Here is a 55,265-nt window from a genome sequence, read left to right as displayed (position 1 = left end):
ACGGCTACGCCGCGCTGTGCTGGGTGGCCGAGAACGCATCCGCCTTCGGGGTCGACAGCGACGCCGTGTCGGTGGGCGGCGTGTCCGCCGGCGGCACCCTGGCCGCGGCCCTCGCCCTGGCCGCCCGCGACCGCAGCGGCCCCGCCATCGACCTGCAGGTGCTCGAGGTGCCGCTGCTCGACCTGACGCTCGCGACCCTGCACGCCTCGGGGGTGCCCGACGACTACGGGCTCACCGCGGCGGAGATGGCGATGTGCGCCGAGCAGTACCTCAGCGACCCCGCGCAGGCCACCGACCCGCTCGCCTCGCCCCTGCTCGCCGACGACCTCTCCGGGCTGCCGGAGGCGCTCGTGCTGACGGCCGAGCTCGACCCGCTGAGGGACGACGGCGCCCGCTATGCCGAGCGCCTGCAGGAGGCCGGGGTGCCGGCCACCCACGTGCGCGCGCCCGGCATGGTGCACGGCAGCATCGTGCTGACGGCCGAGTGGGAGCCCGCCCGCGCCTGGCAGGCGCGGGTGCACGACGCCCTGCGTGCCGTGCACGGGGGATCCCGCGCGGCGTCCGCCGCCCCCAACCGTGCCGACCGGACGGGTGACCCTGTGCCCGCCGACAACCGCACCACGTAGGACCCACGGTCGGACGACGACCGGCAACCGGTGGCGCCGCCGCCAGAACGTCACTTTCGAGGAGGAGACCGACGTGCCAAACATCCCCACCCGTCGCAGTCCGGGCCGGACCGCGCTGGTCGTCGCGGCATCCGTCGCAGGGCTGCTCGCCGCCGGGTGCAGCGCCCCGGGCAGCTCGACCGAGAACGCCGCCCCGGCGGCCACGGGCACCCTGTCGTCGCCGCCCACGTGCGGCGACCAGCCCGTCAAGCTCAAGGGCTACTTCGAGACGGGCTTCCCGCTGCCCAAGGAGCTGTCGACGGAGTTCACGAAGCAGTTCCCCAACGTCACCTTCGACATCCGCGAGGACCAGTTCGCCGTCATCACCCAGAACGCGCCCCGCGTGCTGGCCGACGACCCGCCGGACCTCATGCGCCTGCCGCAGGTCTCCGAGCTGGCGAAGGAGGGACTGCTCAAGAACCTCGACCCCTACGCCACGGCCTTCGGCTGGGACCAGTGGCCCGAGTCGCAGCTGGCCCAGATGCGCGTGGCCGAGGACGGCTCGCGCGGCTCCGGACCGCTCTACGCCCAAGGCCTCAACTTCAGCCTGACCGGGGTCTTCTACAACAAGGACCTCGCCGCGAAGATCGGCATGACCCAGCCGCCAACGACGCTCGACGAGCTCGACTCGGCCCTGGCGAAGGCCAAGGCCGCGGGCATCGTGCCGATCAACCAGTTCAACGGCGGGGCGACCGGTGGTCTGGCGTTCCCCCTCCAGCAGCTGATGGCCTCGTTCGGCGAGGTCGGGCCGATCAACGACTGGATCTTCCAGAAGAAGGGCGCGAGCATCGACACGCCGAACAACCTCAAGGCCGCCCAGCACCTGCAGAAGTGGATCGACGCCGGCTACTTCGCCGACGACATCAACTCCCAGGACTACGCGGCCATGATGAGCCGCTTCATCGGCGGCAAGGCGCTGTTCATCTTCGACGGCGACTGGGAGTCGGGCAACCTCGACAAGCAGATGGCCGGCAAGGCGGGCTTCTTCCTGATGCCCCCGGCGACCGCCGGCGGCAAGCAGGCCGCGATGTCGGCCCCGCTGACCTTCGGCATCAGCGCGCGCGCCGCGAACGCCGACTGCGCCGCGTTCTTCCTCAACTGGGCGGCGACGAACCAGAAGGCGCGTGAGATCGGCGTGACCGTCGGCGGCTCGCACCCGATGGGTCCGGCCGACGCATACATGCCTGCGGTCAAGGAGGGCACCGTCACGGCGGCGACCCTCGAGGCCGGCGCCAAGGTCGGCAAGGACAACGGGTCGATGGACTTCATCGCCAACGCCACCGGCGCGATCTACGCCAAGTCGTGGACGCCCAACCTGCAGAAGATGGTCGGTCGCCAGCAGACGCCCGAGGGCCTGCTCAGCACCGTCCAGAAGGACTACGAGACCCAGGTCCGGAACTGAGTCCCGTGGACCCGGCCAGGCCCGACGACGCGGTCACGAGTGCCCGGCCGCTCGCGTCCCGGGGGGAGCGGCGTCCTCGACGCCGCGCCCTCCGGGGCTGGCAGGGCTGGCTCTTCGTGCTGCCGGCGCTCACGTTCTACGGCGTGTTCGTGCTGCGCCCGATGGTGCTGTCGGTTCAGTACTCCTTCTTCGACTGGAACGGCATCGGCGCCTCCACGTTCGTCGGTGGCGAGAACTACGTGCGGCTCTTCACCGACCCCGACCTCTTCGGCGCCATCGTCAACGCGTTCGAGCTCATCGTCTTCTTCAGCCTCGTCCCGGTGGTGCTGGGGCTCGGCATCGCAGCGACGATCCGGCAGATCGCGGCCTCGCGCTTCGCCGCCGTGTCGCGCACGGTGCTCTTCCTGCCGCAGGTCATTCCGCTCGTGGCCGCGGGCATCATCTGGACGTGGCTCTTCTCGAGCACGGGTCTCGTCAACCAGGTGCTCAAGGGCATCGGGCTCGAGCGGCTCACGCGGGCCTGGCTCGGCGACTTCGACACCGCCCTGCCGGCCGTCGGCGTCATCGGGGCGTGGGTGCTGCTCGGGCTCGTCACGCTGCTGCTGCTGGCCGGTATGAGCCAGATCGACCCCGCGCTCTACGAGGCCGCGCGGCTCGACGGCGCCGGGCCGTGGCGCGAGTTCATCTCCATCACGCTGCCCTCGCTGCGCCAGGAGATCGGGGTGTGCGTCACCGTGACGGTCATCGCCGCGCTCGCCAGCTTCGACATCATCTACATCTCGACGCAGGGCGGCCCGGGCAACGCGACGATGGTTCCCGGCCTCGAGATCTACTACCAGGCGTTCTTCGAGCGCGAGGTCGGGCAGGCGTCGGCGCTCGGCGTCGCCCTCATGGTCCTCGTCCTCCTCGCCGTCCTGCCCATCCAGTGGCTCACCAAGGAGCGTGACTGATGCGCGTCTCGCGCCGGGAGGTGCTGCTCGGCCGCGCCCTGCTCGTGGTGCTCATGGCCGTCACGATCGTCCCCTTCCTCAGCCTGCTCGTCACGGCCCTGCACCCGTCGGGCACCTACCCCGAGGGCATCTCGTGGCCGGCCGATCCCCAGTGGGGCAACTTCGCCGACGCCTTCACGGCGGCGAACATGCCGGCGCTGCTGCTCTCGAGCGCCCTCATCGTCGTCGGGGTCGTGCCCGCCTCCCTCGTGCTCGGCACGATGGCCGGCTTCGCCTTCGGCCACCTCCGGATGCCGGGCCATCGCGCAGGATTCCTGCTCTTCGTCGTCGGCCTCACGCTGCCGTTCGAGGGGATCCTGACGCCGCTCTACTTCCAGATCCGGGACATGGGCCTGCTCAACACGCGGTGGGCCATCATCCTGCCGCTCATCGGCCTCTTCATGCCGTTCTCGGTGCTCTGGATGCGGGCCTTCTTCGTCGGTATGCCGGACGACCTCTCGGAGGCCGCGCGCATCGACGGGGCGACGACGTGGCAGCTGTTCTGGCGGGTGCACGTGCCGATCGCCATGCCGGCGCTCTCGTCGCTCGCGATCCTGCTCTTCCTCTGGACGTGGAACCAGTTCCTGCTCGCCATCGTGCTGGTCGACGACCCGGCCAAGCGCACCATGGCCGGCGCCCTCGGGGCCTTCCAGGGCCGCTTCGGCACCGACATCCCGCTGCTGTGCGCCGGCTCGCTGCTCATCATGACGCCGACGCTCGTGGTCTTCCTGATCTTCCAACGTCGCTTCGTCGCCGCCCTGCTCCAGGGCTCCGTGAAGGGCTGACGCGGGGCCTGCAGACCCGCCACAAAAAGAAGAGCCGGACCCGTATGCTGCGGGTCCGGCTCTTCGGCGTCCTGCGACACCATGTGGTCGGGGTGACAGGATTTGAACCTGCGACCTCTTCGTCCCGAACGAAGCGCGCTACCAAGCTGCGCCACACCCCGGTGCTGCGATCGGGACGTCCGAGAACGTCCGAGGCAGCAAGCAGAGATGCTAGCGCAGCCTGCCGTGCATCTCCGAATCGGGGGTGGACGAGCAGGTCAGCCGCGGGGCACGAGCGTCATCAGGGTGGCCTCGGGTCGGCAGGCCAGACGCACCGGTGCGGTCGGCGAGGTGCCGAGCCCGGCGGAGACCTCGAGCCACGCCGCTCCCTCGGGAGCGCGCGTCGTGGGGGTCCACGGGGTGCCGCCGGCTCCGGGCCACCAGCGGGAGAGGCCCTTGACCCGACCGGTGTCGAGGTCGCAGTTCGTGACGAGCGCGCCGTAGCCGGGCACGCAGACCTGACCGCCGTGGGTGTGCCCCGCCACGATGAGGTCCGCGCCGTCGGCGGCATACGCGTCGAGCACGCGCTGGTAGGGCGCGTGCGTCACGGCGAGCGTCAGGTCGGCCTCGGGGGAGGCGGAGGCCCGCACGCGGTCGAGGCGGTCGTAGCCGAGGTGCGGGTCGTCGACGCCCGCGACGTCGATGCGCAGGCCGCGCACCGTGAGCGAGTCGCGGCGGTTGGTCAGGTCGACCCAGCCGCGCGAACCCAGGCCCCGCACGAGGTCGGCGGTCGGGAGGCGCTCGGAGGTGCCGACGCCCTTCGCGTGGTTGGTCGTGAGGTAGCGCAGCGGGTTCTTCACCTTCGGCGCGAAGTAGTCGTTCGAGCCGAGCACGAAGACGCCCGGGAGGCCGAGCAGCAGGTCGTAGGCGTCGAGCAGGGCCGGCACGGCGTCCGGGGCGGCGATGTTGTCACCGGTCGTGACGACGAGGTCGGGGTCGAGCGAGGCGAGGCTGTGCACCCAGGCGGCCTTGGCGCGCTGCCGCGGCAGCAGGTGCAGGTCCGAGAGGTGCAGCACGCGCAGCGGCTCGGTGCCCGCCGGCAGCACCGGCACGTCGTAGCGGCGCAGCACGAAGGCGTTGCGCTCGACGAGCGAGGCCCACCCGAGCACGCCGGTGCCGGCGAGCCCGAGGCCCAGGACGGTCTTGGTGACGGCACGCATGGGCCCCATCCTCGCACTGCGTGCGCCGCGTCCACGACCTGACAGACTTGGGGCCATGAGCACCCTCAAGGAGCAGCTGCAGGCCGACCTCACGACCGCGATGCGCGCCCGCGACGCAGTGACGTCCGGCTCGCTCCGGATGGCGCTGACGGCGGTCACGAACGAGGAGGTCGCCGGCAAGGAGCACCGCGAGCTCTCCGACGACGACGTGCTCAAGGTGCTGACCAAGGAGGCCAAGAAGCGGCGCGAGGCGGCCGAGGCCTACACGGGCGCCGGGCGCGCGGAGCTGGCCGCCAAGGAGGTGGCCGAGCTCGCCGTGCTCGAGTCCTACCTGCCGAAGCAGCTCGGCGACGACGAGCTCGAGGCCATGGTGCGCGAGGCCGTCGCCGCCTCCGGCGCATCAGGTATGCCGCAGATGGGCCTCGCGATGAAGGCCGCGAACGCCGCGGTGGCGGGCCGCGCCGAGGGTGGCCGGGTCGCCGCGATCGTGCGCCGGGTGCTCGCGGGCTGAGCAGTCGGCCATCGGGCCACGGACGTGCAGGAGGGGCCGACGCGTTGCGCGTCGGCCCCTCCTGTCGGTCCCGCCCTCCGGCTCAGCCGGGCGGGGGCGGGGTGTTCGGCTTCGTCGGCTTGCCGGGCTTCGGCTTCGTCGGCTTCGTGGGCTTGGTCGGCTTCGGCGTGGCCGTCGTGGGCGTGCTCGGCGTGGCGTTCGAGCCGGAGCCGGAGCTCGTCTGCGACGCTGGGGCCGAGCGGCTCGAGCCGCGCGAGGTGTAGATCGTCACGTACGAGCCGTCCGGGGCCTGCCCGTACGGGTCGGTGCCGGCCACGCGTCCGCTCGGCACGTTGGAGCTCATCGAGCCGCCGACGCCGGCGGAGAAGCCCGCAGCCTCGAGGGTGGAGATGGCGTCGGAGACCGACAGGCCGGTGACGCTCGGGACGTCGACCTGGTCGCCCTTGAGCAGCTTCTCGGAGGGCTCCTGGAACTTGACCTCCGGCTGGCCGTCGAGCGCCTTGTTCATGATCCCCTTCCAGATCGGCGCCGCGATGGCCGCACCGTGCATGACGGGGTAGAACTTGCCGCCGACGCGGATGTTCTTCATGACGCGGGTGATCGGGTCGTAGGGCGTGCCGACCCAGACGGCGGTGACGAGCTGCGGCGTGTAGCCGACGAACCACGACTCGTTGTTGCCGTTGGCCGTGCCGGTCTTGCCGGCCGACTCACGCTTGCCGTCGTCGAGCTGGTTCCGGATGCCCGAGCCGTGCGTCATGTTGTACTCGAGGAACTTGTCGGTCGCCCGCGCCACGTCGGGCTCGACGACCTGCTCGCACTTCGTCGCGGGGAGGGCGATGTTCTTGCCGCCCTGGGTGATCTTCGTGATCGCGACCATCGGGCACTTCTTGCCGTCGGCGGCGAGGACGCCGTAGGCGTGGGCGACGCCCTGCGGGGAGACGTCCGAGGCGCCGAGGATGTACTGCGGCGCGAACTTGCCGATGGGCTCGCCGTCGGACTGGTGCAGTCCCAGGCGGATCATCGTGTCGCGCACCTTGCAGCCGCCGAGTTGCTCGGAGAGGGCGACGAACGCGGTGTTGGTCGACTTGGCGGTCGCCTCCATGAGCGACATCCGGCCGCCGCCGAAGGGCGTGTCGTTGCGGACGTACCAGGTCGAGCCGGGACCGCAGTTGGCCATCCCGCCCGGCCACTCCTTGGGGGTGTACTTGGCCCGGCTCTCGCCACCGGCCGCCTTGGCGTTGACGGACGACTTGGTGTTCATGCCCGACTCCATGGCCGTCACGAGGGCGAAGGCCTTGGCGGTCGAGCCGAACTGGAAGCCGCCGGAGCCGCCGTAGCGCTTGTCGAGCGCCCAGTTGATGCCGGTCTCGCCGCCGGAGTCCTTGGTGACGGAGTACTGGGTGTTCTGGGCGAAGGCCTTGACCTGGCCGGTGTTGGGGTCCGCGATGTAGGCGGCCGAGCCGATGCGCTCGTCGTTGCCCATCGGCACCTTCTTGGTGATCTCCTTCTGGGCCGCCTCCTGCAGCTTCGGGTCGAGCGTCGTCGTGATCGTGACGCCGCCGCGGTAGAGGGTGCGCTTGCGCTCCTCGACCGTCTTGCCGAGCTGGGGGAGGGTCATCGCGTAGTTGACGATGAAGTCGCACCAGTAGGGGTACGGCGAGGCGAGGCAGGTGCTCTTCGGGTTGCTGATGCGCATGTCCTGCTTGAGGGTGCGCTTCTTGGCCGCCTGCCACTGCTTGTCGGTGATGCGGCCGAGCTCGTGCATGCGGTCGAGCACGACGTTGCGGCGCGCGACGGCCTTCTTCGGGAAGTTGACGGGGTCGGTGACGCCCGGGTTCTGCGTCAGGCCGGCCAGCAGCGCCGCCTGGGAGAGCGAGAGCCGGCTCGCCGGGACGCTGAAGTAGTGCTGCGCCGCCGCCTCGACGCCGTAGGCGCGGTCGCCGTAGTAGACGAGGTTGAGGTAGCCCTCGAGGATCTGGTCCTTCGTCAGCTTCTTCTCGAGCGTGATCGCGTACTTCAGCTCCTTGAGCTTGCGCATGTAGTCCTTCTTGACCGCGTCGGCGGCCGCCTCCTCGTTGCCGGAGCTGAGGGCGGAGTACTGCAGCGAGATCTTCACGTACTGCTGGGTGAGCGACGAGGCGCCCACCGACGAGCCGTTGCGCAGGTTGGAGATGACCGCGCGCGCCGTGCCCTGCAGGTCGATGCCGCCGTGCTCGTAGAAGCGGTGGTCCTCGATCGCGACCTGCGCCGAGCGCATGATCGGCGCGATCTTGGCGAGCGGGACCACGGTGCGGTTCTGCTCCTGCGGCGTCGCGATGACGGTGCCGTCGGCAGCGAGGATGCGGGAGGTCTGGGCCAGCGGGTCGGTCGTGAACTCGCTCGGGAGCTCGTTGAAGACGTCGACGCCGCTGCGGGCGAGCGCGCCGGTCGCGCCGACCGCGGGCATCACCAGGCCGGCGGCGAGCAGTCCGAGCACGAGCGCGGACGCGAGGAACGCGCCGAGCAGGCTGATGACGCCACCGATCGAGGTAGTGCGTGAAGACATGGGCCCAAGGGTAACCGCTCACCCTATGGCCACCGGTCTCGTGCCCACACGCACCCCTTTACCGGCGTGGCGCGAGGGTGGATGATCAGGGAGGAGGGGGTCTGGGTGACTAGTCACTCGCTCGCCGAAATGGTCCATACAGGCTATGTCCGGGCGGCCGCGTCGCTCGTAATGTCTCGTTTGGGCCTCAGGGGGGCCCAGATTCGACCAGGACCGGTGGGACGGTCCAGGTCTGCTCGGTGTCATGGGAGGTGCCGAGCGGGGAGGGGTTATGTCATGAGTGCTGTCATCGTCGATCCGTGGGTGGACGAGTGGGCCACGCAGGCCCGTTGTTCCGACCAGGACCCGGATGCACTGTTCGTGCGGGGCAAGGCCCAGCACGACGCCAAGGCCGTCTGCAAGACGTGCCCGGTGCTGGCCCAGTGCCTCGCCGAGGCTCTGGACAACCGCACCGAGTTCGGTGTCTGGGGAGGCATGACCGAGCGCGAGCGCCGGGCCCTGCTGCGCAAGCGCCCCGACATCACCTCGTGGAAGTCCGCCCTGCGCGCCGGCATGGCGTCGCAGGTCAAGGCCGACTGAGCGCGAGCCGACCGAGGTCGGGCCCACTGGGGCCGACCGGCCGACCGGTCACGCCTGCGCGAGCGCGGCACCGACCTCTCGGAGACCGTCGAGGTCGTGCACGTCCCGCCCCAGGGCGGGTACGTGCGCGACGGCGATGCCGGGGTGCGACCGTGAGAAGCGGTCTGCCAGCTCGCGCTGGCGCTCCGCCGTGCTCACGAGACTCGCGTGCAGCCGGAGCAGGCCGGCGGCGTTGGTCGCCGACCGCGGCCCGCCGCCGTCCTCGAGCGACTCGGCCACGGCGAGCGCGCGCTTCGGGCTGAGCCCGGTGGCCGCCACTCGCCCGAGACGGTTGACGACGAGGCCCGCGAGCGGCATGCCGTCCGCCTCGAGCCGGTCGACGAAGTAGGACGCCTCGCGCAGCGCGTCGCGCTCCGGCGCGGCGACGACGAGGAAGGCCGTGCCGCGCTCCGACAGGAGCCGGTACGTCTCGTCCGCGCGCTCGCGGAAGCCGCCGAACATCGTGTCGAGGGCGTTGACGAACGTCTGGACGTCGGTGAGCAGCTGGCCGCCGAGGATCTTCGTCATCGTCGACGTGACGAGCTGCACGCCGACGCCGAACACCTTGAGGCCGGCGCGGCCGCCTGCCTTCGCGGGCGCCGTGAGCAGCCGGATGAACCGTCCGTCGAGGAAGCTGCCCAGCCGGTTCGGCGCGTCGAGGAAGTCGAGGGCCGAGCGCGACGGCGGCGTGTCGACGACGATGAGGTCCCACGGGGCCTCGGGCGAGCCCGCGCTCGCCTTGAGCTGGCCGAGCTTCTCCATCGCCATGTACTCCTGCGTGCCCGCGAAGGAGCTGCTGACCGCCTGGTAGAAGGGGTTGGCGAGGATCTGCTCCGCCTTGCCCGGCTCGGCGTGCGCGAGCACCACCTCGTCGAACGTCCGCTTCATGTCGAGCATCATGGCGTGCAGGCTGCCGCCCGCCCGGGTGTCGATGCCGCCGACCGGCCGCGGGGTGTTGTCGAGCTCGGTGAGGCCGAGCGACTGCGCGAGTCGGCGGGCCGGGTCGATGGTCAGCACGACGACCCGGCGACCGGACTCCGCCGCCCGCAGCCCGATGGCTGCCGCGGTCGTCGTCTTGCCGACCCCGCCCGAGCCGCAGCACACGACGATCTGGGTCTCGGGGTCGAGGAGCAGGGCGTCGACGTCGAGGGCGGGGGCGACGGGCCCCACCGCGCCGGGGCTCACGCCTCCGCCCCGGTGCCCGCGCCGGAGGCCCCGGCCCCGGACGGTGACGCGCCGGCGTGCCCGGCGAAGAGCGGCGCGAGCAGGTCGGCGAGCTCGCGCACCGAGCCCGCGTCGACGCCACCGGGCAGGGCCGGCAGCGTCACGATCGGCAGCCCGGTGGCCTCGAGCAGCGCGAGCTGCTCGCGCTCGAGGTCGACGCGCTCCGCGTGGTCGCGGGCCTCCTCGAGCAGGCCGTCGACGAGCTCGGCGGTCACCGGCACCCCCGCGTCGGCGAGCTGGGTGCGGATGGAGGCCTTGTGCAGCCGGCCCGCGCGGGCCGAGTCGAGGGCGGCGTCGTCGAGCAGCGGCTCGCGCACCATGTTGACGACGATCGCGCCGGGGCGCAGGCCCTTGCCACGCAGCTCGTCGATGGACTCGAGGGTCTCCTGCACGGGCATCTCCTCGAGCAGCGTCACGAGGTGCACGCGGGTCTGGTTCGACGTGAGCAGCCGGGTGATCGACTCGGCCTGGGTGTGGATGGGTCCGACCCGGGCGAGGTCGGCCACCTCGGAGTTGACCGAGAGGAAGCGGCCGATGCGACCGGTCGGCGGTGCGTCGAGCACGAGGGCGTCGAAGGCCGCCGGTGCGTCGCCCTTGTGGCGGCCGTCGCGCCGGCGGCGGTTGGCCTCGTAGATGCGGCCGATGAGCAGCACGTCGCGCACGCCGGGCGCGATCGTCGTGGCGAAGTCGATGGCGCCGAACTTCTCGAGGAGCCGCCCGGCGCGTCCGAGTTTGTAGAAGAGCTGGAGGTACTCGAGCAGCGCCGTCTTCGGGTCGACCGAGAGGCCGACGACCTCGCCGCCGCCGCCGAGGCGCGCGATGCGGGTCTCGTCCGTGCCGAGCGGCGGCACGTCGAAGGTCTGGCTGATCCCCTGGCGCCCCTCGACCTCCGCGACGAGGACGCGCCCGGGCGCGGACGCGAGCGCCAGCGCGACCGCGGCGGCGACCGTCGTCTTGCCGGTGCCGCCCTTGCCCGTCACGACGTGCAGTCGCGCTCCCGGCCAGGGGCTGGCCGCATGGTCGGTCGTCACGGGCCCAGCCTAGGACCGGCCGCCGGCCGTTCGCGCGCGGCGTGCCCGCCTCACGGGGCGGGGAGCAGGGATGCCGTGGCGGCGAGGACGGTGGCGAAGGCGGGGTCGTCGGGGTCGACGAGCTCCATGTGGCCCGCCCCCGCGGCGACCTGCTCGGTGACGTCGCCCCCGGCGGCCCTCGCCGCGGCGAGGTAGCCCCTGCCGACGGCCATCGGCACGGTGTCGTCGCGGTCGCCCGTCACGAGGCGCACCGGCACCCGGGGCGGCAGGGCGCTCATCGGGTCGGCGGACGTCCAGGCGGGCGTGCCCGGGCCCGAGCCGACGAAGGCGCGGGTCGCGTCGGCGCCGAGGTGCAGCCGGTCGGCGACGCCGAGGTCGACGACCCCGGCGAGCGAGACGACCCCCGCGACGCCCAGCCCGGTCGCCCAGGGCTGCCCGGCCGCCCACGTCACGAGGTGGCCGCCCGCCGAGTGGCCGACGAGGACGAGGGGCTTCGGCAGGTCGGGCTGGGCCGCCACGGACGTGAGGAGGGCGCGCACGTCGTCAAGGGTGCCGGGGACGCCACCACCCGGCATACCGGTGCGGCGGTACTCGGCGAGCACGACGTGGTGCCCGGCCGCCGCGAAGGCGGCCGCCTCGGGGCGCGCGTGCTCGCGGTCGTACTCGGCCCGCCAGAAGCCGCCGTGCACGACGACGACGGTGCCCGCCGCGGCGGGTGCCCCGGCGGCGGGGGCGAGGACGTCGTATACCTGCGCGGGGTCGTCGCCGTAGGAGTGCGTCGCGGCGGTGGGCGTCGGGTCGGGGTGCGCGGTCATGGGCGACATGCTGTCACCGGCACCCGACCCGCACCCGCCGAGGGCCGTGAGCACACTGAGTAGGGTGAGGGCCATGACCCAGTGGGAGTACCTCACCGCACCGCTTCTGATCCACAACACCAAGCAGATCCTCGACAACTTCGGGGCCGACGGGTGGGAGCTCGTCCAGATCGTCAACGGTCCGGACGGCACGAGCCTCGTCGCGTACTTCAAGCGTCCCAAGTCCTGAGGAGCCTAACCATGTCTGCTGTCGAAGACCGCCTCTCCGCGCTCGGCCTCACCGTCCCCGAGGTCGTGCCGCCCGTCGCCGCCTACGTGCCCGTCGTGCGTGAGGGCGACCTCGTCTTCACGTCCGGTCAGCTGCCGATGGTCGACGGCGCCCTCGCCGCGACCGGCAAGGTCGGTGCGGAGGTCGACGCCGACACCGCCAAGGCGCTCGCCGAGACGTGCGTGCTCAACGCCATCGCCGCCATCAAGTCGGAGGTCGGCGACCTCGACCGGGTGAGCCGCGTCGTCAAGGTCGTCGGCTTCGTCGCCTCCGACCCGGGGTTCACCGGCCAGCCGGGTGTCATCAACGGTGCGAGCGAGCTGCTCGTCAAGGCCTTCGGCGACAAGGGGATCCACGCCCGCTCGGCCGTGGGCGTCGCCGCCCTGCCGCTCGACGCCCCCGTCGAGGTCGAGGTCATCGTCTCCGTCGCGGAGTGACCTGACCGCCGTGGGACGCCGGTTCCCCCTCACCATGACACCCGGGATCTCCGACGCCGCCACCCGGTGGCTGGCCGGCGAGCGCTGGGACGAGGCGCCGCCGCGCCGCGCGAGCACCGTCATGCTGGTGCGCGACGGCGCGGCGGGCCCCGAGGTCTTCATGCTCCGCCGGGTCTCCGGCATGGCGTTCGCGCCGAGCACGATGGTCTTTCCCGGGGGTGGCGTCGACCCGCGTGACGTCGAGTCGGACGTCCCCTGGGCCGGGCCCTCGGCCACGGACTGGGCTGTGCGACTTGGCTGCTCGCCCGCGGAGGCGCAGGGCTACGTCGCCGCCGCCGTGCGCGAGGTGTTCGAGGAGTGCGGCGTGCTGCTCGCCGGGCCGGCCCCCGACGGGCCGCTCGCACGTGTCGACGACCCGTCGTGGCGCGAGGTGCGTGCGCAGCTCGTCGACCGGCGCCGCTCTCTCGCAGAGGTTCTCGTGGAGCGCGATCTCGTGCTGCGGTCGGACCTCATCGTCGCGAAGGCCCACTGGCTGACCCCCGTCTTCGAGCCGCGCCGCTACGACACGTGGTTCTTCGCCGCACTCATGCCCGAGTCGCAGGTGGCCGACGGTCACACCACCGAGGCCGACCACGCCGACTGGTTCGTGCCCGACGAGCTCCTCATGGCGTATGCCGGGGGCACCGCCCTCATGCTGCCGCCGACCGTCATCTGCGTGGAGCAGATCCGTGACGCCCCTTGCGCGGCAGACGTCGTCGTGCACAGCGAGTCGCTTCCGCTCGTCATGCCCGAGGTCGTCGACGGTGCCGAGGGGCCGGCGATGGAGGTCGTCGAACGATGACCGGACGGACACCGGGCTGCTGGCAGGTCCGGACGTGAACGGCGCAGGCGCCGACCCGGGCTGGGCCGGCGGGCGCACGAGCGACCGGGCCGAGTGCGTGCTCTGCCCCAACCCGTCGCCGATGACCCTCGACGGCACGAACACCTGGCTGCTGGCCGAGCCGGGCTCCGACGAGGTCGTCGTCGTCGACCCGGGCCCGCTCGACGAGGCGCACCTCGCCCACGTCCTCGACCGCGTCGCGTCGACCGGTCGCCGCGTCGCCCTGACGCTGCTGACGCACGGGCACGCCGACCACGCCGAGAGTGCCGACCGGTTCCACGAGCTGACCGGTGCGCCGGTGCGGGCCGTCGGGCGCGGGCACGACGACCTGCGGGCGGGCGAGTCCCTACGCGTCGGGGGCCTCGAGGTGCTCGTCGTCCCGACCCCGGGCCACACGAGCGACTCGGTGTCGTTCGTGCTCCCGGCCGACAACACGCTGCTCACGGGCGACACGGTCCTCGGCCGGGGCACGACCGTCGTCGCCTGGCCCGACGGCAGCCTCGAGGCCTATCTCGAGTCGCTCCACCGGATCGAGGCGCTGACGCGCGCCGGCGGCGTGACGACGCTGTCACCCGGTCACGGCCCGTTCGTCGCCGACGCCGCCGCGACCGTCACGTTCTACCTCCGGCACCGCGCGGAGCGGCTCGAGCAGGTGCGCGCCGCGGTCGCCGGGGGTGCGCGGACGGCCCACGCGGTCGTCGAGCAGGTCTACGCGGACGTGCCACGCAGCGTGTGGCCGGCGGCGGAGCTCTCGGTCCAGGCCCAGCTGGAGTACCTCCGCGAGCACCCCTGAGACGCAGGCACGCCCGCGTTCCTCTGCGGGGCAGGGTCGGTGGTGACCGCGGGAGACGGCGATCCGCTCAGCTGGTCGCCCCGGCGAGGAGGGCGTCGACGCGCGTCGGCTCGTAGAGGTGGTCGCAGACCGCGGTGACGAGTCCGCTGACGCCCGCCATCTCCCGCTGGGTGGCCGGCACGATCTGCAGGCGGCGCGTGGCGAGCGGGAGCGAGCGTGCGTAGACCGACTCGCGGATGCCGGCGAAGAGGTGGTTCTCCGCCCCCGCGAGTTCGCCGCCGATGACGACGACCTCCGGGTTGAGCAGGCTGACGGCATCGGACAGGGCGATCCCGATGATGCGCCCCGCGCGCCGGAGCAGCCGGGTGGCCGTCGGGTCGCCCGTGGCGATGAGCTGCACGGCGTCGTGCACCGAGGCGACCTGCTGGCCGGCCTCGTTGAGGTCGCGCACGATGGCCCACCCGCCGGCATACGCCTCGATGCAGCCCTGGTTGCCGCAGCGGCACTGCGGCGGTGCGCCCTCCTCGGGCACGACGACCTGGATGTGGCCGATGTCGCCGGCCGCACCGTCCGCGCCGCGGAAGATCGTGCCGCCCGCGATGAGGCCGGCGCCGATGCCCGTGGCGAGCTTGAGCATGAGCATCGAGGAGACCTCGGGGTGGGCGAGGCGGTGCTCGCCGATGGCCATGGCGTTCGCGTCGTTCTCGACGACGACGGGCGCGTCGAAGTGGGCGGCGAGGTGGGTGCGGATGGGGTAGCGGTCCCAGCCGGTCATGATCGGCGGGCTGACCACCATGCCGGCCACGCTGTCGACGGGGCCGGGCAGGGCGAGCCCGATGCCCCGCACGTCGGCCGTGCCGAGGCGCAGGTCCGCGAGCAGGGCCGCGAAGGCGTCGCCGACGGCCCCCAGCCACGGCTCCGGGCCCGCCGCGATGTCGAGGGCGAGGCGTGACTGCTCGAGCACGCTCCCGGCGAGGTCGGTGACGGCGAGCCTCACCCCGGTCGCGCCGGAGTCGGCGATGAGCAGCGCGCCGCCCTCATGGCGGAAGCGGAAGCGGCTCGGCGGCCGCCCCCGCGACGTCGAGGTCACCTCGGCCTCGGCGATGAGTCCGGCCTGCTGGAGGCCGTCGAGACGGGCGCCGACCGTGGCGCGCGAGAGGCCGGTGCGCTCGACGAGCTCGGCCCGGGTGACGTCGCCGGTGGCGCGGATCAGGGCGAGCACCCGGCCGGGCGTGCCGGCGGTGGCATCGGTCATGGCGCCTCCTCCTCGAGGGCGGTGCGGGCCGCCGGGGCGGCGGTGCAGGGCATTTCTATCAGAGATTTGCTGCTTTTTGCTTGACAGGTGACAGAAATAGGCCTCAGAGTGAGCAGAAGTCGAATCGGCCCGTCGGTTCCCGCTCAACGAAGAGAGGCCTCCATGGCATCCGCAATGGCATCCGCCCGCACGTCCCGTCGTCTCGCGACCGCCCTCTGCGCCGGTGGCCTCGTCGCCGGCCTCGCCGCCTGTGGTGGCGGCGGCGACGCCGCAGGCACCGGTTCGGGCTCCACCGCGGCCGGTGGGGCCGCCACGACGGGCAAGATCGCCGCCGTCATCAAGGGGCTCGACAACCCCTTCTTCCAGACGATGGAGTCGGGCATCAAGACGCAGGCCGGCACCTCCAAGGCCGAGGTGACGATCCAGGCCGCGGCCGCGATCACCGACACGAGCGGGCAGGCCGACAAGCTGAGCGGCCTCGCCGGCCAGGACTACAAGTGCTTCGTCATCAACCCGATCTCGGGCACCAACCTCATCCAGGGCGTCGCGCAGCTGTCGGCGAAGAACGTGCCGATCGTCAACATCGACAGCCCGATCGACGCCGCTGCCGCCGAGGCGGCCAGCGCGAAGATCGCCACCTACATCGGCACCGACAACGTCGAGGCCGGCACGATGGCGGGCAAGACGATGGGCGAGCTGCTCCCGGGCGGGGGCGACGTCGCGCTCATCGGCGGCATCGCCGGCGACGTGACGAGCGGGGCGCGCCTCGAGGGCTTCCAGAAGGGCATCCCCTCCGGCGTCAAGGTCGTGCAGACCGTCGCGGCCGACTGGGACCGCCAGACCGCCCTGGCCAAGGCGACCGACATCATGCGCGCGCAGCCGAACCTCAAGGGCTTCTTCGCCGCCAACGACGACATGGGTCTCGGCATCTCCCGGGCCATCGCCAACGCGGGCAAGACGGGCCAGATCAAGGTGATCAGCGTCGACGGCAACAAGGACGCGTTCGAGGCGATCAAGGCCGGCGGCGTCGACGCCGTCGTCGCGCAGTACCCCTACGTCATCGGTGCGATGGGCGTCGAGGCGTGCCAGGCCGCGATGGCCGGCAAGACCCTGCCCACCAACGTCAAGGCTCCCGTCCAGGTCGTCACGAAGGACAACGTCGACCAGGCCCTGAGCGCCGCCCCCAAGCCCGGCGAGTCCTACGACGACCCGTTCGCGGCGCTGCTGAAGTGAGCACCATGACCGACACATCCACCACCCCCGCCACCGCCGCGGGCCCGGCCGCCCCCGGCGGGGGGCCGGCCCCGGCGGCGCGGCGCCCGCGCGGCGCCGGCCTGCGCGACCTCAGTGCCTGGGCCGACTGGGCGGCGCTCGTCGGGCTCGTCGTGCTCGTCGTCGTCTTCCAGTCGCTCAACCCGACGTTCCTCAGCGCGGGCAACATCCAGTCGATGCTCGTCGCCTCGGCCATCCTCATCGTCCTCGGCATCGGCCAGACGTTCGTCGTGGCCACCTCGGGCATCGACCTGTCGGTCGCCTCGACCATGACCCTGTCGGCGGTCGTCTTCGGCATGGTCTTCGTCGGGGGTCACGGCCTGCCGCTCGCGATCGTCGCCTCGGTCGTGGCCGGCGCCGCCGTCGGCCTCGCGAACGGGCTGCTCGTGGCCCGGGGCAAGATCACCGACTTCATCGTCACGCTCGGCACGCTGTCGGCGGCGTCGGGCCTGGCGCTCATCCTCTCCGACGGCAAGCCCGCCACGATCATCAGCGGGCCGCTGCTCAAGCTCTCGACGGGCTCGGTCGGCATCCTCGGCTACAGCGTCGTCGTCGCCCTGGTGCTCGCCGTCATCGCCCACGTCGTTCTCTTCCACACCCGCTTCGGCACGCACGTGCTCGCCACCGGCGGCAACGTCGAGGCGGCCAACGCGACGGGCGTGCGCACGGCCCGCGTCAAGACCGGCGTCTACGTCATCTCCGGCGTCCTCGCAGGCATCGGCGCCGTGCTGCTCGTCGCCCGGGTGGGCGCTGCCGAGCCGGCCGCCAACACGGCCTTCCTGCTCAACTCGGTGGCGGCCGTCGTGCTCGGCGGCGTCAGCCTCTTCGGCGGTCGCGCGACGATCATCGGCCCGGTCATCGGCGCCCTGCTGCTCACGGCGCTCGTCAACGGCCTCACCCTGCTCGGCGTCTCGCAGTTCTACCAGCCCCTGTCGGTCGGCATCGTCGTCGTGCTCGCCGCCTTCCTCACGAGGTTCCAGAAATGACCGAACCCACCACGGCCGCCACGGCCCCCACTGCGCTCCCGCTGGGGCGGGACGTGCCCACCGACGCCCTGCTCGACGTGCGCGACGTCTCGCTCTCGTTCGGCCAGGTGCGGGCCCTGCGCGACGTGTCGATGCACGCCCGCCGCGGCGAGGTCACGGCCATCGTCGGCGACAACGGCGCCGGCAAGTCGACGCTCATCCGCTGCATCAGCGGCATCCACCGACCCGACGCCGGCTCCATCGACTTCGACGGTGGACGCGTGCACTTCCGGTCGCCCGAGGAGGCGCGCACCGCCGGCATCGAGACGGTGCACCAGAACCTCGCCCTCGTCGAGGACCTCACCGTCTGGCAAAACCTCTTCCTCAACCGCGAGATCGTGCGCGGCATCGGGCCGCTCAAGCTGCTCGACCGCGGCGCGATGCGCCAGGAGGCCGAGCGCATGGTGTCGAGCCTCGCCGTCAACGTGCCGGCCGTCGGCGCGCGCGTGCGCCGCCTCTCCGGTGGTCAGCGCCAGGCCGTGTCGATCTGTCGCGCAGCGGGATTCACCTCGAAGCTCATCATCATGGACGAGCCCACCGCGGCACTCGGGGTGCAGGAGACCGCGCGCGTCGAGGAGCTCATCCAGCGCCTGCGCGACGAGGGCCACGCCATCGTCCTCATCAGCCACAACTTCGCGCAGGTGCTCAAGCTGAGCGACGCCGTCTGGGTCATGCGTGCCGGGCGCTGCGTCGCCGGGCGCCGCACGAGCGCGACCGACGGCGACGAGATCGTCGCGCTCATCACCGGTGCCCGCGCCGGCGACCTCGAGGACGTCGCCCGCTGACCGCGAGCGACCCGTGACCCCCACCGATCCCGTATGCCGTCCGTGCCGTCCAGCGCCACCGCGCGTCGCGCGCCACGTGCGGCAGCCCGCCCGAACCCGAAGGACCCCCGAATGACCATCGACTCCACCACCGCCACCACCGGCTCGACGACGACCTCGACCGAACCGGGGACCGACCGGGCCGCGGCCCGGCGGAACCCGCTCGGCGTGCACGCGCTCGTCTTCGTCGGCGACACCTCGCCCGCGAGCGTCGAGTCCGCCGTGCGGCGCACGGCCGAGGCGGGCTTCGACCTGCTCGAGTTCTCGCTCCACGACTCGATCAACCTCGACCGCGCGGCGACCCGGGCGCTGCTGCAGGAGCACGGCCTCTCGGCGGCCTGCTCGCGGGGCCTCGCACCCGACGCCGACGTCTCGAGCGACGACCCGGCCGTCGTGGCCCGCGGGCAGGAGCTGCTGCGCCAGTCGCTGGCCCTGACGGCCGACATCGGCGCGACGGTGCTGACCGGCGCGCTCTACAGCGCGTTCGGCAAGGCGGCGGCCCCGCTGACGCGGACCGGGCGCGACCACGTGGTCGGCGTCCTCTCCGAGCTGGCCCAGGAGGCGGCCCCGCTCGGGGTCACGCTCGGCCTCGAGGTCTGCAACCGCTACGAGACCAACGTCGTCAACACGGCCCGCGACGCGGTGCGGCTCGCCGACGACATCGGCGCCGACAACGTCATGGTGCACCTCGACACGTACCACATGAACATCGAGGAGGACGACTTCGTGCAGCCGGTGCTCGACACCGGCGACCGCCTCGGCTACGTGCACATCGGTGAGAACCACCGCGGCTACCTCGGCTCAGGCCACCTCGACTTCGCCTCGTTCTTCGGGGCGCTGCAGCGGATCGACTACCGCGGCGCCGTGACGTTCGAGTCCTTCTCGTCGGCCGTGCTGGCGCCGGGCCTCTCGAACGACCTCGCGATCTGGCGCAACCTCTGGGACGACGGCGACGACCTCGCGCGCAGCGCCCGGGAGTTCCTCGACGCGGGCCTCAACCCGTCGGCATGACGACGGCTCCCGGCATCGACGAGCTGGCCTCGGCGGCCGTCGCCCTCGTCGGCGACCGCCGCCGGGTGGTGCTCGGCATCGCCGGTGCCCCGGGCGCCGGCAAGACGACGCTCGCCGAGGCGCTCGTCGCGGCGGTCGGCGCCCACGCCGGCGACGGGTGGGTGGCGCACGTGCCCATGGACGGCTTCCACCTGGCCGACGCACAGCTCGACCGGCTCGGGTCGCGTTCGCGCAAGGGCGCGCCCGACACGTTCGACGCGGACGGCTACGCCCACCTGCTCCGTCGCGTGCGCACCGAGCCCGACACGTGGATCTACGCGCCGGGCTTCGACCGCACGCTCGAGCAGCCCCTCGCGGCCGCGATGGTCGTGCCACCGAGCGCCCGGCTCGTCGTGACCGAGGGCAACTACCTGTTGCTGCCCGAGGACCGGTGGCGCCGGGCCCGCGCAGAGCTCACCGAGGTCTGGTTCGTGGCGGGCGACGACGACGTGCGCCGCGCACGACTCGTCGAGCGGCACGTCACGTTCGGCAAGGCGCCCGACGCCGCGGCGACCTGGGTCGAGCAGACGGACGAGGTCAACGCCGCGCTCGTCGACGCGGCGCGGGACGGCGCCGACCGGTTCGTCCTCAACGGCGCGACCGGATGGGCCCTCGTCCGTCCGTGAACGCGCTTGCGGTGGGGCGCGGCCCGCGTCGGGTCAGCGGGCGCGTCGCTTGAGCCGCTCGACGTCCTGAAGGAGCACGGCGCGGGCCTCGAGCCGCAGCCAGCCGCGCGTCGCGAAGTCGGCGAGGGCCTTGTTGACCGTCTCTCGGGAGGCGCCGACGAGCTGGGCGAGCTCCTCCTGGGTGAGGTCGTGCGAGACCATGATGCCGCCCTCCACCGGGCGGCCGAAGCGCTCGGAGAGGTCGAGCAGCGCCTTGGCGACCCGGCCGGGCACGTCGGTGAAGACGAGGTCGGCGAGGTGCGCGTTGGTGCGGCGCAGGCGCTGGGCCAGCGCCGACAGCAGCGCCTTGGACACCTCGGGACGACCGGAGAGCAGCCCGGTCAGGGAGTCGTTGCCGAGGCCGAGCAGCTGGGTCTCGGCCACCGCGGTCGCCGTCATGGTGCGGGGGCCGGGGTCGAAGAGGCTGAGCTCGCCGAACATCTCGCCGGGGCCGAGGATCGCCACGAGGTTCTCGCGGCCGTCGGGGCTCGTGCGCCCGAGCTTGATCTTGCCCTCGGCGATGACGTAGAGCGTGTCGCCCCGGTCGCCCTCGTGGAACAGCACGTCGCCGCGCTCCATGTGCGAGCGGCTCATCTCCGACTGCAGCGCGGCGGCCGCCTCGTCATCGAGAGCCTTGAACAGGGGCGCGCGCCTCACCACGTCGAGATCCACGGGGTCAGTGTGCCACGTCGCCTCACCCGGCCGTCAGCCGTCGACGCGGTAGTCGATCGGCTTGCACACGCCGTTGTTCGACTTCTCCGCCGAGCAGGCCGTCAGGCCGACGACGAGGTCGGCCTCGGCGCGCAGCACGAAGCGGTCGCCGGCCCGCGACGTCGGCGGGTCGATGTGCAGCTCGCCGTTCCGCTCGGCCCACACGTTCATGAAGATGTTGAGCGTCGTCGAGATGCGGTCGGGGTCGACGCCGAAACCGGCCATGTTCGTCGCGAGGTTCTCGAAGCAGCTGGGGTGGTAGGCCCCCTCGAACTCGGGGTAGAGCAGGTCGAAGGTCTGCTGCGAGCACGGGGTGAGCAGCAGGTCGTGGTGGCCGCAGGTGTCCTCCACGACGGTCGCCATGGGGTTGCTCCTGTTGCTGTAGAGCACCCGCCCTGTCGTCACCGACGTCGAGTTCGCGTAGTCGATGGTGCGGCCGGAGCTCAGCCACTCGTCGCGGTCGGCCTCCATGACGGCGAAGAAGTCGCTCACCTGCTCGCCGGTCGGGTCGACGACGGTGAGCAGCTGCCCCGCGCGGAGCACGAAGGCCGTGCCGGTCTGGGGGTCGAGCCGGGTGAGGTCCATGCCGTCACGGTAGCCGCCGGCCGGTTGCAGCACCGGGCCGCCCGGGCCAAAGAGACGGCCGGCGGTGTCCTGTCCGGTGTCCTGAGAGATCGTCATGCGTCGCCCCCTGGCTGGTCGGTCGTGCTTTCGGTGGTCGGCTGCCGCACCTCGAGGGGCGGCGTCCAGTCGGCGCCGTGCCGGCGGCCGGAGTACTGCATGGCCTCGGTGCTGTCGCCGTGGTCGGCGACCATCGGGTTGACGAAGCCCTGCAGCTCCGTGTCGCGCCGTCGGATGGTGGTGCGCATGCCGTCGAAGCGGCCCTCCTCGCGCAGCCGCTCGAACTGCGCGTGAGGGTTGAAGACGAGGGTCGGCAGCGGCGCCCGGCGCGCCACCCGTGAGGCGGCGGGGTGCAGCCCGACGATGAAGTAGGCGGTGCCGCCGGCGCTGAAGGCGAAGTGGGGGTCGTTGGGCTCGGAGCCCACCCCGGGCGCCCAGGCGCCGCCGTCGGCGTCGTGGATGCGCTGCAGCAGGTCGAACAGCGCCGTCTCGAACGCCGCCTCGTCGACGGCCACCGGACCGCGGAACGTGGCGAGGAAGGAGTGGAAGCCGTCCTGCCCCTCGATCGAGCGGGCGAAGGCCGCCAGTCGGGCGAGCAGCTGCTCCGGCACGGCCGGGTCAGTCATGTCGTCGAGCACGGCGTGCTCGACCGTGCCCCGGCGGAAGACGGACTTCGCGCCGAGGCAGGGGAACTCGACGTGGGCGACCATGGCCTCGAGGGCGTGCACCACCGCGTCGTCGGGCGCGTGGGCGAGGTCGGTGCCGGCGAGGTCGGCGAGCGTCGCCTCGAGTCCGTCGGTGTCGTTCGTCCCGTCGTGGGGCGTGGCGGTGGTCGTGGGCAGGGTGCCCGGCTGGTCGCGGGCCGGCGGCGGCGTCGTGCGGGTCTGTGTCGTCATGTCGGACTCCTCCTGTGCAGGAGCCCCGTACCCATCGCGGCTGTCGGTGACCCGCAACCCTCGACACGGCGGCCCGAGGCGAGTGACAGCGACGCGGCATACAGTGTCGTCCGTGTCTCCCCGAGCCCTCGTGATCGCCAACGAGTCGCCCGTCGCCCGCGTGCGCCGGGCGCGCCGCATGTACCGCATGCTGCACGAGCGCTACCCGTATGCGCACTGCGAGCTCGACTTCGCGACGCCCCTCGAGCTGCTCGTCGCCACGATCCTGTCGGCCCAGACGACCGACGTGGGCGTCAACAAGGTGACGCCGATCGTCTTCGCGAAGTACCCGACGGCGGCCGACTACGCGAACGCCGACCGCGCCGAGCTCGAGGCGATCGTCCAGCCGACGGGCTTCTACCGCGCGAAGACCGACTCGCTCATCAAGCTCGGCATCGCCCTCGTCGAGCGGTTCGACGGTGAGGTGCCGCCGCGCCTTCAGGACCTCGTGACGCTCCCGGGCGTGGGGCGCAAGACGGCGAACGTCGTGCTCGGCAACGCCTTCGGGGTGCCCGGCATCACCGTCGACACGCACTTCGGGCGGCTCGCGCGCCGCTTCGGCTGGACCGAGGAGGAGGACCCGGTCAAGGTCGAGCACGCCGTCGGTGCGCTCTTCCCGCGGAAGGACTGGACGATGCTGAGCCACGTCCTGATCTTCCACGGCCGGCGCACGTGCCACGCGAAGAAGCCGGCGTGCGGGGCGTGCCCCGTGGCGCGGCTGTGCCCGAGCTACGGCGCCGGCGAGACCGACCCGGACAAGGCGGCGAAGCTGCTGAAGTACGAGCTGGCCCCGACGTGACGCGCGTGGTCAGTGGCATCGCGCACGCGGGCCCGTCGGGCTCGATCGACCCGTCGACGCCGCCCGGTTCGGCCCCGGTGCCGCGCCCGGCGTGGCTCGGCGAGCTCACCGAGCGACTCGAGACCGTGACACCCCAGTGGTTCTCGCGTTTCCTGCCCCCCGACGAGGGCGGTCGCGAGTCCGCCGTCCTCATCCTCTTCGGGCCGCCGCCGGCGGGCGCGCAGGAGGACGAGGGAGAGCACGTCGTGCTCATCGAGCGTTCGCACACGATGCGCACGCAGCCCGCGCAGATCGCCTTCCCCGGCGGCGCCCGCGACCCGGAGGACGCCGACCTGGTCGCCACCGCCCTGCGCGAGGCGGAGGAGGAGACCGGGCTCGACCCGGCCGGGGTCGACGTCGTGGCGCAGCTGCCCTCGCTCTTCCTGCCGCCGTCGCGCTTCGTCGTGGCCCCGGTGCTCGGCTGGTGGGCCCGTCCGTCGGCGCTCGCCGTCCGCGACCCCGCGGAGGTGCACGACGTGCTCTCGGTGCCGGTGTCGCACCTCGTGCAGCCGTCGACGCGTTTCTCGGTCACGCACCCGTCGGGCTACGTCGGCCCCGGCTTCGACCTCGACGACCTGTTCCTCTGGGGCTTCACCGCCGGCCTGCTGAGCAGCGTCCTCGAGCTCGGCGGCCTCAGCCGCCCGTGGGACGCCGGCGTGCACCGGCCCGTGCCCGAGCACCACCTGGGCGGCCGGGCATGAGTGGCAGCGTCCTGCTCGACCTCGCCATCGTCCTGCTGCTGCTCGCCTACGGCTTCTCGGGCTACCGGCAGGGGCTGATCCGCAGCGTCTTCTCGTTGGCCGGCTTCTTCCTCTTCGCCATGATCGCGGTCTGGCAGCTGCCGGAAGTCCTGAGTCGGTGGCCGGCCGTGGCCGACAACGACCGCACGCGCGTGCTCGCCCTCGTCCTCGGGGTCGTGGCGCTCGGGTGGCTGGGGCAGTTCCTCGGCGGGATCGTCGGGGGGCAGATCCGTCGGCGGGTCGGGGCGCCCTCGCTCCGGCGGGCGGACTCGGTGCTCGGGGGCGTCGTCGTGATGCTCGCGGCGAGCCTCATCGTCTGGTTCATCGGCGGGGCGCTGCGCACGGCGGGCAACGCCTCCCTGTCCAGGGCCATGTCCGAGTCCCGGGTGCTGCGGGTCGTCGACGCCATCGTGCCCGAGCAGACCGGACAGGTCTTCTCCAGCTTCCGCGGCTTCCTCTCGAGCCAGGGCTTCCCGCAGGTGTTCGGCGGGCTCTCGCCCGAGCCGATCACCCCGGTGCAGGACCCCGACCCGGCGGTCGCCCGCTCGCAGGCGGTCCGCGCGGCCGGGGCGTCGGTCGTCAAGGTCACGACGCAGTCGCTGTCGTGCCAGCGTGGGCAGGAGGGCACCGGCTGGGTGCTCTCGCCCGGCCGCATCGTCACGAACGCCCACGTCGTGGCGGGTTCGGACGAGGTGCGCGTCGAGGGTGGCGGCCGCGTGGTGCGGGCCGAGGTCGTCGTCTTCGACCCGGAGCGCGACCTCGCCGTGCTCAGCGTGCCGGGTCTCGACCTGCCGGCCCTGCCGCTCGGTGGGGACGTCGACCGTGGTGACTCCGCGGTCGTGGCGGGCTACCCGCTCGACGGTCCCTACCGCGTCGGGTCGGCGCGTGTGCGTGCCCAGCTCGAGGCCCGCGGCCTCGACATCTACGGGCGCGAGCGCGTGGTGCGACAGATCTACTCGCTCGCCGCCACGGTGCGCCCGGGCAACTCCGGCGGGCCGCTGCTCGACCCGTCCGGTCGCGTCGTCGGGGTCATCTTCGCGAAGTCCCTGGAGGACGACGCCACGGGCTACGCCCTGACGCTCGCCGAGGCCAAGCCGGTGCTCGACGAGGCCGCCGCAGCCGGGTCCGCGGTGGGCACCGGAGCCTGCGTGGCGGGCTGACCGGGGTTCCGGGGACCACTCGGCTGCGAGGGTCGGGGGTGACGTGCCGGATGATCGGGACATGCGCATCGACAGTCCCGGGCTGACCACCGACATCGAGCTGCTGCGCCTGCAGGGCTCGGTCGTCACCGAGCACGACGACCACCTCGTCGTGCGCACCGACGCCAACCCGACCTTCTGGTGGGGCAACTTCGTGCTCGTGCAGGACGCGCCGCGACCCGAGACCGTCGCGCACTGGGTGGCGCGCTTCGAGGCGGAGTTCCCGCACGCGGAGCACCGCGCGGTCGCCTTCGGCGCGGAGGGCGGGGACGCCGGCGGCTGGAGCGGACGGGGGTGGGAGGTCGAGGTCGACGTCGACCTCGTCAGCCAGTCCGTGCCGGCTCCGGCACCCGTGGCCGAGGGCGTCGTCGTGCGCGCCCTCGAGCTCGACGACGACTGGGAGCAGTCGGCCCACGTCGGTGCGCACGACACGGCGCCCGCCGGCCGGGCAGGACGTCTCGTCTTCGAACGCCGCCGGGTCACCGCCCAGCGCGCCCTCGTCGACTCCGGGCGGGCCCGGTGGTTCGGGGCCTTCGACGGCGACCGTCTGGTCGCGCGGCTGGGGATCGTGCGACTCGGTGACCTCGCCCGCTACCAGGAGGTCGTGACGCTCGAGAGCCACCGGCGTCGCGGCCTGGCGGGCGCGCTCGTGCGCGCCGCGGGCGAGTGGGCCCTGGAGGACGGGGCCGTGCGGCGCCTCGTCATCGTCGCGGAGGACGGTGGGCCGGCGATCGGCCTCTACCGGCGGGCCGGCTTCTCCGAGGTCTCGCGCCACGTCGGGGTCTCGCGCCCACCTGCGGGTTGAGCGGGGCGGGCACCCGGGTCACGGACGGGAGTCGGCCACTCGACGCATACGCGACCGAGAAGGGTGGCCCCTCGACGGTGGGGCACCCACGAAGGGTGGCCTCTCGACGGTGCGGGACCGACGAAGAGTGGCCACCCGATGCGGGAGGACCCGCAAGGAGTGGCCACTCGACGGTGGGATGGTCGGTTGGCCGGTCAGCCGGCCTTGACCGCGAGGACGGGGCACGCGGCGTCGAGGAGCAGGCGCTGCGCCGTCGAGCCGAGCAGCAGCTTGCCGACGGCGCTCCGGTGCCGGATGCCGATGACGAGCATCCGCGGCGCCTCGGCGTCGATGATCGACAGGATCGCGTCCGCGGGGTCGGTGCCGTGCTCGATTCGCCGCACCTCGTGCTCCACCCCGGACTCGGCGAGCTCGGTGTCGAGGCGGGTGAGGTCGCGTCCGTCGGCCCGGTTGGCGTCGACGAGCTTGTCGTCGCGGGACATGTTGATCACGAGCACGCGGTCACCGTGCGCCCGCGCCTGCTCCGTGGCAGCGGCCAGCGCGGCCTCGCCCTGCGGGGTCGGGATGTAGCCGACGAGGATCGTCATGCCGTGGCCTCCTGGGTGAGCCTGGACGGGGTGCCGGGGCCGTCGCCACCGGAGCCGTCGCCGCCGCCACGGACGCGGCGCACGAGACGGGCGATGAGCGGCCAGAGGATCGCGACGACGATGATGCCGTAGCAGACCCACGCGACCGGCCCGCCGAGCAGCCCGCTGACGTCGCCGTGGGAGAGCTGGAGCGAGCGGCGCAGGTGCAGCTCGGCGATGGGGGCGAGGATGACCCCGATGATGAGCGGGAGCACCGGGAACCCGAAGCGGCGGATCGCGAAGCCGACGAGCCCGATGCCGAGGAGCAGGAAGAGGTCGAAGGCCTGGCCGTTGACCGCCCACGCACCCATCGTCGCGAAGAAGAGGATGCCGGCGTAGAGGTAGGGCCGCGGGATCTGCAGCAGCTTGGCCCACAGCGGCGCCATCGGCAGGTTGAGCACGAGCAGGAGCGTGTTGCCGATGAAGAGGCTCGCGACGAGCGTCCAGACGAGCACGGGCTGCTTCTCGATGAGCAGCGGTCCCGGCTCGAGGCCGCGGCCCTGCAGGAAGGTGAGGATGATGGCCGCCGTGGCGTTGGTCGGCAGGCCGATGGCGAGCAGCGGCACCAGGGTGCCGGCGGCCGACGCGTTGTTGGCCGCCTCGGGCCCGGCGACGCCCTCGATGGCGCCGTGGCCGAACTCCTCCGGGTGCTTGGTCAGCTTGCGCTCCGCGACGTAGGACAGGAACGTCGGCACCTCGGCGCCGCCGGCCGGGATGGCCCCGAACGGGAAGCCGAGCGCCGTGCCGCGCAGCCACGGCTTCCACGAGCGCTTCCAGTCCTGGCGGCCCATCCACGGCTGCCCGACGGGGATGACGCTGCCGGCCGTGCGGCGCAGGTGCGCCGCGACCCAGAGCGCCTCGCCGACGGCGAAGAGGCCGACCGCGACGACGACGATGTCGATGCCATCGGCGAGCTGCGGGATGCCGAAGGTCATCCGCTGCTGACCGGTCACCTTGTCGATGCCGATGATGCCGATCGAGAGCCCGACGAGGAGGGCGGCGAACCCGCGCAGCCGCGAGGACCCGAGCACCATGCTCGCTCCGACGAAGGCCAGCATGATGATGGCGAAGTACTCGGGCGAGCCGAGGTCGATGGCGAACGAGACGACCTGCGGCATGACGAGCACGAGCAGGGCGGTGGCGATCGTGCCGGCCACGAAGGAGCCGATCGCGGCCGTGGCGAGCGCCTGGGCGGCGCGCCCCGCCTTGGCCATCTTGTTGCCCTCGAGCGCCGTGACGACGGAGGAGGACTCGCCCGGGGTGTTGAGCAGGATGGAGGTGGTGGACCCGCCGTACATGCCGCCGTAGAAGATGCCGGCGAACATGATGAGCGCCTGGGTCGTGTCGAGCGTGAACGTGATCGGCAGGAGCAGGGCCACGGTCATCGCCGGGCCGATGCCGGGCAGCACGCCCACCGCGGTGCCCACGACGACGCCGATGAAGGCGAAGAGCAGGTTCAGCGGCGTCATGACCTGGCCGAACCCCTCGAGGAGGTGGTTGACGTTGTCCATCACAGAATCCCTTGGAGCACGCCGGCGGGCAGGTTGACCCCGAGCCCGATGGCGAACGCGTAGAAGGTGGCCAGCGAGATGCCGAGCGCGACGAGGACCCCGCGCACGTGGTGGCGGTTGCCGAGGGCGAACGCGCAGCCGGCGTAGAGGATCGTCCCGGCGATGACCCAGCCGAGGGTCTCCATCAGGGCGGCGCACACGCCGAAGACGAGGACGAGCAGGCCGACGGTCTTCCAGTCGGCCTTCGCGCTGAGGTCGACGTCCTCACCCTCGTCGGCCGCGCCGACCCCGCCGCGCCGGATGTCGAACGCGTAGAGGACGGAGACGACGAGCAGCAGGATGCCGAGCGTGGTCGGGACCACGCGGGGGCCGAGCGAGTCGTTGGTGCTCGCGACCGGGTTCAGCTGGGCCGCGTTGACGAGCAGGACGACGCCGAGGGCGGCGAGGGCCGCGCACATGCCGTACTGTGCGCGGTCCCCGCCCGGCGTCGGGGTGTCCTGCTTCCGGGGGGCCGGCGCGTCCGGGGAGACGCTCGTGTGGTCGGAAGTCAGGTCAGCCATGTCAGCTCGTCAGCCCGAGGCCCTTGAGGATGTCGGCGACGTCCTGGTCCTGCGCCTTGAGGAAGGTGCCGAACTCGTCACCCGTCTCGAACGCGTCGGTCCAGCCGCGCTTGGACAGCTCGCTCTTCCACGCCTCGGAGGCGTGCATCTTGGTCAGCGCGTCGACCCAGACCTGACGGTCCGCGGCGGAGATCTCCGGCGGGGCGACGACACCGCGCCAGTTCGTGAAGGTGAAGTCGATGCCGGACTCCTTGACGGTCGGCACGTCGGGCAGGGCGTCGATGCGCTTGTCGCTCGTGACGGCGAGCACGCGGACCGAGCCGGACTTGACCTGCTCGAGGAACTCGCCGAAACCGCTGGCACCGAAGGCGATCTTGTTGCCGAGGACGGCCGGGAGCAGCTCGCCGCCGCCGTCGTAGGAGATGTAGGAGACCTTCGTCGGGTCGATGCCGGCAGCCTCGGCCAGCTGCATGGGCAGGAGGTGGTCGGGACCGCCCGGGCTCGAGCCGCCGCCGACGTTGATCTTCGACGGGTCCTTCTTCCACGCGGCGACGAGGCTCTGGAGGTCCTTGTAGGGCGAGTCCTTGGAGACGACGATGGCGCCCGCCTCCTCGATGAGCTTGGCGATCGGCGTCGTGTCGGCCAGCGTCGCCTGGGACTTCTGCGTGTACGCCGCGCCGACGACACCGAGCCCCATCTGCATGGCGAGCTTGCCGTTGCCCTTCTCGTTGACGACGCGCTGCAGTCCGACGGTGCCGCCGGCACCGGGCAGGTTGAAGACCTGGATCGAGCTGGCGATCTTCTCGTTCTCCATCACCTGCGCCACGGTGCGGGCCGTCGTGTCGTAGCCACCGCCGGGGCTGTTGGGGACCATGATCTGCAGTCCCGAGGCGGGACCGGCTGCGGCGCCGGTCGAGGAGGAGTCCTTCTTGGCGGTCGCGCCGCAGGCCGAGAGGGCCAGCGCCGTGACGCCGACGGTGATGCCGAGCAGGACGGACCTGCGGGCGGGGGTGCGAGTGCTCATCGTTGAGGTCTCTTTCGCGTTCTGGGGCTGGAACGGCATGATCGTGCCCGCGTCGCCTGACCGGTGTCGCCCTTGTGTCACCAATGAAGGTTGAGTTCGTTGTGGTCAAGCAGAGCACGGGTCGGTCGTTCGGCCGGCTGAGCCTCACGGGGCAGCTGTTCGCCGTCCAGATGCTCATCCTGCTGGGCGTGCTCGTCGCCGTCGGCCTCGTGTCGCTCGCGCAGTCGGACGCCACCTTCACCCGCACCGAGGGCCGGCGCCTCTCCGCCATCGCGGAGCAGCTGGCCAGCACGCCGATCGTGCGCACCGAGATGGCACCGGGTGGCGTCGTCAACGTGCTGCCGGGTCTGACCCAGACGATCGTCACGCAGTACAACGTCACGTCGATGAGCGTCGCCGACGCCGACGAGGTCGTCCGCGTGTCGTCCGACCCCACCCTGGAGCGCGCGCCGATGCCCGTCGGGTCACCGGCCGTCTCCGAGGGCGCGAGCTGGACGGGCGTCATGGACCTCGGCGGCGAGCGGATGCTCGTGGCGCAGAGCCCGCTCCTGTCCGTGCCCGACCCGGCGGTCAAGGAGCCGCAGCCACCCGTGGGGACCCAGCTGGGGACGGTCATGGTCGCCGTGCACATGCCGTCCGCGCTCGACCGCCTGCAGGGCGGCTCCGCCTACCTGCCCACGTACCTCGGGATCGCCCTGGGGGTCGGCGGTCTCGGGTCGTGGCTGCTGTCGCGGCGGATCAGGCGGCAGACCCTCGGCCTGGAGCCGGCCGAGATCACCGGTCTCGCCGAGAGTCGCGAGGCGATGCTCTTCGGACTCGCCGAGGGGGTGGTGGCGCTCGACACCGGTGAACGGATCACGTTGGTGAACAACGTCGCCCAGCGTCTGCTCGACCTGCCGGAGCATGCCGTCGGCATGCGCCTCGAGGACCTCCCGATGGGCCAGCGGCTGCGGGACGTGCTCCGTGGCGTCACCGACGACGGCGGTTCCGGCGACCCGGGTGGGTCCTACGGCCCCGGCGAGGCCGACGGCTCCGGCTCCGTGCCCCGCGACCAGGTCGTGCTCCGCCGCGGTCGGGTCCTCGTGATGAACCGGATGGAGGTCGCCAAGGACGGTCGGCCCCTCGGCTCGGTCACGACCCTGCGCGACCGCACCGAGCTCGCGGACCTCGAGCGCCAGCTCGGCTCGTTCCGCAGCACGACCGAGCTGCTGCGCGCGCAGGCGCACGAGTTCGCGAACCAGCTGCACACGATCTCGGGCCTCATCCAGCTCGGCGAGTACGACGAGGTGGTGCACTACGTCGACTCGGTGAGCGAGCACCGCGCCCAGCTCGACCTCGCCGTGTCACGCCGCATCCGCGACACGGCCGTGACGGCGCTCGTCATGGCGAAGTCGGCCCAGGCCATCGAGCGACGGGTCGAGCTGCGCGTGTCGGACGACACCTCGCTCGCCGGGATCGGCACGCGTGACTCCGCCGACGTGGCCGCAGTCGTCGGCAACCTCGTCGACAACGCGATCGACGCCGCCGCGTCCTCGGAGGGCGGCGAGAAGTGGGTCGAGCTGACGATCCGCCAGGATGCGGCCACGCTCGAGGTGAGCGTCGTCGACTCGGGCCCCGGTGTGGCCCCCGAGCTCGTCACCGAGGTCTTCACGCACGGGTTCACGACGAAGGCCGCGCAGGCGGGGGAGCGCGGCATCGGGCTGGCGCTGACGCGTCTCATCTGCCAACGTCGGGGCGGGGAGGTCGAGGTCGAGAACACCCCGACGGGAGCCAAGTTCGTCGCCCGCCTCACCGTCGAGGCGGCCGCACCTGAGGAGAGACGATGACGCGGGTGCTCGTCGTCGACGACGACTTCATGGTGGCGCGCATCCACCGCGGGTTCGTCGAGCGCGTCAGCGGCTTCGAGGTCGTGGGCTCGGCGCGCACGGGCGCGGAGGCGGTCGAGCTCGTCGCGGCCCTGAAGCCCGACCTCGTGCTGCTCGACCTCTACCTCCCGGACGCCTTCGGGCTCGACGTCGTGACCCGGCTCCGCGCCGCCGGCGAGACGTGCGACGTGCTCGTCATCACGGCCGCGAAGGAGGCCGACGCGGTGCGCGCGGCGGTGCGCCAGGGCGTCGTGGGCTACCTGCTCAAGCCGTTCGCCTTCGGGGACCTCGAGCAGCGCCTGCAGACGTATGCCGCGGAACGCGCGCGCGACCTCGGTGACGACCTCACCCAGCAGGAGATCGACGCCGCCTTCGCCACCGCGTCGGTCACGCGCCCGGCGGGCGTGGCGCTGCCGAAGGGGCTGAGCGGCGAGACCGCGGACGCCGTCTGTGCGGCCCTGCGCGACTCGTCACAGACCATGTCCGCCACCGAATGCGCTGAGGCCGTGGGGATCTCACGCGTCAGCGCGCGCCGCTACCTGGAGCACTTCGTGACGACGGGGCTGGCGGACGTCACCCTGCGCTACGGCACCACCGGCCGGCCGGAGCGGCGCTACCGCTGGCGCTGACGCGCCGGCGGCGGCGTTCGAGGCTCGACCGGTGGCCGACCGATGGTCGACAGAGGGCTGACAGAGGGCTGGAAGAGGGTGCGACCGTGACAGCGGCCGGGTCAGCCCCGGTCCGCCGACCGGTAGGCCGGGGTGAGCTCGGCCCAGCGGGCCTGCCAGGCGGGCGCGGCCGCCTCGCTCGACCAGCCGTCGGGGTGGACCGTCTCGCCGAGGGCGAGGCTGCGGCCGAGGTCCTCGAGGTGCACCTGCCAGCCGGCGCCGTAGAAGGGTGCCTGGTCCGCAGGCAGGCCGCGCTCCTCGACGACGAGGCGCGTGCGGCTGCCCTCGGCGCTCAGCCAGGCCTCGATCTCGGTCTCCTCGTCGGTGTCGGGCGCGGCGGTGAGCAGCAGGTGGTGCGGGGCCTCGCAGGACTCGACGCGCAGGGCGCCCGACCACGTGCTCGTGAAGACGGCCTCGACCGTGCCGCCCGGTCGCAGCTCTCCGGAGACGCGGGCGATCCAGCGGGACAGTCGGTCCGGCGTCGTGCACGCCGTCCACAGGTCGTCGAAGTCGGTGTCGTAGACGTCCTCGACGCGGACTGCTGCGTGGGTGGCGTCGAGGGGGCGGGTGCTTCCGGTGGCGGTCATCTCTGGGCCTTCTTTCCTCGGGAGATCTCGGTGTGCAGGGCGTCGAGCCGGTGCTGCCACAGGGCGCGGTAGCCCTCCAGCCAGGTGTCCACCTCGGCGAGCGGCTCGGGTCGGAGGGTGTAGATCCGGCGCTGCGCGTCCTGGCGGACGTCGACGAGCCCGGCCTCGCGCAGCACCCGCAGGTGCCGGCTGACGCCGGGGCGTGCGATGGGCAGCGCATCGGCCAGCTCGCCGGCCGTGGCGGGGTGGTCGCGCAGGATCTCGAGCACCGTGCGTCGGCTCGGGTCGCTGAGGGCCTGCAGTACCGCGTCCATGTCTCTCACCGTACCCAAGTGGTTATGTAACCGCAAGGGTAATTACTGGTCCGGTTGCGGGGACGCGGCAGGGCCCCGTCCTCGTGGACGGGGCCCTGCGGCCGGTGTGGTGGGAGGGGCGCCCGTCAGCGGACGGTGACGCGACGCAGCGCGCTGCTCGAGCCGACGGCCGAGCGCGACCCGCGGTACACCCACAGGTAGTCGACCGTGGCCGTGGGCGTGTGCACGAAGGACACGACGCCCTTCGAGCTCGACGTGCGCGTCGTCACGAGGTGCCATGTCGGCTGTCCGACCCTGCGCCAGTAGAGCTGCACGGCCGCGCCGGCCAGGGGGCCGCTCGGGTCGCGCCGGCTCAGCGTGCTGCTCAGGGTCACCGACGACCCGCGCCGGATCGAGGTGCTCGAGGACGTCATGGTCGCCGACGTGCCGACGAGCCGAGCGGAGGCTGAGGGGCTCCAGTGGCCCGTCCGGTCACGGGCCCAGATCGTGAAGCTGTACGTCGTGCCCTGCTCGAGGGGCGTCGTGACGGCGGCGGACGTGCCGGAGTGGACGGCCGTGCCCGCGGTGACGCTCACGGGCGGCACCGTTCCCTTCGCCATCCGCACGACGTAGCGCTCGAGGTCGTTCGCAGCCGGTGACCGCCACGTGAGCCGGGCGGCGCGCAGCGCGCCCGTCGCCGTGAAGCCCCCCACGGCCGGGGGCGCGAGGTCGACGGTGCGGAAGGTCGACGTGTAGCCCGGCAGCGTCGTCCCGGTGGAGGAGGACCTGATGCCCGAGATGCTGAGGCGGAAGGCCGCGTTGTCGACGAACGCCGACCGGGGTCGCACGGTCGCCGTGCGTCGGAGGGAGTCGTAGGTCACCGTGGCCGGGACAGTCGCCCCGCTGCGGTTGTCGAGCACACGGACCGTCGAGGCCGTCACCGTCGAGGCGAGGACCTCGTCGGCGAAGGTGACCGTCGGGGTCGTCGTGACGGGGAGGCCGCTGCCGAAGTCGGCCGGCCAGGTGCTGCGGACCGGGTGCTGGGCTCCGGAGGGCTTCGGGCCACCGGCGTTCGTCAGCAGGTCGAGGCCGTCCCACGAGGCCGCCACGACGTCGGCGCGGCCGTCGCCGGTGACGTCGCCGACCACGAGGCCCGACAGGTCGTACTGCGAGGGCGAGTCGGCGAAGCTGCTGCTGGGCGGCAGGAGCACGCCGGTCGCCCCCTGCTCGACGACGCTCACGGTCGACCAGCCACCGTGGCCCAGCACGAGGTCGGTGCGGCCGTCGCCGGTGACGTCGGCCGCCTCGAGCGGCTGGGGGATGTCGGGCACGCCGGTGCTGCCCGGTGAGGCGGGCAGGGCGCCGTCCGCCGTCTGCCGCCACACGAGCAGGCGGGCCGTGGGCCCGTTGCCACCGGTGACGGCCGCGAGGTCGAGCCGTCCGTTCCCGTCGAGGTCGGCGACGGCGATGCCGCGCGCGCCCCAGTCGCCCGGGACCGGGACGGCTCGCGACACCCAGCCGTCAGCCGTGTGACGCAGGACGAGCAGCGTGCCGCCACGACTCACGGCGACGTCGGGGCGGCCGTCACCGTCGAGGTCGCCGACCTGCAGCTGGTCCGCGCCGCCCGTCGCGTCGATGACGGTGCGCAGCCGGGAGCCGTCCGGCTGCGCGAGCAGGACCGCGACCTCGCCGGCGGTGGAGGTCACGAGGTCGGCGCGGGCGTCACCGTCGAGGTCCGCGACCTCGACCGTGGTCGCGCCGGCGGTGTCGGCCACGAGCTGCGCCCCGGCGAGCGCGTGCGTGGGGGTCTGGCCGAAGACCTGGACGCCGAGGTCGGTCGCCACCACCACGTCGCGCAGGCCGTCGCCGTCGACGTCGGCGACCTCGAGGTCGCGCACCAGGGAGGCGCCCGCCGTGGCGAGGGCCACCGGCGCGCCGAGGCCACCGGTCGGCTTCTGGCGCAGCACGTGCAGCTGCGCGGGCCCGCCCGGGACGGTGCCGGTGAGCCCGGCGACCACGTCACCGCGGCCGTCGCCGTCCACGTCGCCGAGGGCGAGGGGCCCGTAGGCAGTGCCCGGAGCGAGCCGGCCGGCGGGGTCGAGCACGCCGGCCGCGCCCGGCTCGATGTCGAGGCGGTAGCTGCGGTCGGTCCCGACCCGCGAGCCGTTGACGTTGCGCACCGTCACGTAGTGGCGGCCGGCGGCGAGGCGCACCGTCGTGGTCTCGGGCTCGCCCTCCGCCTTCTGGTCGACCTCGGCGACGAGTCGCAGGCGCTCGTCGTAGACCGCGAGCACGGGGTCGACGTTCTGCGGCGCGTTCCCGTCGAACGGCGGTGGCGTCACCGTCACGGTCGTCTCCCGCTGGCCGGGGGAGTCGAAGCGCCACCAGTCGACGTCGCCCTCGATGCCGATCGTGCCGTGGCTGCTGCCCTGCGACGCGCGCGCGATCGCCCGCGACGGCACGTCGCTCGGCTCGGACGGGCCGGCGGCAGGCAGGCCGAAGTCGGGCGCGAGCGTGCCCCCGAGCGCGCGCGTCGCGTCGACGACGCCTGCGCCGTAGAAGGGGTCGGTGCCCCGGGGACCGGCGTCGCGCGCCGTCGACCGCAGGCGTGCCGCGACCTGTGCCGGCGTCATGGACGGGCTCTTGCTGCGCATCAGCACCGCGATGCCCGAGACGATCGGCGCGGAGAACGACGTGCCGGCGTTGAAGAAGTAGTCGGTGCCGAGCCCCGTCGAGAGGATGTCCCAGCCGGGCGCGGCGACGTCGACCCACGAGCCGTGGGTGCTGAAGTCGGTGACCCGGGCGGCCCCGTCGGTCGCCGCCACCGCGATGGCCTCGGGATAGGCGGCCGGGTACTCCGGCCGGTCGCCGCCGGAGTTGCCGGCCGCGGCGATGACGACCGCCCCCTTGCGCACGGCGTACGTGACGGCGGCGTGCAGGGCCGGGCTGTCGTCCGGGCCGCTCAGCGAGAGGTTGATGATGCGCGCGCCGTGGTCGGCCGCCCACGTCAGGCCCTGGATGACGTCCGAGTCGGTGCCCTGGCCCGTCCTGGACAGCACCTTGACCGGCATGACCTTGGCGTTCCAGGCGACGCCCGCGATGCCGGTCCCGTCGTTCGTGCGGGCCGCGATGATGCCCGCGACCATGGAGCCGTGGCCCTTGTCGTCGCTCGCCGCCCCCGCGGGGATGCCGACGTTCGTGATGGCGTTGAAGCCGGCGACCGTGCGGCCGGCGAGGTCGGGGTGCTTGCCGTTGACGCCCGTGTCGAGCACGGCGACGACCTGCGAGAGCGAGCCCTTGGACAGGTCCCAGGCGGTCGGCACGCGGACCGTCTTGAGGTACTCCTGCTCGCGCGTCCCCGCGTAGAAGTAGTCGTTCGGGGTGGCGCTCGCCTCGCGGACGTAGTCGAGGGTCACCTCGGCCACGGCAGGGTCGGCGCGCAGGCGGCTCGCGAGCTCGTCGGCGCGCCCGGTCGTCGTGACCCGCACGAAGCCGGTGCCGGCGACGGCGTCCGCCTCGCGCGCGCCCCGGCTCTGCAGGGCGCGGTCGCGACGCGTGGTCGACGCCGACGTCGCGAACCGCACGAGCACCGCGTGCGGGTCGTGCGCCGCCACGGCCGAGCCGGCGCCGGTGCCCGCGGGCGCGGCTGCGGCAGCCCCCGCATACGGACTGCCCGGGGTGGCAGGCACTCGGCTCGGGCGGGGCAGGTGGGCCGCGCCGCTGGGCGACGCCGAGACGGTGGGCGTGGGCGTGGGCGCGGCCGCGGCGGGCGAGAGGGTGGTCAAGGTCGTGACCGGCGCGACGAGCGCGAGCGTCACGACGGCGGCGAACGGCCGGCGTCGGTTCATGGGGGCCCCTGTGTGAAGTGGTGGTGCGAGCGCAGCATGGCAGAGCAGGTGAACCCGTATGCCCGGAATGCACCGTTTCGCAGCGCCCCGGTTAGGGGCGGCCCGCCGACCATAGGGGAAGATCGGCGGGCCGCGCGGCGGGCACCCTGTGGGTGCGGCTCGGGGACTCAGCCCAGGTGGGCCGCGTCGATGGCGGACTGCAGGCTCTGCTGGTAGCCCTCGCTCGTGTAGGTGGCCCCGCTGACGACGTCGATCTGCGCCGAGTGCGCGGCGAGCGCCTCGCGGCGCAGCACCGGCGCCGCACCAGCACTGATCGACACCGAGGTGCGCGAGCTGTCGGTCAGCCTGAGCGCGTGGACGTCGGTGATCCGCTTCCCGGTGAAGCTCACCCGCACCTGCACGGGGCCGTACTGCGTGCCGACGACGGCGCCGTCGACGGTGCCCGACCGCGGCACGGCCGAGGGCGACGTCGCGGGGGCGCCGGTGGACGGCGACCGCGAGTGCGATCCGGAGTGCGCCGACGGGCGGGGTGGCGCGGCGGCGACCGGCGTGCCGGCCCTGGCGGACGACAGGACGTGCAGGCCGCTGACCGCGGCGTGCTTCGGGGTCAGACCGCTCGCCCAGCACGCGCCGAGCGTCAGCAGCCCGGCCACCCCGACGACGGTCGTCGTCGACTTCCTCACCAGGAGAACCTCTCGTCGTGGATGTGCGTCGTGGGGATGCCGCCCTCGAGCAGGCTGCGGTGGACGAGGCCCATCCAGCCGCCGGGACCGCAGACGTAGGCCTCGTGGCGGCGCAGCTCGGGCACGAGGTCGGCGAGGCGCTCGGCGTCGGGGCGGCGGTCGGTCACGTCGGGCGGGAGCCACGAGCCGTCGGCGGGCGGCCCGACGAGCAGGTGCAGGCGGTGGCCGCCGACGGCCGTCAGGTGCTCGAGCTCGTCGCGGAGGGCGAGCTGCGCGGAGTCGTTGGCGCGGTAGACGACGGTGACGTCGCCCGGTGCCGCGTGCCCGTGGCGCACGAGCTCCTCGAGGATGGAGCGCACGGGCGTCACGCCGATGCCGGCGGCGAGCAGGAGCACGCGCCGCCGCACGCGGGACCGCGCGGTGAAGCCGCCGTACGGTCCCTCGAAGAGCACGCGGGTGCCGGGCCGCAGGTGCGCGAGCCGGCTCGAGTGGTCGCCGAGCTCACGCACCGTGATGCGCAGGTGGCGTCCGTCGGGGGCGCTGGAGATGGACCACGGGTGTGCGGTCGCGAGCAGCCGCGGGCTGACGAACCGCCAGTTGAGGTACTGCCCGGCACGCACGGGCAGCCGGTCGAGGCGGCGGCCCTCCATCCGCACCGACCACACGCCGGGTGCCTCCTCCACGACCTCGGTGACGCGCAGGCCGTGCCGCAGGCTGCGGGCGACGGGCACGAGCACGCGCCACCACAGCACGGCGGCGGCGACGAGGACGAAGAGGGTCCACCAGTACGCGCGCACCCAGGCCGTCGCGGTGAAGTCGGAGCCGATGGACAGCTCGTGGGGCACGGCGAGGACGACGGCGGCATACGAGGTGAGGTGCACGAGGTGCCACCACTCGTAGGAGAGGCGCCGGCGGGCGATGCTCACCGACGTGACGGCGACGACGACGAGCAGGCTCGTCGCGACGAACGCGAAGAGCAGGTCGCTGCCGCCGGTCAGCAGGCGGAACGTCTCGACGGCCGGGGCGAAGGGGCCGTGGAGCCCGTCGCGCGCCGCGTAGCCGAGCACGATCGCACCGACGTGCACGAGCACGAGGGGGACCGTGACGCGGCCGAGCACGCGGTGCGCCTTGAGTGCCCGGTCCATGCCGTAGACGCGGTCGATCCACGGCACGCGGGCGGCGAGGACGAGCTGGAGCAGGAGCAGGTCCACGGCGACGAGACCCGTGAGGCGGCCGACCGCCACGAGGATCGTGCCGGCGCCTCCCGCCGTGAGGTCGTGGCTGCCGCCGCTCAGCAGGAACTGCGCATCGATCACGAGCAGGCTTGCGACGGCGAGCGTCTCGAGGACGTCGCCCGTGCGCGCCTGCCAGCGACGGAAGGCCGCGCCGCGGCGCAGGGCCTGGCGCACCCGGCTCGGGGTGGCTCGGTGTCGTGCGATGGTGGTGCTCACGGTCTCGATGGTCGTGACCGGATCTCAGAAAGTTATGAGTCGTGGACGAGAGGGTCGGGGCATGACCGAGACGCAGCCGCAGGTGCCGCCCCTGCGCCCCCGCCTCCTGCTCGTCGAGGACGACGCCGACCTCTTGCAGATGCTCGCCGAGCTGCTCGACGAGGAGGGGTATGCCGTCACGGCCGTGCGTGACGGGCAGGCCGGGTTGCACCGTGGTCTCGTCGACGACTGGGACGTCCTCGTCGTCGACCGTGGCCTGCCCGGCATCGAGGGTGTCGACCTCGTGACCCGCCTGCGCTCGCGCGGGCTGAGCGCACCGGTGCTCCTCCTCACCGCCCGCGGCACGGTGGCCGACCGCGTGGAGGGCCTCGACGCCGGGGCCCAGGACTACGTTGTCAAGCCCTTCGACGTCGACGAGGTGCTCGCGCGCCTGCGCGCGCTGCTCCGGCCGGTCGGCGTCGCCGCGAGCGAGCTCGCCGTCGGCGCCCGCCGCCTCGTCGTGGGCCAGCAGCGCGTCGTCGGCGGCGACGGCGAGGTCATGCTCTCGGGCCGCGAGGCCGCCCTCCTCGAGACGCTGGCCCGCCGGCCGAGCCGGGTCTTCACCCGCGACGAGCTGCTCGCCGCGGCCTTCGACAACGCGGACACCCTCGGCGCGGTCGACACCTACGTCTACTACCTGCGGCGCAAGCTCGGGAAGGCGGTCATCGAGACCGTGCACGGCGTCGGCTACCGGCTGGGCGCCTCGTGAGGCGTCCATCGTGGCGGTCCGCCACCGTCGCAGACGGCCGATCCCCTTCCGCCGCAACGGATCCGCTGCGCCGAGCCTCCCGGTCGGTCGCCCTGCGCGTCGGGGCGACGACGGCGCTCGTCGTGCTGCTCGCGATCGTCGGGGCGGCGCTGCTCTTCGACCGCCAGCAGCTGGCCGAGATCCGGGGGCGCGTCGAGACCACGGCCCACACGGCCGACGACGTGGTCGACGCCCCGCCGGGGACCTGGCTCGCGCGCCTGACCCCCGCGGCGCAGGAGACGACGCGCTCGATGCCGGCGGCCCTGGCCGAGGCCGTGCTGGCGACGGGTGAGGACGTCACCGGCCAGACGAGCTACACCGCCGACGGCCGCAGCTGGCCGGCGTGGGTCGACCGCCGCGAGGGCGTCGCCTACGTCGCGGTCTACGACATCCGCCTGCACTCGGGCGAGGAGCGCCGCCTGCTCGCCTCGACGGCAGCGGCGGGTGGCGTCGGGGTGCTGCTCGCGGCCCTCACCGGCCTGCTCGCGGGGCGCCGCGCGGTGCGGCCCCTCGGCGAGGCCATGGAGCTCCAGCGCCAGTTCGTCGCGGACGCGTCGCACGAGCTGCGCACGCCGCTGGCGGTCCTCAGCACCCGGGCGCAGCTGCTGCGCCGTCACCTCGTCGCCGACGCCGCCCGCGACCCGGCGGCTGCCCGGCGGCTGACCGAGGTCGACCAGCTCGTCCACGACACGCAGGCGATGGCCGACGTCGTGTCAGACCTGCTGCTCTCGGCCCAGCTGGAGCACACCGAGCAGCCGGCCGGGCGCGTCGAGATCGTCGAGCTCGCCGCCGAGGTGGTGCGCTCGCTGACGCCGTATGCCGCCGACCGCGGGGTCACGCTCGTCGACCGCACCGGCGCGCGTGAGCCGCTCGTCGTCGACGGGGTCCGCACGAGCCTCCGGCGGTCGGTGCTCGCGCTCGTCGACAACGCCATCGCGCACTCCCGGCCGGGATCCGAGGTCGAGGTGCGCGTCGTGGCGGCGGGCGACGAGGTGCACGTCGACGTGGTCGACCACGGCACGGGCGTCGACGTGGCGGACGTCGAGCGGCTCTCGCGCCGATTCGCCCGTGGCGGCGACGAGTCGGCCGGCCGGCGCGTCGGCCTCGGCCTCGCCCTCGTGACGCAGATCGTGCGCTCGCACGGGGGGCGGCTCGCCGTGTCGGAGACCGCCGGCGGGGGCGCCACCTTCTCGCTCGTCCTGCCGTGCGGCGCGCGGCCGGCCTGACGTGGCGCGGCACGGTCGGTCGGGTTGCGCGTCAGAGGGCGGCGAGCACGCGCTCGCCGACGTGCCGCATGCCCCGGAGCACCGCCCAGACGGTGAGGTGGTCGAGCGAGGTGCCGGGCGCGGGCTCCCAGTTGGCCACGGCCGCCCAGGTGACCGTCCGGCCGCCGGCGGTCACGGCACCGACGTCCGCCCGCACACCGGCATCCGTGCCGGTCTTGTTCCAGAGGCGGACCGGCAGGTCGAGCGAGTCGTGGTGCGCGATCGGGTCGAGCCCACCCTGCTCGACCAGGGCCGCGCCGACCATCGACTGGTCGACGTTCGCCGAGAGCCACTGGCGCACCCTGCCGTCGGCCTCGGGCCCGGCGGCGGTGCTGCTGGCGAGGCGGCTCATCAGCAGGCTCAGCTCGTCGGCCGAGCCCGTCGACAGCGTCGCCGGGTGGTCGGCGCCACGGACGTCCCTGACCCGGTCGTGCAGCGCGGTGGAGCGCAGGCCGAGCGCGGTGGCGCGGGCGGCGACCTCGGCGAGGCCGATGCGGGCGAGGAGGACGTTGGTCGCGAGGTTGTCGGAGACGGCCCCGACGAGGGCGGCGACGTCGACGAGGGGCAGGGTCTCGACGGAGAGGGTGTGCCAGAGGCCGGAGTCGCCCACCCACTGCTCGAGATCACGGGTCAGCGGCTCGTCGGGGGAGACCTCGCCCGCGGCGAGCGCCCGGGCCGTCTCCACGAGGAGCAGCACCTTGCCGACCGAGGCGGTGCGCAGCGGCAGGTCGTCGCCGACCGCGCCCAGCGCCGTGCCGTCGGCGTCACGCACGCACACCGACCACGTGACGCCGCCGGCCGCCGGGAGCTCGAACTCCATCTCAGCCAAGGGAAGCCAGCCACCTGGTCAGGGCGCCGCTGACACGGTCCGGGGCCTCCTCGGTGAGGAAGTGGCCGGCACCGTCGATCTTGACGTGGCGGAAGTCGCCGGGCACGAAGGCCCCCGAGCCGTGCGTGGCCGCGGCGAGGACGCACCCGTCGTCGGTGCCCTGCAGCTGCAGCACCGGCACGCGGATCGCCCGGCGGATGCGCCGCATGAACATCGGGCCGTCCGGGCGCACCGACGACCGGCCGAGCCACCGGTAGTGCTCGGCCGCCGAGTGCGCCACGAAGGGGATGCGCATGGCGTCGCCGTAGCGGGTCACGTCCTCGGCGGAGGGGTAGCTGCCGAAGGGTGAGGACCAGCTGCGCAGCAGCCCCTCGACGTACTCGTTCGACCGGGCCATCTCGCGCTCGGGCACGAACGGCTTCTGCAACCCCGCGATCCACGAGGAGGCCCGTCGCTGCGTGGGGTTCGTCCACGTGGCGTGGCGCATGATGCGCGGGTGCGGCATCGACAGCGAGGCGACGCCCCGGGTCACCTCGGGCCGGAAGACGGGCATGCACCAGGCCACCCAGCCGCCGAGCCCCTGGCCCACGACGACCGCGTCCTGCTCGCCGAGCGCGCGGATGACGCTCGCGGCGTCGAGGGTCGCGGTGTACGTGTCGTAGCCGCGGGGTGGCTTGTCGGAGCCGCCGTAGCCGCGCAGGTCCATGGCGGCCGCGCGGTAACCCGCTGCAGCGAGCGCCTCCATCTGGTGGCGCCACGTGTACCAGAACTGCGGGAACCCGTGCAGGAGCAGCACGAGGGGCCCCTCACCGGCCTCGGCGACGTGGAACCTCGCCCCGTTGGCGGAGACGAAACGGTGCTCCCACGGACCGTCGATGTTGACGAAGGACGCGTCGACGGACATGGGTGCGACAGGGCTCGCGGTCAGGCGTCGCGGGAGGGATCGACGGCGGCAGCCGTGGGCACGGCAGGCGTGGGCGTCGAGGCGGCCGGCAGGTCCTTGCGGTCCCAGGCGGGGCGGGGCGCGGGAACGGTCGTGCCCGGGTGGGCCGTGGCCGACTTGATCGCGGCGACGGTCTGCTGCGCCTCGGCGATCGTCTTCTCCGGCGTGGGGTTGACGGTCTTCATCTTGCGCACGCCGAGCAGGGCGAGCACCCCGGCCACGAGGAGCATGACGACGGTGACGATGAGGAAGCTGAGCCAGCGCGGCAGGCCGAGGGCCTGGATGCCCTCGGCGAGCGTCGTGAAGAGGAAGTAGACGGAGTAGAAGGCGACGACGGCCGCGGCCGCGAGCAGCCCGCCGCCGAGTCCGGCCTTCTTGACCTGACCGGAGAGCTCGGCCTTGGCGAGCGCGATCTCACTGCGCACCAGCGTGGAGAGGTCCTCCGTCGCGGACGCGACCAGCTGGCCCAGCGTGCGCTCCTGCCGGGGATCCGTGCTCATCGGCTCACTTCCTCGGTTCGTGTCGGTGGTCGTGCCGGGTCTGGTCGGTCGGTCCGAGCCCCCGGGTCGTGCGTGCAGGGGAGCGCGGTTCGACGCCAACCCTACTGCGGCCTCCGTACCCGAACGCGTCGGGCAGGCGACATCAGGCGCGCTCGGAGCTCTCGTCGTAGACGTCCGGCACGCCGTCGCGGTCGAGGTCGGCCGTCTCGCGCGCCTCGACGAGCCGGTAGTGGCGGTTGCGCAGGCGGAGCACGACGGTCGCGAGGAGGGCGGCGATGAGGCTGCCGGCGAGCACGGCCAGCTTGACGTGGTCGTCGCGCTCCGAGCCCGTGCCGAAGGCGAGCTCGCCGACCAGGAGGCTCACGGTGAAGCCGACGCCGGCGAGGAGCGCGAGCCCGAAGACGTCGGTCCAGCTGAGGTCCTCGTCGAGCTCGGCCCGCGTGAACCGGGCCACGGCCCACGTGCCGCCGAAGACGCCGACGGCCTTGCCGACGACGAGGCCGACGACGACGCCGACCGCCGCCGGGTCGCGCAGCACGCCGCCCACGTCGGCGCCGACGGTGACGCCGGCGGCGAAGAAGGCGAAGACAGGCACGGCGAAGCCGGCCGAGAAGGGGCGCAGCCGGTGCTCGAGCCGCTCGGCGAGCGAGTGGCGGTCGGGGTCGTCCTCGACCTCCCGGTTGACCGGGACGAGGAGGCCGAGGAGCACCCCGGCGACGGTCGCGTGGACGCCGCTCGCGTGCACGAAGCCCCAGGCGAGCAGGGCGGGAACGGCGAGCACGACCGGGTTCGTGATCCGCCGGCGCAGCAGCATCCGCCAGGCCGCGAGGGGCACGGCGGCCGCGAGCAGCCAGAGCAGCGCGACGGACTCGGTGTAGAAGACCGCGATGATGGTGATGGCGATGAGGTCGTCGACGACGGCCAGCGTGAGCAGGAACGAGCGGAGCGCGCTCGGCAGGTGCGTGCCGATGACGGCGAGCACGGCCAGGGCGAAGGCGATGTCGGTGGCCGTCGGCACGGCCCAACCGCGCAGGACGTCGCCGAGGTCGCCACCCTCGGCCCGGTTGACGACCAGTGCCGTCACGACGAAGAGCACCGCGGGCAGCACGACACCGCACACCGCTGCGGCGATGGGCAGCGCGGCCTTGCGTCGGTCGGAGAGGTCACCCGCGACGAACTCGCGCTTCAGCTCGATGCCGGCGACGAGGAAGAAGACGGCGAGGAGCCCGTCGGCGGCCCACGTGCCGAGCGAGAGGTCGAGGTGCAGGGCCTGGGGGCCGACCGTGGTGTCGCGCAGGGTGGCGTAGGCCCCGCTCCACGGGGAGTTCGCCCAGACGAGCGCGACGACGGCGGCGACGAGCAGCACGGCGCCGCCGACGGTCTCGGTGCGCAGCAGCTGCGCGACGTAGCGCGCCTCGCGCCACGTCCCCCGGCCGAGGAGGCGTGCCACGGTCGGGGTGCTGCCGGTGGTGTCGGGAGCGGCGTTCTCGGGGCGGTGCGGGTCAGGCGTCATGGCGTCCTTCGGGGTGCGCGGCAGGGATCGCCGACCAGACTTCCCGGCACACCATGCGGCATCGGGACGCCGCGACGCCTCGATCCTACTGGTCGGGCGACGGCCCGGTCGAAGGCGCCCAAACGGCTCTCGACGCATCAATCCGTGCGGAAACCCCCAAAGAAGACCTTTCAGGCAACGGTCGGGAGCGCCGTGGTTGCTCTCGTACATTGGGCCGTGGGGCGGGATTCATCCCGTGGGAGCACTCGTGGGGGGTTGCATCATGGACGCACGCGTCGAGCCTGGTTGGTACTACGCCGGAGAGGGCCTGCTGCGGTTCCGCGACGAGCACGGCTGGACGTCGGACGTCCTGCTCGCCGAGGACATCCGCGGGCTCGAGTGGCCGCCGCCGCCGCCCGAGCGGCCGGCCGGGACGGTGGCCGGGACGGCGGCCGACGACGAGCCGGCGACGGGGGCCGTGCCCCGCAGCGGTGTCGAGGCGTCACCGGCCGAGGGCGGCCGCGGGATCCGGCGCCGGCTGCGGCGCCAGGCGGCAGGCCGCCACTCCGGCAGCCACCGCGCCTCCGCCTGAGCGGCGCACCGCCTACTCGACGAGGCGCACCGGGTTGGCCTCGAGGCTGGCCGACCACGTCGTCGTATCGGACGGCTGGTTGCCGGCGCCGTAGTCGTAGGACAGCTTCCACCAGCAGGCGTTGGGGTCGGAGTCGGTGCAGCTGTACGTCGACGGGATCGGCACCGAGACGGTCTGCCACTTGCCGTTGAACGCGCTCGACGCGGTGAAGCTGCAGGTCGCGAGGGAGGTCTGCGGGCCCGTGCCCGTGCAGCCCGTCGGTGTCGTGCCGGACGGGTTGAGGATCTTCACCGTGCCGGTGCCGCTCGAGTCGCCGATGTCGAAGAGGCGGATGCTGAGGCGCTGTCCGGCCGCCGCGGTCGGCACGCGGGCGAGGTAGAACTTCGTCTGGGCCGACGGCAGGTTGGCGTAGACGGCCATCTTGGAGAAGCCGGAGATGGCGATCGAGTCCTTGGCGGAGGAGTCGGTCGTCGAGTAGGCGCGCAGGCCGAAGCGGTTGTGGCCGGCGGCGGCGTCGGCGCCGGTGCCGTTCGTCTTGACCTGGATCATGTACTGGCCCGCCGGGGCGTTGGCGATGGTGCAGAGCGGCGCCCACCTGCGGAAGACGTTGTAGGTGTCGATCGGCATCGTCGCGACGTCCGTGAGGTTGTGGCCCGCGTACGTCTGGTCGCAGCCCGAGACGACGGGATAGGTCGAGGGGTCCCAGAAGACGGTCGACGGACCGGCCTGGCGGACGGTGAACTTCGTCGCCACCTCGCCCGTGCCGCCGAAGCGGACGTCACCCGTGCAGTAGGGGGTCGTCGCGCCGGCCGCGTAGCGCGGGTCGACGGCCCCCGTACGGTTCTTGCCCTTGAGGGCGGCGTTGTTGCAGAGGTCGCCGACGGCGACGAAGGCGGGGTCGAAGGCCTCGACGCGGAAGTTCGTCACCGCCCGCTGGAGCGTCACGACGTAGTAGTAGCCGTTCTCGTCGTAGTCGGTGTTGGTGCTGCCGGAGCAGCCGTCCACCCCGCTGCCACAGACCTTGTTCTGGTACGCGTCGCCCGAGGCCTTGGAGGCGCCGATGCTGCCGACGTTGGCCCAGAACTTGCCGGCGTCGCTGCAGTTGCCGCTGCGGTTGGTGGTCTCGGGGTCGTCGCCGAACTCGTTGCAGGGGCTGCCCATCGACAGCGGCGCGAGGTAGTCGGCCATCGCCGAGCGCGTGATCGTCGTCTTCGGGATGCCGAAGAGCGGTCCGAAGAAGTTGTCGACCGTGCGCGTCACCGTGACCCGCAGGCGCGAGGGCTGGTTGCCGATGCGCGGCGTCACCGTCGTGGAGCTGACGCCGTTCGGGAAGCCGTTCTTCGTGGCGAGCACCTGGGCGGTCGAGAAGGCCGCCGTCTGATTGCCGGGAAGGCTGGGAACGCCGCCGAGGGCCGCGGCGTCTGCCGCCTTCTGGGCCTGGCTCGCGACGAGGTACCAGTGCCCCACGTCGACGGTGAGGGCGCACATGCAGAGCATCACCGAGCTCATGAGCGACACCATGATGGCGACGTAGCCGCGCTCGTCGCGGCGCCGGGCGAGGCGCGAGAGGCGCGCCAGCCGGCCGGCACGACGCGGCCGCGAGGGACGGGGAGCCCGACTCACTTGCACCCGCCGCCGTTCGTCACGGGCAGGGGCTCCAGGGACATGACGACGTGCTCGCGCAGCGTCATGGTGCGGAAGAAGAAGTTGCTGACGGCCTGGTGCTCGACCTCGAGGTAGACGCCGACGGAGTCGTGGAGCGGGTCGGCGGGGCAGGCGTTCTGGCTGCCGGAGCTCCACGAGTTCGACAGCTGCACAAAGGCTTTCGTCGTGCCGTCCCACCGGTAGGTGACGCAGCTCGTGCACGAGGAGAAGGAGGCGCCACCACCGATGGGGTAGCCCGCGGAGTCGGCCTTGTAGACCCACATCTTCTTGACGTCGGCCATGTTGAGCGCCGTGCTGCTCTTCGCGACGGCGCCGGCCGCGTCCTTGGCGAAGTTCAGCTGGCGCGGCTCGGCGGACGCGATGCGGGCGCCGGCCCGGACCGACGAGCTCATCGTCAGCTTGTCCTTGAACACGAGTCCGAACTCGACGATGCCGAGCACCAGGACGAGCAGGAGCGGCGTGATGATCGCAGCCTCGACGGCGACCGCCCCGCGATCGCGGCTCCCGGTCGTCCGACGACGCATGACCCCTCGCATGTCCCCCACCCCTCTGATCGGTTTCGTCGCCGACAGTAGGGGAGCCATACAGTGCATACGCCAGAAATCGGGCAAACTAGCAGGTTCCTTGCGTATGTCACCGGAGGCCCAAGGGTGTGGCGCCGCGGTCCCCGTGTCGTCGCCGGCCACGAGCACGCCGGACGACCTGCTCCGACCCTTTCCTGCTTCCTCCGGCGTGTCGGGAATCGTCAAGGACGGGGCACTTGCAAGGATTCCGCTAGTTTCGCCCAATTTCGTCGTTTTCGGGGACAGTCGCGGTTCCGGGTTCCTAATGTTCCGGCTGTCGGGTCCACACCGGGTGGGCCCCGTCGGGAGGAACCCCAATGACCAAGCTCGCTGCCAAGGTCCAGATGCTCGCCAACGTCAACAAGGACAAGGGCGCCACCGCTGTGGAGTACGGCCTCATGGTCGCGCTCATCGCCGTCGTCATCATCGGCGCGGTCGCCGCGCTCGGCGGCAAGATCAGCGACATGTTCAACACCGTCGCCACGAACATCCCGTGATCGGTGGGTGTGGCGGCGGCTGAGCCCGTCTCGACCGCCGCCACACATCGTCGACGACCAGGGGGGCTGGGCGTCGACGACCTCTCGTGTGGTCCTGGGTGCGGTCGCCGACTCGTCGCGACCGCCGGGCAGGCGCACCCGCTCGTGCCTCCTGCGCTCCACGTCGTCCCGTCGCACCCGCGACCGGGACGCAACGATCGACTCGACCTAGGACGTCACCGATGAACCGTCGTATGCTCGCCGCGCTCGTGGCCCTGGTGCTGGCCGCCGCGGGTGGCGGACTCGTCATCACCTACGCCAAGAACGCCGACCGTCGCGCCGTCGCCGGCACGACCCCCGTCAGCGTCTGGGTCGCCCAGAAGCTCGTGCCCGCCGGCACGACCCTCAAGGACGCCGAGACGACCGGCCTCATCACCCGCACCCAGGTGCCGGCCCAGGCCGCTCCCGTCGGCTCGCTCGGCGACATCGCCTCGGGCAACGAGGGCCTCCTCGCCCTCTCCGACGTGCAGCCGGGCGAGTACGTGCTCGCCGCCCGCTTCGGCTCGACGCCCACGGGAGAGAAGGCCATCGAGGTGCCGGCCGGCCGACTGGCCGTCTCCGTGCAGCTCGAGGACCCCGCCCACGTGGGTACCTTCGTCAGGCCGGGCTCGCACATCGCGGTCTTCGTCACCTACAAGGTCAAGGCGCTCGGCGACGACGCCCGCTCGAAGAAGATCAACGACAACGACATCAAGGCCACTCGTGCCCTCCTGCCCGACGCGCTCGTCATCGGCGTGGGCGCCACGGCCCTGGCCGCGCCCAAGCCCGCCGACGGCGAGGCCGCGCCCGCCTCGGAGACGCCGAGCTTCCTCGTCACCGTCGCGGTGACCCCGGAGGAGGCCGTCCGGCTCGTCCACGGCATCAACAACTACACGCTGTACGCCGGTCTGCGCGGCAACGACGTCAAGCTCGACGCCACGACCGAGGCCAGCGACCTCAACATCTTCACCGGGAGCGCGTCATGACGATCCTCTGGGACCAGGACCCGGCCGCCGTCGAGAAGTACCGCTACGCCCTGGGCGCCGACCTCGAGCTCATCCAGACCGGTCCCCGCGTCTCACGGGCGCTGGAGGAGAACCGCGCGCACGCCCTCGTCGTCATCGGTCCGGACATCGACCTCGAATCCGCCTGTGAGCTGGCCGATCTCGAGCGCATCTCGCGCCCCGAGGTCGGGGTGGTGCTCCTGCGCCACCGGCTCGAGGTGACGGCCCTCGCCCAGGCGCTGCGCAGCGGCATCCGCGAGGTCGTGCAGGCCGACGACAGCCCCGCGCTGGCCGACGCCGTGCGCCGCAGCCTCGCCCTGACCGCCCAGCTGCACGGCCACCAGGCCGGCTCGGGCACCCGGGACGCCAAGGTCGTCACGGTCTTCTCGGCCAAGGGTGGCGTCGGCAAGACGACCCTGTCGACCAACGTCGCCGCCTACCTGGCCAGCACCGGGGCGCGCACCCTCATCGTCGACCTCGACCTGATGTTCGGTGACGTCGCGATCAGCCTCCAGATGATGCCGACCAGCTCGATCCGCGAGCTCGTCGCGATGAGCGGGCACCTCGACGCGCAGGGCCTGGCCTCAGCCGTCACGGTCCACGACGCCACCGGGCTGCACGCGCTGACGGCGCCGGACGATCCGGGCGAGGCCGAGCGCGTGCCGGCCGCCCTCGTCGCCGAGATCGTGCGCGTGGCGAAGCCGGAGTACGACTACGTCGTCATCGACACGCCCCCGTCGTTCACGGAGCACGTGCTGACCGCCTTCGACGCGAGCGACCTGACGCTGCTCATCGCCACCCTCGACATCCCGGCCATCAAGAACCTCCGCGTCGCGATCAACACGCTCGACACGCTTGGCACCGCACCGGACGCGCGCAGCATCGTGCTCAACCGCTCCGACGCCAAGGTCGGCCTCAGCTCCGACGACGTCGAGCACGCCCTGGGCGCCCCCATCGCGGTGAGCATCCCGAACAACATCGCCGTGCCCGCGGCGACGAACCGGGGCGTCGCCATCGTCCTGTCCGACCCGCGCTCACCCGTCGCCGTCGCGATGCGCGAGCTCGTCGACACCGAGATCCGCCAGCTCTCCGGTGAGCAGCTGCGCAACGGTGCCAAGCGCAACTTCGGCCTGCTGAGGGGACGGCGATGAGCAACCTCGCCGAGCGTCTCGACCGCGCCCGCCACGTCACCGTGCCGCCGCCGGCGGGCACCGTCGACGCCCGCGGCGTCGAGGTGCGCATCCGTCCCACCGACCCCTACGCCGAGGTGCGCGAGCGTGTGCACCAGGCCCTCGTCGACTCCCTCGGCCCGCGCCTCTACGACCCGCACCTGACGGCGGCCGAGCTTGCCACGCAGGTGCGCTCGACGCTGCAGGCCGTCATCGACTCGGAGCAGACGCCGCTGTCGCAGTCGGACCGCACGCGCATCGCCCAGGACGTGTCGGACGACATCCTCGGCCACGGGCCCCTCGAGCCCTACCTGCGCGACCCCGAGGTCAGCGAGATCATGGTCAACGGGCCGGGCAGCATCTACATCGAGCGCGGCGGCAAGCTCTTCCCGGTCGACGCCTCGTTCACGAGCGACGCCCACCTGCGCCGCACGATCGACAAGATCGTGGCGCGCATCGGGCGCCGCGTCGACGAGTCGAGCCCCATGGTCGACGCGCGACTGCCCGACGGGTCGCGTGTCAACGCGGTCGTGCCGCCGATCGCCCTCGACGGCTCGCTCCTGACGATCCGCAAGTTCTCGGCCGACCCGTTCACGGACGCCGACCTCATCGCGTTCGGCACGCTGAGCGTCACGGCGCGCGACTTCCTCTCCGCCTGCGTGCGGGGCCGGCGCAACGTCGTCATCTCGGGCGGCACCGGGTCGGGCAAGACGACGACGCTCAACGTGCTCAGCTCGTTCATCCCGGCCGACGAGCGCATCGTCACCATCGAGGACGCGGCCGAGCTGCAGCTGCGCCAGGAGCACGTGCTGCGACTCGAGGCCCGCCCGGCGAACATCGAGGGCACCGGCGCGGTGCCGATCCGCGAGCTCGTCAAGAACTGCCTCCGCATGCGCCCCGACCGCATCATCGTCGGCGAGATCCGTGACGGCGCAGCGCTCGACATGCTCCAGGCGATGAACACCGGCCACGACGGCTCGATCACGACCCTGCACGCGAACAGCTCGCGCGACAGCCTGGCCCGCCTCGAGACGATGGTCCTCATGGCCGGCGTCGAGCTGCCGGTGCGTGCGATCCGCGAGCAGGTGTCGGGCGCCGTCGACCTCATCGTCCAGCAGTCCCGCCTCAAGGACGGCTCGCGCCGCGTCGTGGCGATCACCGAGGTGCTCGGCATGGAGTCGGACGTCATCACGCTCCAGGACATCTTCGTCTTCGACTACTCGGCCGGGCGCGACGAGCGGGGCCGCTTCCTCGGCCAGCTCGTGCCGACCGGCATCCGGCCGAAGTTCGCCGAGGACCTCGCCGACCACGGGGTCGACCTGCCGCCCGCCCTCTTCGCCCGGCAGGGCGGCTTCTGATGTATGCCGGGTCGCCGGGCGCGGGTGTCGACGTGAGCGCCGCCGACGCGGCCGCCGCGTCGACGAACCAGCCGGTGCTCATCTGGGTCGCGGCCGGACTCATCGCGCTCTCGGTGCTCGCCTTCTCGGTGGTGCTGTCGCCGAGCCTGCAGACGCGCCGCGAGCGCCGCCTCGCCTCGATCGACGACTACGTCGCCGGCACGGTGCCGACGTCGCGCCGTGAGTCCCGCTCGCAGGTGACGCCCCTGACCGAGCAGCTCATCGGCTTCGGCGAGCGGCAGATGCAGGGCAAGGAGTCGACGAAGAGCACGATGGCGCTCATCACCCGCGCCGACCTGCCCTTCCGCGCCGGCGAGTGGTACGTCCTGCGCGCCCTCGCGGGCCTCGTCGGCCTCGTCCTCGTCGCCTTCCTGCTGCGCGAGAGCGACCCGGTCGTCGTGCTCGTCGGCGCCACCGTCGGCGCGGTCGTCGGCGTGCTGCTGCCGGCGCTCGTGCTGAAGGTCCTCGCCGGGCGGCGGGCCAACGCCTTCGAGCGCGTGCTGCCCGACGTGCTCATGCTCGTCTCGACGAGCCTGCGGAGCGGCTTCGGCCTCGCCCAGGCGCTCGACGCCGTCGGGCGCGACGCGGCCGAGCCGGCGGCGAAGGAGTTCTCGCGCGCGCTGGCGGAGGCCCGCATCGGCACCGACATCTCGGATGCGCTGGACCACATGGCCACCCGCATGAACAGCACCTCGATGCGGTGGGCCGTCATGGCCATCCGCATCCAGCGGGAGGTCGGCGGCAACCTCGCCGACACGCTGCACACGACGGCGTCGACGCTCAAGGAGCGCGAGTCGATCCGGCGGCAGGTGCGCGCGCTCTCCGCGGAGGGCCGGCTGTCGGCATACATCCTCGTGGCGATGCCGATCGGCATCTTCCTCTTCATGATGTACGCGAACTACGAGTACATCAGCCAGCTCTGGCTCAACCCGATCGGCATCCTCATGCTCATCGCGGGCGCGGTGATGATGGTCGTCGGCATCTTCTGGATGCGCCAAGTCGTCAAGATCGAGGTGTGACGTGCTCGTCTACATCGGTGCGGGCCTCGTCGCCCTCGGCCTCGCCGTCGGCGTCGCCGCGCTCGCCTCGGGCTCGTCGGGCCCCACCGGCGTCGCGAAGTCGCTCTCGCTCATCGAGGGCGTGGTCGGGGACCGCAGCGCGGTCAAGGCCGAGCTCGGCAGCCGCGACCGGCTCCTGCTGCCGCTGATGGCCCGGATGCAGGGGCTCGCGGCGGCGCTCTCGCCGGCGGGCACGGGTGAACGACTGGCCCGGATGCTCGACCGGGCGGGCAACCCCTTGCCGTGGACGCCGGAGAGCATCCTCGGCACCAAGGGGAGCGCGCTCATCGTCGGTGTCATGCTCGGCCTGCTCTACGGCGGGCTGTCGATGACCGGTGTCCTCCTCGCGCTCGTGGCGGGCGCACTGCTCTTCTTCCTGCCCGACCTGCTGCTGCACAACCTCGCGCTCAAGCGCCAGGAGGAGACGAGCAAGGGGCTGGCCGAGGCGCTCGACATGCTGAGCGTCTGCGTGCAGGCCGGTCAGGGCTTCGACGCCGCCCTCATGCAGGTGGCCCGCAACGTCGACGGCCCGATCTCGGGGGAGTTCGCCCGCGTGCTCTCCGAGATCCAGATCGGCAAGTCGCGCGGCGAGGCGTTCGCCGGCATGGGCGAGCGCGTGGCGCTGCCCGAGGTCAAGAACTTCACGAGCGCCCTGACGCAGGCCGACCGCCTCGGCCTGCCGATCGGCACGGTGCTGCGCGAGCAGACCGCGACGATGCGGCTCGTGCGCCGGCAGAAGGCCGACGAGAAGGCCCAGAAGGTCACCGTCAAGATCATGATCCCGCTGCTGCTCTGCCTCTTCCCGGCCCTCTTCATCGTCATCATCGGTCCGGGTGCGCTCAGCATGATGAAGGCGTTCTCCGGGATGTGAGCTCGGGCCCCTTGCGGGCTTCTTGTGGGATTCCTTCGCTCTCGACCGTTTTGTCTTGCAGTGCCATCGGGACACTCGGGTGGGCGGAGGCCGGCCACCGGCCCCCGCACCGATGGTGCCCGCGCAGCCGCGCGGCGCCCCGTACGGGCCACGAGCCACACCGCCGAGGAGCACGCATGCGCACGTCCACCGTCTCGAGACGGCACGCCACGACGAGGACCTCGGGCAAGGTGCTCGCCTCGGTCGCCCTGGTCGCGGCGGCCGCCGGTGTCGCCGGGCTCGGCACGTACGGCTCGTTCACGTCGACGACCTCCGCGAGCGCGGCGGTGAGCGCCGGGAAGGTGAAGATCGACCTCAGTGCCCCGGGGTTCGGTGTCATCGGCGCCGACAACCGCCTGTCGGTGACCGTCGACGGACTCGTGCCCGGCGACACCTACGAGGGTCCGGTCACGGTGACCAACTCCGGCACCGAGGACCTCGGGTCGCTCACCCTGACGACTGTCGCGACGACCTCGAGCCGTCTCGACACCGATCCCACGGACGGCCTGCAGCTGAGCCTGGACTCCTGCTCGCAGGCCTGGGCGCCGGTCGCCGTGGGCAAGGGCTACGCCTGGAACTGCGCCGGCACGACCCAGACGGTGCTCGCGTCCCGACCCGTCATCGGGGCGAACCTCGCGCTCGCGAACCTCACCGCCCTCACGCACGGCAGGAGCGACAACCTCCGGGCCCGCTTCACCTTCCCCGCGTCGGCGGACAACCGTTTCCAGGGCCTGAAGAGCGTCATCGCCTTCGACCTGACCGGCACGCAGCGCGGCGCCACGAGCCGCTGACGCCCGGGCGCGACGAGCGCCCACCCGCCGCAACCCCGGCCACGACGGACGCCCGTCGTGCCGGGGTTTCGTCGTGCTGACGGCTTGCATCGATCTTGTGGGATTGCTTGGTGTTTGCCCGGTTTGGTCTTGCACTCGTCCCGGCAGAGTTCTCGTCATCGGCCCACGCCGACCACGACGTCTCGCAGGACCGCACGCCACGTCCGGCCGCGTTCGGCAGGACCCACACCGACAGCAGGAGCACCCCATGCGCACCACGACCTCCGTGACCTCCACCCGCGCCGGCCGCAGGCCCGCCCGGAAGAACACCTCCGGCAAGGTGCTGGCCTCGGTCGCGCTCGTCGCCGCCGCCGCCGGCGTCGCCGGCCTGGGCACCTACGGCTCGTTCACCTCCACCACCTCCGCCAGCGCCACCACCACCGCCGGCACCGTCAAGGTCGAGCTCGGCGCCGCCGGCGCCAGCAACCGCCTCTCCGTCGCCGCCACCGGCCTCGTGCCCGGCGACACCATCCAGCGCGCCGTCACCCTCTCCAACACCGGCAACCAGGACCTCGGCTCGCTCACCCT

56 protein-coding genes and 1 tRNA gene (1 of these 57 running past the window's edge) are annotated in these 55,265 nt (G+C 72.7%); 32 read left to right on the top strand and 25 right to left on the bottom strand.

Annotated elements, in window-relative coordinates; translation table 11 throughout:
• From ABT295_RS12685 to ABT295_RS12670, 4 genes are all read left to right on the top strand, one after another.
• Nucleotides 1-626: the 3' portion of an alpha/beta hydrolase gene (locus ABT295_RS12685; RefSeq protein WP_352394778.1), read on the top strand. The gene continues 412 nt to the left of window position 1, outside the view; only the last 626 of its 1,038 coding nucleotides appear in the window; its start codon lies off the left edge, out of view; it ends in the stop codon at nt 624-626.
• Between the two features lie 73 nt (nt 627-699).
• Nucleotides 700-2,067, top strand: coding sequence for an ABC transporter substrate-binding protein (locus ABT295_RS12680; RefSeq protein WP_352394777.1), 1,368 nt, complete (start codon nt 700-702; stop codon nt 2,065-2,067).
• Between the two features lie 5 nt (nt 2,068-2,072).
• Nucleotides 2,073-3,017: a carbohydrate ABC transporter permease gene (locus tag ABT295_RS12675; RefSeq protein WP_502991143.1), complete on the top strand. Its 945-nt coding sequence runs from the start codon at nt 2,073-2,075 to the stop codon at nt 3,015-3,017.
• Complete coding sequence (locus ABT295_RS12670) at nt 3,017-3,841, top strand: carbohydrate ABC transporter permease (protein WP_352394776.1); 825 nt, start codon at nt 3,017-3,019, stop codon at nt 3,839-3,841. The genes ABT295_RS12675 and ABT295_RS12670 overlap by 1 nt, the downstream gene beginning before the upstream one ends.
• 84 nt (nt 3,842-3,925) lie before the next feature.
• Here ABT295_RS12670 and ABT295_RS12665 read toward each other — a convergent pair.
• Nucleotides 3,926-4,002 (bottom strand) — tRNA-Pro (locus ABT295_RS12665).
• 96 nt (nt 4,003-4,098) lie between these two features.
• Nucleotides 4,099-5,040, bottom strand: coding sequence for a metallophosphoesterase (locus ABT295_RS12660; RefSeq protein WP_352394775.1), 942 nt, complete (start codon nt 5,038-5,040; stop codon nt 4,099-4,101).
• 55 nt (nt 5,041-5,095) lie between these two features.
• Between ABT295_RS12660 and ABT295_RS12655 the strand changes: the two genes are divergently transcribed.
• On the top strand, nt 5,096-5,551 hold the full coding sequence (locus ABT295_RS12655; RefSeq protein ID WP_352394774.1) for a GatB/YqeY domain-containing protein: 456 nt from the start codon (nt 5,096-5,098) through the stop codon (nt 5,549-5,551).
• An 82-nt stretch (nt 5,552-5,633) separates the two neighbouring features.
• Here the strand turns inward: ABT295_RS12655 and ABT295_RS12650 are convergent, their stop codons facing one another.
• Nucleotides 5,634-8,096: a transglycosylase domain-containing protein gene (locus tag ABT295_RS12650; protein WP_352394773.1), complete on the bottom strand. Its 2,463-nt coding sequence runs from the start codon at nt 8,094-8,096 to the stop codon at nt 5,634-5,636.
• A gap of 276 nt (nt 8,097-8,372) precedes the next feature.
• Here ABT295_RS12650 and ABT295_RS12645 point away from each other — a divergent pair, with 276 nt between their 5' ends.
• Entirely contained in the window at nt 8,373-8,675 is a 303-nt protein-coding gene (locus tag ABT295_RS12645; RefSeq protein WP_352394772.1) for a WhiB family transcriptional regulator, read from the top strand.
• Between the two features lie 48 nt (nt 8,676-8,723).
• Here the strand turns inward: ABT295_RS12645 and bagB are convergent, their stop codons facing one another.
• From bagB to ABT295_RS12630, 3 genes are read right to left on the bottom strand one after another with little or no spacing between them, the layout of a single operon-like run.
• Complete coding sequence (gene bagB, locus ABT295_RS12640) at nt 8,724-9,899, bottom strand: ArsA family ATPase (protein ID WP_352394771.1); 1,176 nt, start codon at nt 9,897-9,899, stop codon at nt 8,724-8,726.
• Entirely contained in the window at nt 9,896-10,969 is a 1,074-nt protein-coding gene (gene bagA, locus ABT295_RS12635) for an ATPase BagA (RefSeq protein WP_352394770.1), read from the bottom strand. Before bagA ends, bagB begins: the two co-directional genes overlap by 4 nt.
• A 50-nt stretch (nt 10,970-11,019) precedes the next feature.
• Complete coding sequence (locus ABT295_RS12630; protein WP_352394769.1) at nt 11,020-11,784, bottom strand: alpha/beta hydrolase; 765 nt, start codon at nt 11,782-11,784, stop codon at nt 11,020-11,022.
• Nucleotides 11,785-11,857: 73 nt separating this feature from the next.
• Between ABT295_RS12630 and sp36 the strand changes: the two genes are divergently transcribed.
• Genes sp36 through ABT295_RS12610 form a run of 4 tightly spaced genes read left to right on the top strand, consistent with a single transcriptional unit; the run spans nt 11,858 to nt 14,162 of the window.
• The gene (gene sp36 / locus ABT295_RS12625) at nt 11,858-12,013 is read left to right on the top strand and encodes a Sp36 family protein (protein ID WP_142179199.1); all 156 of its coding nucleotides are present in this window, start codon (nt 11,858-11,860) and stop codon (nt 12,011-12,013) included.
• 11 nt (nt 12,014-12,024) lie between these two features.
• Complete coding sequence (locus ABT295_RS12620) at nt 12,025-12,489, top strand: RidA family protein (RefSeq protein ID WP_352394768.1); 465 nt, start codon at nt 12,025-12,027, stop codon at nt 12,487-12,489.
• A 34-nt stretch (nt 12,490-12,523) separates the two neighbouring features.
• On the top strand, nt 12,524-13,330 hold the full coding sequence (locus tag ABT295_RS12615; RefSeq protein WP_352394767.1) for an NUDIX hydrolase: 807 nt from the start codon (nt 12,524-12,526) through the stop codon (nt 13,328-13,330).
• A gap of 34 nt (nt 13,331-13,364) precedes the next feature.
• Entirely contained in the window at nt 13,365-14,162 is a 798-nt protein-coding gene (locus ABT295_RS12610) for an MBL fold metallo-hydrolase (protein WP_352394766.1), read from the top strand.
• A gap of 67 nt (nt 14,163-14,229) precedes the next feature.
• Here the strand turns inward: ABT295_RS12610 and ABT295_RS12605 are convergent, their stop codons facing one another.
• Entirely contained in the window at nt 14,230-15,417 is a 1,188-nt protein-coding gene (locus ABT295_RS12605; protein WP_352394765.1) for an ROK family transcriptional regulator, read from the bottom strand.
• Between the two features lie 162 nt (nt 15,418-15,579).
• On the opposite strand from ABT295_RS12605, the gene ABT295_RS12600 reads away from it, so the two are divergent.
• The 5 genes from ABT295_RS12600 (at nt 15,580) to ABT295_RS12580 (ending at nt 20,214) form a co-directional block, all read left to right on the top strand.
• On the top strand, nt 15,580-16,650 hold the full coding sequence (locus ABT295_RS12600; RefSeq protein ID WP_352394764.1) for a substrate-binding domain-containing protein: 1,071 nt from the start codon (nt 15,580-15,582) through the stop codon (nt 16,648-16,650).
• A 5-nt stretch (nt 16,651-16,655) separates the two neighbouring features.
• Nucleotides 16,656-17,675 carry an ABC transporter permease gene (locus ABT295_RS12595; protein WP_352394763.1) on the top strand — a complete coding sequence of 340 codons (1,020 nt, stop codon included), beginning with the start codon at nt 16,656-16,658 and terminating at the stop codon, nt 17,673-17,675.
• A complete protein-coding gene (locus ABT295_RS12590; RefSeq protein ID WP_352394762.1) occupies nt 17,672-18,499 on the top strand; it encodes an ATP-binding cassette domain-containing protein in 828 nt (275 codons plus the stop codon). The genes ABT295_RS12595 and ABT295_RS12590 overlap by 4 nt, the downstream gene beginning before the upstream one ends.
• A gap of 111 nt (nt 18,500-18,610) precedes the next feature.
• Nucleotides 18,611-19,549: a sugar phosphate isomerase/epimerase family protein gene (locus ABT295_RS12585; RefSeq protein ID WP_352394761.1), complete on the top strand. Its 939-nt coding sequence runs from the start codon at nt 18,611-18,613 to the stop codon at nt 19,547-19,549.
• Complete coding sequence (locus tag ABT295_RS12580) at nt 19,546-20,214, top strand: nucleoside/nucleotide kinase family protein (protein WP_352394760.1); 669 nt, start codon at nt 19,546-19,548, stop codon at nt 20,212-20,214. The genes ABT295_RS12585 and ABT295_RS12580 overlap by 4 nt, the downstream gene beginning before the upstream one ends.
• Before the next feature lie 33 nt (nt 20,215-20,247).
• Here the strand turns inward: ABT295_RS12580 and ABT295_RS12575 are convergent, their stop codons facing one another.
• Genes ABT295_RS12575 through gntA form a run of 3 tightly spaced genes read right to left on the bottom strand, consistent with a single transcriptional unit; the run spans nt 20,248 to nt 22,481 of the window.
• Nucleotides 20,248-20,925, bottom strand: coding sequence for a Crp/Fnr family transcriptional regulator (locus ABT295_RS12575; protein ID WP_345508097.1), 678 nt, complete (start codon nt 20,923-20,925; stop codon nt 20,248-20,250).
• 33 nt (nt 20,926-20,958) lie between these two features.
• Nucleotides 20,959-21,645 carry a DUF1989 domain-containing protein gene (locus ABT295_RS12570; RefSeq protein ID WP_352394759.1) on the bottom strand — a complete coding sequence of 229 codons (687 nt, stop codon included), beginning with the start codon at nt 21,643-21,645 and terminating at the stop codon, nt 20,959-20,961.
• Nucleotides 21,642-22,481: a guanitoxin biosynthesis heme-dependent pre-guanitoxin N-hydroxylase GntA gene (gntA, locus tag ABT295_RS12565; protein WP_352394758.1), complete on the bottom strand. Its 840-nt coding sequence runs from the start codon at nt 22,479-22,481 to the stop codon at nt 21,642-21,644. Before gntA ends, ABT295_RS12570 begins: the two co-directional genes overlap by 4 nt.
• A 178-nt stretch (nt 22,482-22,659) precedes the next feature.
• Between gntA and nth the strand changes: the two genes are divergently transcribed.
• The 4 genes from nth (at nt 22,660) to ABT295_RS12545 (ending at nt 26,102) form a co-directional block, all read left to right on the top strand.
• Nucleotides 22,660-23,319: an endonuclease III gene (gene nth, locus ABT295_RS12560; protein ID WP_352395395.1), complete on the top strand. Its 660-nt coding sequence runs from the start codon at nt 22,660-22,662 to the stop codon at nt 23,317-23,319.
• 5 nt (nt 23,320-23,324) lie between these two features.
• The gene (locus tag ABT295_RS12555; RefSeq protein ID WP_352394757.1) at nt 23,325-24,059 is read left to right on the top strand and encodes an NUDIX hydrolase; all 735 of its coding nucleotides are present in this window, start codon (nt 23,325-23,327) and stop codon (nt 24,057-24,059) included.
• Nucleotides 24,056-25,258, top strand: a complete 1,203-nt coding sequence (locus tag ABT295_RS12550) for a MarP family serine protease (protein WP_352394756.1) — start codon at nt 24,056-24,058, stop codon at nt 25,256-25,258. The genes ABT295_RS12555 and ABT295_RS12550 overlap by 4 nt, the downstream gene beginning before the upstream one ends.
• A gap of 61 nt (nt 25,259-25,319) precedes the next feature.
• Nucleotides 25,320-26,102 carry a GNAT family N-acetyltransferase gene (locus ABT295_RS12545; protein ID WP_352394755.1) on the top strand — a complete coding sequence of 261 codons (783 nt, stop codon included), beginning with the start codon at nt 25,320-25,322 and terminating at the stop codon, nt 26,100-26,102.
• Nucleotides 26,103-26,296: 194 nt separating this feature from the next.
• Here the strand turns inward: ABT295_RS12545 and ABT295_RS12540 are convergent, their stop codons facing one another.
• The 4 genes from ABT295_RS12540 to ABT295_RS12525 are packed head-to-tail and all read right to left on the bottom strand — an operon-like array spanning nt 26,297 to nt 29,823.
• Complete coding sequence (locus ABT295_RS12540) at nt 26,297-26,689, bottom strand: universal stress protein (RefSeq protein ID WP_352394754.1); 393 nt, start codon at nt 26,687-26,689, stop codon at nt 26,297-26,299.
• Nucleotides 26,686-28,239 carry a tripartite tricarboxylate transporter permease gene (locus tag ABT295_RS12535; protein ID WP_352394753.1) on the bottom strand — a complete coding sequence of 518 codons (1,554 nt, stop codon included), beginning with the start codon at nt 28,237-28,239 and terminating at the stop codon, nt 26,686-26,688. The genes ABT295_RS12540 and ABT295_RS12535 overlap by 4 nt, the downstream gene beginning before the upstream one ends.
• Complete coding sequence (locus tag ABT295_RS12530) at nt 28,239-28,799, bottom strand: tripartite tricarboxylate transporter TctB family protein (protein ID WP_352394752.1); 561 nt, start codon at nt 28,797-28,799, stop codon at nt 28,239-28,241. The genes ABT295_RS12535 and ABT295_RS12530 overlap by 1 nt, the downstream gene beginning before the upstream one ends.
• A gap of 1 nt (nt 28,800) precedes the next feature.
• Nucleotides 28,801-29,823, bottom strand: a complete 1,023-nt coding sequence (locus ABT295_RS12525; protein WP_352394751.1) for a Bug family tripartite tricarboxylate transporter substrate binding protein — start codon at nt 29,821-29,823, stop codon at nt 28,801-28,803.
• Nucleotides 29,824-29,924: 101 nt separating this feature from the next.
• Here ABT295_RS12525 and ABT295_RS12520 point away from each other — a divergent pair, with 101 nt between their 5' ends.
• On the top strand, nt 29,925-31,649 hold the full coding sequence (locus ABT295_RS12520) for a sensor histidine kinase (RefSeq protein ID WP_352394750.1): 1,725 nt from the start codon (nt 29,925-29,927) through the stop codon (nt 31,647-31,649).
• Nucleotides 31,646-32,317 carry a response regulator gene (locus tag ABT295_RS12515; protein WP_352394749.1) on the top strand — a complete coding sequence of 224 codons (672 nt, stop codon included), beginning with the start codon at nt 31,646-31,648 and terminating at the stop codon, nt 32,315-32,317. The genes ABT295_RS12520 and ABT295_RS12515 overlap by 4 nt, the downstream gene beginning before the upstream one ends.
• A 101-nt stretch (nt 32,318-32,418) precedes the next feature.
• Here ABT295_RS12515 and ABT295_RS12510 read toward each other — a convergent pair whose 3' ends face one another.
• The 5 genes from ABT295_RS12510 to ABT295_RS12490 form a co-directional block, all read right to left on the bottom strand.
• A complete protein-coding gene (locus ABT295_RS12510) occupies nt 32,419-32,943 on the bottom strand; it encodes an SRPBCC domain-containing protein (RefSeq protein WP_352394748.1) in 525 nt (174 codons plus the stop codon).
• The gene (locus ABT295_RS12505; protein ID WP_352394747.1) at nt 32,940-33,257 is read right to left on the bottom strand and encodes an ArsR/SmtB family transcription factor; all 318 of its coding nucleotides are present in this window, start codon (nt 33,255-33,257) and stop codon (nt 32,940-32,942) included. The genes ABT295_RS12510 and ABT295_RS12505 overlap by 4 nt, the downstream gene beginning before the upstream one ends.
• Before the next feature lie 125 nt (nt 33,258-33,382).
• Complete coding sequence (locus tag ABT295_RS12500) at nt 33,383-37,084, bottom strand: S8 family serine peptidase (protein WP_352394746.1); 3,702 nt, start codon at nt 37,082-37,084, stop codon at nt 33,383-33,385.
• A 167-nt stretch (nt 37,085-37,251) separates the two neighbouring features.
• Nucleotides 37,252-37,767: an FMN-binding protein gene (locus ABT295_RS12495; RefSeq protein WP_352394745.1), complete on the bottom strand. Its 516-nt coding sequence runs from the start codon at nt 37,765-37,767 to the stop codon at nt 37,252-37,254.
• The gene (locus ABT295_RS12490; RefSeq protein WP_352394744.1) at nt 37,764-39,218 is read right to left on the bottom strand and encodes a ferredoxin reductase family protein; all 1,455 of its coding nucleotides are present in this window, start codon (nt 39,216-39,218) and stop codon (nt 37,764-37,766) included. The genes ABT295_RS12495 and ABT295_RS12490 overlap by 4 nt, the downstream gene beginning before the upstream one ends.
• A gap of 61 nt (nt 39,219-39,279) precedes the next feature.
• Here ABT295_RS12490 and ABT295_RS12485 point away from each other — a divergent pair, with 61 nt between their 5' ends.
• Nucleotides 39,280-39,966 (top strand): response regulator transcription factor, encoded by a 687-nt coding sequence (locus tag ABT295_RS12485; protein ID WP_352394743.1) that lies wholly within the window; start codon nt 39,280-39,282, stop codon nt 39,964-39,966.
• 122 nt (nt 39,967-40,088) lie between these two features.
• On the top strand, nt 40,089-41,231 hold the full coding sequence (locus ABT295_RS12480) for a sensor histidine kinase (protein ID WP_352394742.1): 1,143 nt from the start codon (nt 40,089-40,091) through the stop codon (nt 41,229-41,231).
• 31 nt (nt 41,232-41,262) lie between these two features.
• On the opposite strand, the gene ABT295_RS12475 is transcribed toward ABT295_RS12480, so the two are convergent.
• From ABT295_RS12475 to nhaA, 4 genes are all read right to left on the bottom strand, one after another.
• The gene (locus tag ABT295_RS12475) at nt 41,263-42,090 is read right to left on the bottom strand and encodes a serine hydrolase (protein WP_352394741.1); all 828 of its coding nucleotides are present in this window, start codon (nt 42,088-42,090) and stop codon (nt 41,263-41,265) included.
• A gap of 1 nt (nt 42,091) precedes the next feature.
• A complete protein-coding gene (locus tag ABT295_RS12470; RefSeq protein ID WP_352394740.1) occupies nt 42,092-43,003 on the bottom strand; it encodes an alpha/beta fold hydrolase in 912 nt (303 codons plus the stop codon).
• Between the two features lie 20 nt (nt 43,004-43,023).
• Complete coding sequence (locus ABT295_RS12465; RefSeq protein WP_352394739.1) at nt 43,024-43,542, bottom strand: phage holin family protein; 519 nt, start codon at nt 43,540-43,542, stop codon at nt 43,024-43,026.
• Nucleotides 43,543-43,684: 142 nt separating this feature from the next.
• Complete coding sequence (gene nhaA, locus ABT295_RS12460; RefSeq protein WP_352394738.1) at nt 43,685-45,055, bottom strand: Na+/H+ antiporter NhaA; 1,371 nt, start codon at nt 45,053-45,055, stop codon at nt 43,685-43,687.
• Nucleotides 45,056-45,317: 262 nt separating this feature from the next.
• Between nhaA and ABT295_RS12455 the strand changes: the two genes are divergently transcribed.
• Nucleotides 45,318-45,626, top strand: coding sequence for a hypothetical protein (locus ABT295_RS12455; RefSeq protein ID WP_352394737.1), 309 nt, complete (start codon nt 45,318-45,320; stop codon nt 45,624-45,626).
• Between the two features lie 12 nt (nt 45,627-45,638).
• On the opposite strand, the gene ABT295_RS12450 is transcribed toward ABT295_RS12455, so the two are convergent.
• Nucleotides 45,639-47,249 (bottom strand): pilus assembly protein TadG-related protein, encoded by a 1,611-nt coding sequence (locus ABT295_RS12450; protein WP_352394736.1) that lies wholly within the window; start codon nt 47,247-47,249, stop codon nt 45,639-45,641.
• Nucleotides 47,246-47,815, bottom strand: coding sequence for a TadE/TadG family type IV pilus assembly protein (locus ABT295_RS12445; protein ID WP_352394735.1), 570 nt, complete (start codon nt 47,813-47,815; stop codon nt 47,246-47,248). Before ABT295_RS12445 ends, ABT295_RS12450 begins: the two co-directional genes overlap by 4 nt.
• Before the next feature lie 356 nt (nt 47,816-48,171).
• On the opposite strand from ABT295_RS12445, the gene ABT295_RS12440 reads away from it, so the two are divergent.
• From ABT295_RS12440 to ABT295_RS12405, 8 genes are all read left to right on the top strand, one after another.
• Nucleotides 48,172-48,351 carry a Flp family type IVb pilin gene (locus tag ABT295_RS12440; RefSeq protein ID WP_352394734.1) on the top strand — a complete coding sequence of 60 codons (180 nt, stop codon included), beginning with the start codon at nt 48,172-48,174 and terminating at the stop codon, nt 48,349-48,351.
• Between the two features lie 221 nt (nt 48,352-48,572).
• A complete protein-coding gene (cpaB, locus tag ABT295_RS12435) occupies nt 48,573-49,355 on the top strand; it encodes a Flp pilus assembly protein CpaB (RefSeq protein ID WP_352394733.1) in 783 nt (260 codons plus the stop codon).
• Entirely contained in the window at nt 49,352-50,524 is a 1,173-nt protein-coding gene (locus ABT295_RS12430; protein WP_352394732.1) for a CpaE/TadZ family protein, read from the top strand. The genes cpaB and ABT295_RS12430 overlap by 4 nt, the downstream gene beginning before the upstream one ends.
• Complete coding sequence (locus ABT295_RS12425) at nt 50,521-51,900, top strand: TadA family conjugal transfer-associated ATPase (protein ID WP_352394731.1); 1,380 nt, start codon at nt 50,521-50,523, stop codon at nt 51,898-51,900. The genes ABT295_RS12430 and ABT295_RS12425 overlap by 4 nt, the downstream gene beginning before the upstream one ends.
• Nucleotides 51,901-51,932: 32 nt before the next feature.
• Complete coding sequence (locus ABT295_RS12420) at nt 51,933-52,958, top strand: type II secretion system F family protein (protein ID WP_352394730.1); 1,026 nt, start codon at nt 51,933-51,935, stop codon at nt 52,956-52,958.
• Nucleotide 52,959: 1 nt separating this feature from the next.
• Nucleotides 52,960-53,868 (top strand): type II secretion system F family protein, encoded by a 909-nt coding sequence (locus ABT295_RS12415; protein WP_352394729.1) that lies wholly within the window; start codon nt 52,960-52,962, stop codon nt 53,866-53,868.
• A 176-nt stretch (nt 53,869-54,044) separates the two neighbouring features.
• On the top strand, nt 54,045-54,698 hold the full coding sequence (locus ABT295_RS12410) for a hypothetical protein (RefSeq protein WP_352394728.1): 654 nt from the start codon (nt 54,045-54,047) through the stop codon (nt 54,696-54,698).
• Between the two features lie 247 nt (nt 54,699-54,945).
• Nucleotides 54,946-55,265, top strand: a 320-nt coding sequence (locus tag ABT295_RS12405; RefSeq protein WP_352394727.1) for a TasA family protein, incomplete at its 3' end; no start/stop codon positions are given.

Source organism: Terrabacter sp. NPDC000476 (genome assembly GCF_040300125.1).
Lineage (GTDB): Bacteria > Actinomycetota > Actinomycetes > Actinomycetales > Dermatophilaceae > Terrabacter.
This window is presented reverse-complemented; position numbering and strand designations above follow the sequence as displayed.

Coding starts and splice junctions, on each gene's coding strand:
- ABT295_RS12670 (WP_352394776.1), top strand. CDS start 3,017: ATGCGCGTCTCGCGCCGGGAGGTGCTGCTCGGCCGCGCCCTGCTCGTG.
- ABT295_RS12660 (WP_352394775.1), bottom strand. CDS start 5,040: ATGCGTGCCGTCACCAAGACCGTCCTGGGCCTCGGGCTCGCCGGCACC.
- ABT295_RS12655 (WP_352394774.1), top strand. CDS start 5,096: ATGAGCACCCTCAAGGAGCAGCTGCAGGCCGACCTCACGACCGCGATG.
- ABT295_RS12650 (WP_352394773.1), bottom strand. CDS start 8,096: ATGTCTTCACGCACTACCTCGATCGGTGGCGTCATCAGCCTGCTCGGC.
- ABT295_RS12645 (WP_352394772.1), top strand. CDS start 8,373: ATGAGTGCTGTCATCGTCGATCCGTGGGTGGACGAGTGGGCCACGCAG.
- ABT295_RS12630 (WP_352394769.1), bottom strand. CDS start 11,784: ATGACCGCGCACCCCGACCCGACGCCCACCGCCGCGACGCACTCCTAC.
- sp36 (WP_142179199.1), top strand. CDS start 11,858: ATGACCCAGTGGGAGTACCTCACCGCACCGCTTCTGATCCACAACACC.
- ABT295_RS12620 (WP_352394768.1), top strand. CDS start 12,025: ATGTCTGCTGTCGAAGACCGCCTCTCCGCGCTCGGCCTCACCGTCCCC.
- ABT295_RS12615 (WP_352394767.1), top strand. CDS start 12,524: ATGACACCCGGGATCTCCGACGCCGCCACCCGGTGGCTGGCCGGCGAG.
- ABT295_RS12605 (WP_352394765.1), bottom strand. CDS start 15,417: ATGACCGATGCCACCGCCGGCACGCCCGGCCGGGTGCTCGCCCTGATC.
- ABT295_RS12600 (WP_352394764.1), top strand. CDS start 15,580: ATGGCATCCGCAATGGCATCCGCCCGCACGTCCCGTCGTCTCGCGACC.
- ABT295_RS12595 (WP_352394763.1), top strand. CDS start 16,656: ATGACCGACACATCCACCACCCCCGCCACCGCCGCGGGCCCGGCCGCC.
- ABT295_RS12590 (WP_352394762.1), top strand. CDS start 17,672: ATGACCGAACCCACCACGGCCGCCACGGCCCCCACTGCGCTCCCGCTG.
- ABT295_RS12585 (WP_352394761.1), top strand. CDS start 18,611: ATGACCATCGACTCCACCACCGCCACCACCGGCTCGACGACGACCTCG.
- ABT295_RS12580 (WP_352394760.1), top strand. CDS start 19,546: ATGACGACGGCTCCCGGCATCGACGAGCTGGCCTCGGCGGCCGTCGCC.
- ABT295_RS12570 (WP_352394759.1), bottom strand. CDS start 21,645: ATGACGATCTCTCAGGACACCGGACAGGACACCGCCGGCCGTCTCTTT.
- gntA (WP_352394758.1), bottom strand. CDS start 22,481: ATGACGACACAGACCCGCACGACGCCGCCGCCGGCCCGCGACCAGCCG.
- nth (WP_352395395.1), top strand. CDS start 22,660: ATGTACCGCATGCTGCACGAGCGCTACCCGTATGCGCACTGCGAGCTC.
- ABT295_RS12550 (WP_352394756.1), top strand. CDS start 24,056: ATGAGTGGCAGCGTCCTGCTCGACCTCGCCATCGTCCTGCTGCTGCTC.
- ABT295_RS12545 (WP_352394755.1), top strand. CDS start 25,320: ATGCGCATCGACAGTCCCGGGCTGACCACCGACATCGAGCTGCTGCGC.
- ABT295_RS12540 (WP_352394754.1), bottom strand. CDS start 26,689: ATGACGATCCTCGTCGGCTACATCCCGACCCCGCAGGGCGAGGCCGCG.
- ABT295_RS12535 (WP_352394753.1), bottom strand. CDS start 28,239: ATGGACAACGTCAACCACCTCCTCGAGGGGTTCGGCCAGGTCATGACG.
- ABT295_RS12530 (WP_352394752.1), bottom strand. CDS start 28,799: ATGGCTGACCTGACTTCCGACCACACGAGCGTCTCCCCGGACGCGCCG.
- ABT295_RS12525 (WP_352394751.1), bottom strand. CDS start 29,823: ATGAGCACTCGCACCCCCGCCCGCAGGTCCGTCCTGCTCGGCATCACC.
- ABT295_RS12515 (WP_352394749.1), top strand. CDS start 31,646: ATGACGCGGGTGCTCGTCGTCGACGACGACTTCATGGTGGCGCGCATC.
- ABT295_RS12510 (WP_352394748.1), bottom strand. CDS start 32,943: ATGACCGCCACCGGAAGCACCCGCCCCCTCGACGCCACCCACGCAGCA.
- ABT295_RS12505 (WP_352394747.1), bottom strand. CDS start 33,257: ATGGACGCGGTACTGCAGGCCCTCAGCGACCCGAGCCGACGCACGGTG.
- ABT295_RS12500 (WP_352394746.1), bottom strand. CDS start 37,084: ATGAACCGACGCCGGCCGTTCGCCGCCGTCGTGACGCTCGCGCTCGTC.
- ABT295_RS12485 (WP_352394743.1), top strand. CDS start 39,280: ATGACCGAGACGCAGCCGCAGGTGCCGCCCCTGCGCCCCCGCCTCCTG.
- ABT295_RS12475 (WP_352394741.1), bottom strand. CDS start 42,090: ATGGAGTTCGAGCTCCCGGCGGCCGGCGGCGTCACGTGGTCGGTGTGC.
- ABT295_RS12470 (WP_352394740.1), bottom strand. CDS start 43,003: ATGTCCGTCGACGCGTCCTTCGTCAACATCGACGGTCCGTGGGAGCAC.
- ABT295_RS12465 (WP_352394739.1), bottom strand. CDS start 43,542: ATGAGCACGGATCCCCGGCAGGAGCGCACGCTGGGCCAGCTGGTCGCG.
- nhaA (WP_352394738.1), bottom strand. CDS start 45,055: ATGACGCCTGACCCGCACCGCCCCGAGAACGCCGCTCCCGACACCACC.
- ABT295_RS12455 (WP_352394737.1), top strand. CDS start 45,318: ATGGACGCACGCGTCGAGCCTGGTTGGTACTACGCCGGAGAGGGCCTG.
- ABT295_RS12445 (WP_352394735.1), bottom strand. CDS start 47,815: ATGCGTCGTCGGACGACCGGGAGCCGCGATCGCGGGGCGGTCGCCGTC.
- ABT295_RS12440 (WP_352394734.1), top strand. CDS start 48,172: ATGACCAAGCTCGCTGCCAAGGTCCAGATGCTCGCCAACGTCAACAAG.
- cpaB (WP_352394733.1), top strand. CDS start 48,573: ATGAACCGTCGTATGCTCGCCGCGCTCGTGGCCCTGGTGCTGGCCGCC.
- ABT295_RS12430 (WP_352394732.1), top strand. CDS start 49,352: ATGACGATCCTCTGGGACCAGGACCCGGCCGCCGTCGAGAAGTACCGC.
- ABT295_RS12425 (WP_352394731.1), top strand. CDS start 50,521: ATGAGCAACCTCGCCGAGCGTCTCGACCGCGCCCGCCACGTCACCGTG.
- ABT295_RS12410 (WP_352394728.1), top strand. CDS start 54,045: ATGCGCACGTCCACCGTCTCGAGACGGCACGCCACGACGAGGACCTCG.